This window comes from uncultured Maribacter sp. (assembly GCF_963977385.1).
In the GTDB taxonomy this organism is placed as follows: domain Bacteria; phylum Bacteroidota; class Bacteroidia; order Flavobacteriales; family Flavobacteriaceae; genus Maribacter.
In genome coordinates, this window is record NZ_CAXBOU010000011.1 from 115,343 (window position 1) to 171,813 (window position 56,471).

Below are 56,471 nucleotides of genomic sequence, written 5' to 3' on the forward strand. Positions count from 1 at the left end.
ATCAATAAAAACACCATCTGATTCATATACTAAGTAAGATCCAATTGGTTTACCTTCTTGAAGCTGGTACTCTGGTGCGCCAGGAATTTCATCTAAAAATTCAACTGAATTTTGTGCATACCCACCATTTAGGCCAACATCCCATTTAAAACCATCTATATTTCCGCCAAAATAATTTAAGGCAAATTCAAATCCTTCATTATTTACCTTACCAGCGTTAACAGGAGGTAATAGGTCTGAAATTCCAGAAGAACCAGGCGTAGAACCTGTTTTCTGTATTAAGATTTGATCTCTTTTGTTTTTAAAGTATTCAAACGTAAAGCTTAATTTACCGTCAAGGATAATACCATCTAAACCAATATTGTAGTTTTTAGCACGCTCCCATGTAAAACTTGGGTTCGCTAATAATGGCTCGTTTAAAATTGTCTGTACTTGACCATTTATTGGATATTGGCCAAATTCATAAATAGATTTATAGGCATATTCTTGAAGTTCATCATCAGTAATTTCGCCATCTTGGTTAGAGTCGAAAGAAACTTGATCATTACCCATTTCACCGTAAGATCCTCTAAGTTTTAAATAACTAATTGAATCAACATTAAACCAATCTTCATTGTTAATATTCCAACCTACTAATAAACCTGGAAAGAATCCGAAACGATCGTTACCTGGGAAAATATAAGAACCATCATATCTCCAAATAAATTCAGCTAAGTATTTTTCTTTAAAGTTGTATTGCGCACGACCGTAATAGCCCAAACGTGTTCTATTGTATGCATAACCGTCAGTTTCTTGAGCAATTTCGCCACCAACACCTAGTTGGTCAACTGCAGTTGATAAATAGTTTCTTCTGAAGGCTGAGAAAAACTCACCTTGGAAATTTTCACGGGTAACACCGGCCAAAAGATTAATTGTGTGGTCTTCACCGATAGTTTTGTCGTAGGTAAGAAGACCAGTAAGGTTTGTGTTAATTACATTATTCGACTCTTGTAATAATCTAGCATCAGTGAAGTTAGATCGTATAGATCCACTAAGTACTGGGTTACCTGTTGCTATGTAATTAGCACGATCTAATGAATAAAGCGTCCATGGTATTTGCCATAATTTTCTACGAAGTTGGCTTTGATCTACACCTGCTAATAAAGTCATTTTTAATCCTTCTACCCAAGGGTTGGTAATGTCTACAGATCCAGTAAATTGAAGGTAATCTGTTGGTTGTTTGTCATACCCAGTTTGGTTGGTGGTTACTACAACAGGTTGTTGCCCGTTTTCAATATCTGGTCCTGGTAATCCGTTTGGCCATATTGCTGGTTCATTCGGTCTACCTCTCATCAACATTCTAAAAATTGCACCTGCACCTTCTGTTGGGAATGTACGGTATTCTTTTCTGTACCCCATACTTAATTTAGTAGAGATATATTCATTGATTCTTGCATCGGTATTCAGCCTAAAATTATATTGCTGATACCTGTTTGCAGAATTTTTATAAATAGCTCCTTGATCTGCATATCCAAGAGAAGCATAATATTTTAAATCTTCATTACCACCAGTTATAGACAAATTATGTCTTTGTTGCTCAGCCCAATCTTTAAAAGTAGCACCGAACCAATCAGTATCAGGATATAACCATTGATCAGCATTAGTTCTATGGTTATTGATTGTTTCAGGACTAAAAGCAGCGTTTACAGTTTCCACAGGACTACTTCCTGGAATAGTATAACTACCAGTATTTTGAAATGCGCTACTAGCAGTGCCCCATTGACCAGCAGGAATATTACTATTATAAATAGCTAGTTCATTCATGATAGTTTGATATTCAACAGCACTAGCCATTTCAGGAACTCTTGTTGGTCTTGTAAGACCAAAGTCGGCCTTGTAGTTGATTTTCATTTTACCAACATTACCAGTTTTAGTGGTAACAATAATAGCGCCGTTCGCTGCTCTTGCACCGTAAATGGCAGCAGAAGCATCTTTAAGCACAGAAATGTTAGCAATATCATCGGCATTTAAACGACCAATACCGCCATCTCTATCAGGAATACCGTCAATAACAATCAATGGTTGATTGTTACCTAATGTGTTGGTACCACGAATACTAATTGTTGATTCATCGTTTCCTGGTTCTCCACTAGTCTGTACAATTACTACCCCGGGTAATCTACCCGCAAGGGAGTTAGATACACTAATAGCGGGCGAGCTTTCAAGAACAGGTCCTTGAACTGCTGTAACCGCACCGGTAACTGTAGCTTTTTTTTGAGTACCATACCCAACTACAACTACTTCTTCTAGATTTGCAACATCTTCTTCTAGAGAAACATTAATAGTACTTTGATTGTTAACTTGAACAATAGCAGACTTAAAACCAATATAGCTAAAGCGCAAACTGGTATTACCATCGTCTAGAGTAATTGTAAAATTTCCGTCAAAATCTGCTTGCACCCCTCTAGTAGGATTTTTTGCATCGATGACAGAAACGCCAGGTAATGGCATATTGTCCGCAGCTGATGTTACGGTACCCGATACTTTAACTTCTTGTGCGTGTAAACTTGTTAAGAGGAGACCGCCAAAAAAGAAAACCATTGTTAAGATTGCATGATTTCGAATCATGAAAAACTTAGGAAAATTAATTAGTTGATTCATAAAAATAGGTTCTTATGGGTTGTTAGTTATTTTGTAATCATAGGCATCGTAATATTATTGAAAAACCTTCTCATATTTAAAGACTATGATACACTATGCTACTGTGAACAAATATATAATAAAATGTTAATTATATAAATTTAACTTTAAAATATTTTGAATTTGTCAAAAATGTTATAAAAATATAAATAATTTGATACTATTTTCATTAAATTTTTAAAAAGTGTTATTTAATTTAACTTAGGTTTTTTAACCTAAAGGAGTAGAATTAAACCAATATGGAAAGCTTCCCAACGCCAATTGTTTCAGTGCAGAAATAGCTATAATTTTCAACATTAATACTTACTGATAATTTGTTTTAGCAGTGGTGATTTTTTTTAAGGATTAATTGTAAGGCATATCTAGATATCGCGACATTTTGATAACCTTGATTAAATTGTATATTCAACAGTCTGTAATTTGTATTCTATGCCTATTGTTAAAAGAATTTTAAGTTTAACTCAAAACAACAACCTTTCAAAGCACAAACAATTGGTGCAAGGAGTTATAGAATCAATTGAAAATGGAGAACTGTCTATTGGTGATCAATTACCTTCAATTAATAACATGGTTGAAGAAATTGGTTATGCAAGGAAAACCATTTTTAAGGCTTACGAAGAACTTAAGAACAGAGGTTTAATTGAGTCTAGGCAACTAAAAGGCTATTTTGTTATAAGTCAAGAAACGAATATCACTAAAAGAATGGCCTTGCTTTTATTCGCTTTTCAAAGTTATCAGGAAGAATTTCACAAAACTTTTAGGAAGGAGCTGGGTAAACGATTTCAAATCGATGTTTTTTTCCATCATAATAATTTAACCATTTTTGAAACTATACTTGCGAATATTAAGGGTAAGTACGGCATGTATGTGATTGCTCCTATTCAAGACCAAAAGATTGTGCCATTACTACAAAGTATTGAGCCTAAAAAATTACTATTAGTTGATAGGTATTTAGACCTAGGGGAATCATTCTCTTATATTTCTCAAGAATTTGAAGAAGTCATTTATACATCACTTGTGCAATTGCTCCCTGAAATAAAAAAGTATAAAAACCTTATTTTATACTTTAATGAAGAAAGTGATTACTCACCAATTGCAATTCGAATAGCATTCGAGAGATTTCTTAAAGATTATAATATTAATGGAACGGTAAAAAACAATTACCCATTTGGATCAGCCTATAAGGGTACTCTTTATTTTGTTTTAGGAGATACTATTTTGTGGCATATTTTAAGAGATTGTGTTCGGAAAAAATATAAAATCGGACAAGATATTGGAATCCTTTCTCAGAACGACAATATTGCCAAAGAGATTGTTTTTGGTGGAATTACAACGATTTCTACTGATTTTAAAGAGATGGCTAAAATGGCAGCCAAGCATTTAAAAAATGAAGATATCACTCAAGTTATTTTGCCTTCAAAATTAATCAAACGAAATTCTCTTTAAATCAATTATCTTATAATAGCTTTCTTCTCCTCTATAACTCCATGTGTTTAAGAATCGAAGCTTCAATGATTAAAAGGGCTTATTACAAAACATATTTATTCTATTTTTGATTAAAATTGCTAGAATGCATTCTATAAATGAATATCGAGAAGAGTTTATCAATTATTTAAACTCTAAAAAGCTAACTAAAGAACCTAGAAACCTATATGAGCCAATCACCTATATTTTAGGATTAGGAGGCAAAAGACTTAGGCCTGTATTGGTTCTGCTAACAGCCGAAATTTTCAATACTGATTATAAAAAAGCATTAGATGCTGCGTTGGCAGTAGAAGTATTTCATAACTTTTCATTGGTACATGATGATATTATGGACGATGCTCCCGTTCGCAGGGGGGAAACAACTGTTCATGAAAAATGGGATATAAATACCGGAATTCTATCAGGAGATGCTATGTTAATTATGGCCTATCAGCTTTTTGAAAATTATGACCCTATAGTGTTTCGTGATTTAGCTAAATTATTTAGTAAAACTGCCTTAGAAGTTTGTGAAGGGCAACAGTATGATGTCGATTTTGAGACTCGCGATGATGTGATGTTACCAGAGTATCTGAAAATGATAGAATTTAAAACTGCGGTTTTAGTCGCTGCAGCTTTGAAAATGGGTGCTATTGTAGCAGGGGCATCTGAAACTTCTCAAGAACATATATATGCTTTCGGATTAAATCTTGGGATAGCTTTTCAATTACAAGATGACTATTTAGATGTTTTCGGAGATCCAGAAACCTTTGGCAAACAAGTTGGGGGAGATATTATTGAAAATAAAAAAACCTTCTTATACCTAAAAGCTTTGAGTTCCGGTTCGGAAATGATGACAAAAGAGCTTGAGCATTTATATTCGATACAGCCTAAGGAATCTGAAACAAAAGTAAATGCGGTTCGTTCTATTTTTGAAAAAACTAAAGCTGATGAAGCTACACGGGTTGCAATTTCTGATTACACAAAGAAGGCTTTTGAGGTGCTAAATGAAATGGATATAGAAAAAAATAAGAAAGATTTGTTACAGCAGTTTGGAGAGAATTTAATGAATAGAACGGTTTAAAATAATCGTTTAAAAAATGCTTTTATAAAAGGAGTTTTTGGGCAGGCATTTATATAGATAATATCTTCTCGTAAATTGGTTTTCTCATCTAAAAATTTAAACACCATTTGTGGACTTAATGATTTAAATAAGGATTCAAAAACTTTATAACCATTTGCATTATCGAAATGCAATACATCAAGAAATAGAAGGTCATAATACCAGAATTTATTCTTGAGTTTTAATTTTTTTAAAGGTTCTCCATTTTTAATGTAATCGATCAGCTTAGGTATTTTATTTGCTGTTTTCATTAATGTATATCCTGTACTCGGTTTCGCCCATCCACCTGCAGTGCCTATATATCGAATTCTTTCTGTATGATGTTCTCTAAAATCATAAGCGGTCATCGGTATGCTACCAGCTTCTTTATCAATAATTTCATATGATTCACATTTATACCTATCCCAAATATATTTTTTAATAGCCTCTTCATACTCTTCTTTTGGTAATAATTTTTCAGAAAAGAGTGTGTACTCTATTAGTGCGGTTTTATTTGAATATGGTAAAACATACATAAAGCGAGTGTTCCCTTTTTGAGGAATTGAAAAATCCATGTAGGTGACTTCAGAGGCATCAAATACAGGCTTATCTGTTTTTATTTCCCAGCCAACAAAATGCTGTTGTAATACAGGATATTTTTGTTGCTGGGTAGTCATTTTATAATCAAAAAGACTAGTGAATATAAACGTGCCTACATAGCTGTTGTTTAAAGTCATCACAGTAACCTCTGTACTTGTTTCTAGTAAATCTACTACCTCTTCTTGTTTGAAAGTAATGTTCTCATAACCTTCGATTCGATTTAAATAGTGATCGTAAAAATCGATTCCCCTTATCATTTTATAGGAGTAGGGATCAATTTTAGTTTTTTTTGAAATTTTAGTACCTTCAAAAAGGATGTTATCCCATTCCTTATGAACAATAGTATCGAATTGTCCTTTTCCTTTTTCCCAGTAGCACCATGTACGATCGTTGGCTTTTTTAGAATTTTTATCTAAGATTAAAATCTTTTTTTGTGCGAAAAAAGAATCCCTTCCCATGGCATCGGCAAGTAATAAGCCAGAAGCCCCGGCACCTATTATAATATAATCGTAGTTGTTCATGGATTTTTAAGAATGCAATTAAAAGCGACTAATCGTAGAACTCAAAAATACAAAATAGCATTAGTCTTTTTATCTTAATTTAAGGTGTATCGTAACCCAAGAAATGATCTTATACCTTGATTGGGTCCATAAACATAAGTAGGGTCAAAGGTTAAAGCGTTTGGGTTATTGGCTGTGGCAACTGCATTTCCATTATTGTCAAAAGTAACTTCTTTATCGAACGGGTCGTTCGCACGTGCAATTATAAATGGATTGCCATTGTTGGGTGTCCAGTTTAATAAATTCTTTATCCCTGCATAAATTTCAAAATTCTTCATTCCGCCATAGGTAAACTGAATATTTTGAATACTCCATGTGGGTGAAAAATCTCTTCTGGGGTCACTACCTCCTAAAGTCGGTAGTCGCATGGGGCCATATAGATTACCGGTATAATCTAAGGTCAAATGCCATGGTCTTATCGTATAGCTCAATCCCCAATTCGCTGAATAACTTTCGGTAAGTATTTGTCTTTTTGTAATTCCATTTTCGGTATTACTGACGTCTTGTAAAGTGCCACCGAACATTACCTTAAAGCTATTGGGTAAAGCGATATCTACATTTGCGCTAACTCCTTTCGAAACTGATTTTCCGTTTAAGTTATCATAAATAATTTGATTGGGATTAGTGTCATAATCTGGTATTATGATATTTTGAAAATTTGTGTAAAAAAGCGACGCATCTAATGTTACAAAAGTGCCATTACCACTATATATTTTCTTGAGATAATTTAAATTCACATTAAAAGAACGCTCTGGTTTTAGTTCTTCGGTAATTACAACTTCACGTGAACCTGTTAGTGCAGCATGTTCTTCCGTAAATAAATTTACGACCCTAAAGCCAGTGCCTGCATTTAATCGCAGAATGTCATTATCGGTAAACTTAAATCGATAGGCACCTCTAGGTGTAAAAATGGATCCATGTCGGTCATCATAGTCATATCTAGCTCCTAATAATAAAGAATGCTTTTTGTTGAAGGCTATCTCATCTTGTAGAAAAACACTAGGTATAACTACCTCGTCAGGTTTATTGCCATTAATATCTGAAGTTGCCGGAGTGTTGTCGTCATAGTAATTATACCGTAATGCAGTACCTGCCAATATACTATGCTTGCTTAGAATTTTATCCCAAGTTAGTTGAGTGAAACCAATACGCTGGTCAGCTAGGTAAGGTACGTCACCATAAACAGAGTTTTGACTATGGTCGTTATATGAAAATGATAACATCAATTGTTCTTTAAAGGGTAGTTGGTACTTACCTAAAACTTCCCATCTACGGGTGTAAATACTTTCACCATAGATTTCATCTCCACCTCTAAATTCTGGTGTCCATTGCATTTCGCCTCCCCAGCGATCTTCATAAAAAAAGCGACCAGCAAGTGTGAATATGCGTGATTTTTTCCTTTCAAAGTTCCATTTCTGAAAGACTGAAATTCTATCTTGTAAGGTGAGGTCTGTAAAGTTATCTCCATTATTATCGATTGGGTTATCGTACTTGAAATAATTGACACCTAAAAGTAAACTGGTTTTTTTTCTGATAGTTACTTTGGTACCAATATCAAGGTTGTACTCCCCCCAATCCGTAGCAAAACTATCAGCTGAAAATACTGGTGCCGTAAGGTTGTTTTTAGTGATAATATTAATTAATCCACCTACGGCTTCACTTCCGTAGAGCGTAGAAGCAGGACCTTTAACAATTTCAATTTGTTCTATGAGTGAATTAGGTATGCCAGATAACCCATAAACTGTACCTAGTCCACTAACAATAGGCATGCCGTCAATTAACACTAGGGTATACGGCCCCTCTAATCCGTTAATATGTATATCTCCTGTATTACAAACGTTACAATTTACTTGTGGCCTAACACCATTCACGTTTTGTAGCGCTTCAAAAATGCTCGCTGTTGGGTTCTTTTTAAAAAAAGTAGGTTTATACACTTCAACCGGTACCGGACTTTCTAATCTGCTAACAGGTTTTAATGTTCCAGTTACTACCATTTCATCTAAAGATTCTATAGAAGGCACTAGAGATATGTTTATTAACTGATTTTCACCTTCTTTTATAATAACGGTCTTGCTAAAGGGCGAATAACCAATTGTTGAGGCTATTAATGTGTAATTCCCTGGCGGAATATTTTTTAATTCAAACAACCCATCTTCGTTAGAAGAAGTGCCAACTTGGGTATTTTTTAAATATATATTGACAAAAGCAACAGACTCTTTTTCTGCTAATACCTTTCCTGAAACCGATACATTTTGCGCGTATCCGATATTTAACACTAAAGATATGAAAAGAATTAATTTATTTTTAATCATCTAAAAAATTATTTAGACAAAACTAAAAAATTGTTTTTACATATAAAAATGTATTTTTGTATTTATATTAATTTGAGATGACCTTATCAGAAGAAGATTACATTAAAGCGATTTATCATTTAAGTCAAATCGATAACAAATCGGTGGCTACTAATGCTATTGCCGAACAAATGATGACCAAACCTTCGTCAGTTACTGACATGGTGAAAAAATTGTCTGAAAAGTCCCTGGTACATTATAAAAAGTATCAAGGCGTATCATTGACTGAAGAAGGAAGATTGGTGGCGCTTTCTATAATTAGAAAACATCGTCTTTGGGAAGTGTTTTTAGTAGATAAACTTAATTTTTCTTGGGATGAAGTTCATGTGGTGGCTGAGCAGTTAGAGCATATAAAGAGCGATGCGCTTATTGATAGATTAGATGCACATTTAGGGTTTCCGAAAGTTGACCCGCATGGTGATCCAATACCAACAAAAGAAGGGACATTTAAAAAGTCGGTTAAAAAATTAATAAGTGAGTTACCTATTTTGAGTGAAGGGGTTTGTGTGGGTGTAAACGATTCATCGGCCGCATTCTTAAAGTTTTTGGATAAGAACAAAATTGCTTTGGGTGATACATTTAAAATTTTAGATAGGGAGGAGTTTGATGGCTCAGTTTCAATATCAACAAGATTGGGAATCATTAGAATTTCCGAACAGATTGCGTCAAATTTATATTTAGAAATTAATGACGCTGAATAAGAATTTAACTATTTACAATTTTATGTTATGCAACAAATAATTGATTATTTTGAATCTATAGATCCAGTTTTGGCTGCGTTTTATGCTACATTGTTTACTTGGGGATTAACGGCTGCTGGTGCTGCATTAGTTTTCCTTTTTAAAGGAATGAACCGTGCGTTGTTAGATGGCATGCTAGGTTTTACTGGTGGCGTCATGGTTGCTGCCAGCTTTTGGAGCTTATTGGCACCTGGTATTGAAATGAGTCCTGGAGAAGGGTTTGTAAAAGTAATTCCTGCTGCGGTAGGGTTTCTGCTCGGTGCCGCTTTTATTTTTGGTTTGGACAAAGTACTACCTCATTTACATATCAATTTCAAGGAAAGTGAAGCGGAAGGTGTTAAAACGCCATGGCACAGAACTACATTATTGACCTTAGCAATAACCCTTCATAATATACCCGAGGGTTTAGCAGTTGGTGTTCTCTTTGGTGGTGTTGCAGCAGGTTTTGATGGTGCAACAATTGGTGGTGCAGTAGCTTTGGCTTTAGGCATTGGATTACAAAATTTTCCAGAAGGTTTTGCAGTAGCCATGCCACTGAGGCGACAAGGACTTAGTCGAACAAAAAGTTTTATGTATGGCCAAGCTTCTGCACTAGTAGAACCGGTTGCTGCTGTATTAGGGGCTTGGGCGGTAATGACCTTTCAACCTATTTTACCTTATGCGCTTTCTTTTGCAGCTGGTGCTATGATTTTTGTTGTAGTTGAAGAAGTAATACCAGAAACACAACAAGATAAGTATACCGATATTGCGACAATGGGCTTTATAGGCGGTTTTATTATTATGATGACTTTAGATGTTGGTTTAGGTTAGACGATGTAGAATAAGGTTGTGATAAATAAATCATCTAACTGTTTTTAACGGTAACAGTAATTTAATACCACTTTTACCGTTTAATCAATTGGGAGTTATAACCATTTACTTTTATGAATTTATGCGCTTGAATAAGAATCATTGGGTTTGGACAGTTACGTTAATACTAACTGTAATTCTCTGTGCTGTAATTTTAATACTGCACTTTAAAAACTGGGTAGGTAATGATAGCGAAAGTCTAAAGTTGAGATCGGGTTTTTATAATGTTGAAATTCCATATACGGAATTAGATAGTGTAGTTCTGGTAGAACGAATTCCACCAATGGTACGCTTAAATGGTTTTTCAGCTTTAGATAAGGAGAAAGGAATTTTTAGGGAGTTCAAAGATTCTCTTACCAATAAGAGAGTTCATGTATTTGTAGATAATATTAGTCAACAAAAAGTGAAATTGGTGTATAAAGATTCTGCGAATCTATTCTTCAATCTAAAGGATTCAGTTGAAACCGTCGAACTTTTTAATGATTTAACGGCTAAATTAAATTCGGTTAGCATTTCTAATTAATTAGTCATGCAAAAAGTTTAATGCTTTTTTAATACCTAGAAAGAATATGGCATTAAAATTGGAATTACTTTTAAAATTGAATTTTTGAGGTATGGTGTTTAGGAAATTATTTTTACTCTTCGTTTTTGTGTTTGTTTCAAATGTAATTAGCGCTCAGCATAATCTTAGTTTGAATATAGATGGCGTAGCTTCTGAAAAGGGTAATATATGCTTTGCTATTTATACCAATGAAAGCTCTTTTTTAAAGTTTGATAAGGTTTATAAGTCAGGCTCAGAGAAAGCCGTAAAAGGGAACACTGCTTTTAATATTACCGATTTGCCTGATGGTGACTATGCCATTGCAATTTTTCATGATGCTAACGGTAATAAAAACCTTGATACGAATATTCTAGGAATTCCTAAGGAGCAGATCGCATTTTCGAAAGGTAAAATGAAAATGTTCGGTCCGCCAAAATTCGATGAGTGTGTATTTACATTTGACTCTAATATGGAAATGAAAATTAATCTCCAGTAAATTCCATCAGTATCTTAGTATTTTAATCATTCCGTTCGATTCTTGAGAACCATAGCTGACAGCATTTGCACCTGTTAAAATTATAATTTTCAATAACCTCGTTTGTAGAATGAAAAGAATTAACAATAATTTGATTGTTGAGAACGTATTATGGCTCTTGATTCCCAGCTGATGAAAACGAATTAACTGTTTTGTTGATGACAGGTAGATTGTTATGAAGTACAACGCCGCGCATTTGAGTTATACGTGGCATAGAGATACATTCGCTCTATTTATATCCTTTATTCTTCGTTTAAAGATGTAGGCACTATGCTCTTAGTTAATTTTTGTGATGTGCCACAACTACCTAAAGTAACCATTACTACCAATAGTAAAACTGATATAGAATTTTTTATATTTTAAAATAATGTATGAGTCAATATATGAATTTAAAAGACGTTGATAGTATCTTTGAAATAAAACGGTATGGTATTAGTAGCACAGTTGGTTGGAGCATTATTAGGCTTGTTAGCGGTAGTTTTTGGAGCCTTTGGTGCCCATTTGCTTAAAAAGACATTTACCACGGATCAATTGAGTAGTTTTGAAACTGGTGTAAAGTATCAAATGTACCATGCTTTACTTATATTGATGTTGAGCTTTAATCTCAATCTCGAAAGCTCTTTAGAGAAAAGTATGATATTCTGTCTTTTAATCGGAACGTTTCTTTTTTCTTTCAGTATTTACGGACTTTGTATTACTGCATCCAAAGGAAAAAAGATAAAAATTCTTGGACCAATAACCCCACTGGGCGGACTTTTTTTGGTGATAGGATGGGGATTGCTACTTTATCACTTTATCAAAAATTTGATTTAAGTTTATTCAGAAGAAGCAGAGGTAAACTCCTTTATAGCTGAATTGGGTTCCATTATTGCGTAACCTTTCCAGAATTCTGGATCATATTTCGGCATATAGGTGGGAGATATGGCATTGTTTTCTGTAAAAGTATCAAAAGTAGTTTGACTGATGTTTTCGGACTCAAAAACAATCATTTCATTTTTAACTACATTAATGAATACGAAATCTAAATCGGCAGATAACTCGTTCTGTTTGTTTCTACCTTTTACAATTTTGTTTTTTTCAATGATTTTTAAAGGCCTTCTTAATCCTATTCTAGTGCCGTTTTCAGATTCAAGGTAGCGTAAACCGTAAAAACCAGTAGTACCCTTGCTGTAAATTATTTTTCCTTTTGAAAGATACTGGTTGGCTGAAACGCCCAATAAATTGAATTTTTTAACAGGCTTTACATTTGTGTAATCGACTTGAAGTATGGCGAAATCATCAGAGTTAACATATAAAGTGCCTTCAAAGTCGGCAGAACCGCTTGGTTGAAATGAAATTACATATACTGCGTCATTTCCTAGATAGGTAAATTCTTGTAATGTAAAATCGTACTTTCTGGTTTTGGTAATAAAGTTAAGGTCTGTATCTTCTTGTGTTGGTAAACCATTTAAAATAGTACTCAAATTTCCTTTTTTCCAATTGGCATAATTTTTTTGCTCCTCTTCCTTGTTTTTCTTTTTTTCTTCGAGCTTTTTATTTACCGCTGCCACATCTGTTGAGTCAATCTCGTCCTCAAAAAGTTGGCTAACTTCATCAGCATCTACCTTAGTTCCGAAAAGGCCTGATTTAATTTTAAAATATGAACCTGGTTTTACGTTGTCCTTAAGGATTTCATTAAATTTTTCTTCTAATTTCTCGGCATCCAGATCTTTACTTTTGTCAAATAATTTTGAAGCTTTTAGTAAGTCAAGTTTTTGTGTTTCTTTAGTATAATTGCCATATAAGTCGCCCACTATTTCAGAGTAATAGCTGTTGTTTTTAGGTATTGTAGCTATTACGCTATCTAAGAACTGTTGGTTTAATATGTCAATGGAAGATTTTTTAACCTTAAAGTCACTTTTCGTCCAACGGTCAAAACTAGATTCTCTATGAAATAGTCTTTTTTTGGTAAGGTCATCAGTATAATTCTTTTCTAAGTTGTCTTCTACCAAATCCATTATTTCATCTGCAGTGTAATTCTTATTTGAAACAATAACTTCTTTAAGTTCAATTGCTTTAGGTATAAGAAATATTCTATTAGTAGTGAATTCAGAAATGGGTTTAGAGAGAGTCTCATATCCCATTGAAGAAATAATCAAGGTATCAGATTCTTTTATGGTTTCATTTAGTATGAAATTAAAGTTTCCTTCCTCATTGGTGATAACTCCCTTTTCCTTTAGTTGAACAGTGGCGTAGGGTATGGCTTGCTTGCTAATACTATCTAATACAAATGCACTTAAATTCTGAGCATTTGAATTAAAAATGTTAAAGACTAAAACAGTTATTAAAGTGAAGAGTAGTTTTTTTAAATACATGGGGTTCGATTATTCTTAGGCAATCTAGACGAACCTAAGTAAGAAACGTTACAATTTTAGAAACTGTTATGAGTCTTTTAAATCTTATTTAACTAAAATTTGAAGTTTTTATAAATGTGTGAAAAGTATAATTAAATTTAATGGCAGCCACAATCATTTTGCCCACATGCTTTTGAGCTACTCTTTTTACCCGACCAAAGAGATTTTGGAATAAAAAACTTGGTAGCAATATATCCTACCGATATGGCTAAAGTGATGTAAACTAATATGTGTTGTAAAATGTCCATTTTATTTTAATAATTGATAAGCGATTAAAGCAACAATATACGCAAAAAGACTCATGAAAACTAGTTGCCCAGCGGGCCATTTCCAAGAATTTGTCTCTCTTTTAACTACAGCCAAAGTACTCATGCATTGCATAGCGAAAGCGTAAAATAGGAGTAGGGATATGCCAGAAGCCAAATTGAAAAGAGGCTTATTTGTTCTAGGGTCGACTTCTGCAGCCATTCTGTATTTAATGGTTTCTACTTCATCGTTTCCAACACTATAAATAGTGGCCAAAGTACCTACAAATACTTCCCTGGCAGCAAAGGATGTTAGAACGGCAATACCAATTTTCCAATCGTAACCAAGTGGTCGAACAATAGGTTCTATTGCTTTTCCCATATATCCCATATAGGAGTGTTCTAATTTATAACTTGAAATTTCTTGACTTAATGCCCGTTCTTCCAGTTCTTTAATTTGCATCTCGGCAGTTTCTACACCTTCTTCTATGTCGGTCTTAAGTCCGTTCTGCTTGTTTTCTATATAAACTTCACTAAAGGTGTTAAACCCTTGCTCTTTTACTCTGTTGGTTACAATAGTTTCTGCATTCTTAAATTCATCTGAAAATCCGTTTGAGCCTAAAAACCAAAGAATAATTGAAATGGCAAGAATTATTTTACCGGCCCCAAAAACAAAGCTTTTAGTTTTCTCAAGAACCGTATAACCAACATTTTTAAGTAATGGTAATTTGTAATTAGGCATTTCAACTACAAAAAACGATTTACTCTTGATATTTAATATCTTATTTAAAATAAGCGCGGAAAAAATTGAAGCTCCAAAACCTAATAAATACAATAGCATTAGTGTCAGCGCTTTGTAACTTAAACCTAGTAGGCTGCCTTCAGGAATGACCAATGCTATGATAATCAAATAAACAGGTAGTCTAGCAGAACACGTAGTAAAAGGGACAACCAGTATGGTAATAAGCCTTTCTTTCCAGTTTTCGATAGTTCTCGTGGCCATTACCGCTGGTATAGCGCAGGCAGTACCAGAAATTAAAGGCACAACACTTTTACCACTTAAACCAAAAGGGCGCATTATTCTATCCATTAAAAAAACCACCCTACTCATATATCCTGTTTCTTCAAGTAATGAGATAAAGAGGAATAAGAAAGCTATCTGTGGAATGAATATTACGATACCACCAATACCTGCTAAAATACCTTCAGCGATAAGATCGGTAAACACGCCTGGCGGTAGTGTATCTTTTACCCATTCTGTGGCAGAAGCAAAAAAACCGTCAATCAAATCCATTGGGTATTCACTCCATCCATAAATGGCTTGGAAAATGGTCAATAGAATTAATAAGAATATGACGTATCCAAATACTTTATGGGTTAATACTTTGTCTAAAGTTGCTCTAAAGCCTTTGGCGGCATTTACATCAACCTTATAGGTCTCTTTTAAAATTCCATTAATAAACTGGTACCTTAAAATAGTCTCTTTTTGTTGTAGTCGCTTAAGTTCAGATTTTGATTTGGTGGCAAAAGAGGAAGCATCTTTAAATAACTTTTTTTCTAAAGGCATGAAGTTGACATCTTGTGTGATGACCAACCATAGTTTGTACACATCTTCTTTTGGAAATGCCGCTCTAAGTTGCTTAAAGTATTCTGGAGCGATTACAGAAGTATCTACATTTTGGGCCTTTGAAAGATTTTTGTAATCTGCAATTAACTCTTTTAGCTTGTCAATACCTGTTTCTTTTCGGGTACTTACCAAAGCAATTTTAGAATTCAGTTTCTTTTCTAATAAATCAATATCAATCGTAATACCCTTTCGAGGCATACGGTCGGCCATATTGATTACTAATATGGCAGGTATTTTTAAATCTTTAATTTGAGTAAAAAGGAGAAGGTTTCTCTTTAGATTTTCTACGTCAGAAACGACAACGGCAACATCTGGATGGTCTTTGTCATTTTTATTGAGAAGAAGTTCTACAGCAACACTTTCGTCTAATGAAGTAGTGTTGAGGCTATAAGTGCCTGGTAAATCTAAAATATGTGCCTTGACCCCTCTTGGGAGTTTGCATATACCTTCTTTTTTCTCAACAGTTATACCAGGATAATTACCAACTTTTTGGTTGAGCCCGGTAAGTTGATTGAAAACTGATGTTTTACCGGTATTAGGATTCCCTATAAGGGCGACATTGATTTGTTTACTCATACGACCGCATTGTCTTCAATGATTTCAAGAGCTATATGAAGGGCCATTTCTCTTCTAATGGCAATATGAGATCCATTAACATTAATATAAATAGGATCCTTTAATGGTGCTACCTGTACCAGTTCAACTAAATTACCAGGCAAACAACCTAGTTCAAGTAATTTTATAGGCAAAAAATCTTCAGTGAATTCTTTAATAATCCCCTTTTGGCCTCTCCTTAAGTCTGCAACGGTAGTTTCCAATCTTTATTTAGATTCATTATAAGTAAGGCAAAAGTAAAGGAAATATTTTAATTAGGAAGTAATATCCTCTTAAAAAAGTGACTATCTACGCCTTAGAATAGGATGGATTTAATTTATTCCTTGTAGGATGCCCTTAGTATTTCTAGGTCGGCCAAAAGCTGAGTCATGTCTTCTTTCTTGGTGCCGTCATAAAATCCACGGATGCGTTTATGTTTATCGACTAGAATGAAATTTTCGGTGTGTATCATGTCGAAAGGCCCACCATCGCCATCGGTCTTAACCGCTAAATATGATTTACGGGCAAGGTCATAAATTTGTTTTTTATCACCGGTAACTAAATTCCATTTACTATCATCAACACCTTTTTCAATAGCATATTTTTTCAACTGAGCGACGGAATCTATTTCAGGCGTTACGGAATGAGATATGAGTAACACATCGTCATCATCACTAATTTCTAGCTGTAAACCTGCCATATTTTTTGTCATAATTGGGCAAATGGTGGGGCATGTGGTAAAAAAGAAATCGGCGATATAAATTTTATCCTTGTAATCTTCTTGTGTTATTGTTTCTCCATTTTGGTTGGTCAATGAAAAATCGGCAATGGTATGGTACTTTCTAATATGTTGAATTTCTTCAGGCACCAATTCAGCATTTACCATAGCGGGCGAATAAACGGGAAGTAATTTTTTAGGTACCAAGGCATTGTAAAAAAGATACACGATAACTCCTGAAATTAATAAGAGTACCAAACCAAAAAACTTGAATTTAGCGAAGAAAGACCGCATAATTATTTTTTTGTAAAGGTACGTTAGGGTGGGGTAGATTTCAAGTGAAATGGCTTCTTTAGCTGATAAATTATTCTTAAAATACGCTGACCTTTAATGGTTTCTTTTTTTAAGCGGCTGTAAAAATGTACTTTTGTCCGATTTTAATTTTCAGGAAAAAAGAATGAGCCCAATAATAATAAAGACAATTCAATTTTTTTTAAGCCTATCGCTACTTATCGTTTTACATGAGTTAGGTCATTTTATACCCGCAAAACTTTTTAAGACAAGGGTTGAGAAATTCTATTTATTCTTTGATGTAAAGTTTGCTCTTTTCAAAAAGAAAATAGGGGGGACTGAGTACGGAATCGGCTGGTTACCATTAGGCGGATATGTGAAAATATCGGGTATGATCGATGAGAGCATGGATAAAGAAGCTATGGCCGAAGAACCCAAAGAATGGGAGTTTAGAAGCAAACCAACTTGGCAGCGATTAATTATAATGCTAGGCGGTGTAACCGTTAATTTCATTTTGGCTGTTGTCATTTTTATTGGCTTGGCATATTCGTATGGTGAACAATATATTTCTAATGATGGGCTAAAGGATGGTGTTTGGGTTACCGATACTAATCTAGGTGATGCGCTAGGCATTCAAACCGGAGATCAGTTTGTCACTATTGATGGTAAGGAAGTAGAAAACATACAAATGATACCGTATGAACTAGTATATGGCGAAAAATTCACTATTGAAAGGGAAGGAAATAAAATTGAAAAGGAAGTGCCTGTAGATTTTATTGAAACGATATCAGAAAATAGAGATCAAGCTCAATTTATTAAACCAAGATTACCTTTCGTAATTAGTCAAATACCAGCAGAGTCACAAAATGTAGCTTCTGGTTTTGAGCCTGGTGATTTGCTTACTAGTATTTCAGGAACTCAAGTTACTTACCAAGATCAAGTATTTCCAATTCTTGAATCTAAAAAAGGAACAACTGTTGATGTCATTGTAAATCGTAAAGGAACAGAAGTACCATTAAAAGCTAAGATATCTGAAGAAGCAAAATTGGGCCTTATGATAGGCCTAACAACAACAGATGCTGAAGAACAAGGATATTTGAAAATAAAAACAACTGACTATACCTTTGTAGAGTCTATACCTGCCGGATGGAATAAAGGGGTTAAAACCCTAACGGATTACATCAAGGGTATGAAGAAAATTTTCAACCCCGATACAGGTGCTTATAAAGAAGTAGGTGGTTTTGCCGCTATAGGCGGTATGTTTCCAGATACATGGAACTGGCCGGCCTTTTGGGCAACAACAGCCTTTATATCTATTATTCTAGCGTTTATGAATATTCTGCCAATACCTGCTTTAGATGGCGGACATGTGATGTTTTTGCTATATGAAATGGTTACCGGTAGAAAGCCAAGTGATAAATTTTTAGAGTACGCTCAAATCACCGGATTCTTTATTTTAATAGCCCTTTTACTGTTCGCAAACGGTAACGATGTTTACAAATGGCTATTTAAATAAAAAAACAGCATTTATTTATTTGGCGAGTTTCAAAAAACTACTATATTTGCACCCGCTTTAGGAAACTAAAACGGGTTATTTTCCTCCTTAGCTCAGTTGGTTAGAGCATCTGACTGTTAATCAGAGGGTCCTTGGTTCGAGCCCAAGAGGGGGAGCAAAAAGCGAAATCCAATCTATTTATTTAGGTTGGATTTTTTGTTTTAAGTCAATAGATGCAGTACTTCGCAGTGATTTGGATTAAAACCACAACTTTCAGGTAAAAGGCAACTTGTCAAGTTGTTTCAAAGATTCTAGGTGTCCCATTAGGTGTACCTAATTATTTCTAAGTGTCCCGCTTTTAAAATCAGAATTGTATACCAATTTTTTAATTCTAAAATCAATTAGTTCTGAATCCAAACAAATTATCTACTCGTTTTTCATTATCAAAGCTGAAATGAACAAGTGGGGACTATGCGCTCTTCCTTTTAAACTTACTTTCAATTCCGAAATTAAACCGTTTTCAATTAGCTTATTTGTGAGTCCTGATAATTAGAATGTGAAGAAGCAAATAGCATTAATAAAGGTATCGAAAGTAATTTTTTGATGGAGTATAGCCGCAGCAATCTTAAATAACATACCTGTAGCAGCCTTGTGTGAATCGGTCAGTATTTCTATAGAACGATGGAAGAGATTTAAGCTGGATTATGTAGTTTCTATCGTTCGCAGTATCTCTACCTTAGAAGAAGCTATGGAGAAGAGTTTTCTAAATCTCATTAATTCAGTTCTAGCACCCCCACTTTAAATTCTTTGGTTACCCTTAAAGGCTTACCGTAAGTAGTAAATCCATTTAAAATAATTTCATAGGTTCCTTCTAAATCTGAAGTGTAAAATTCGAAATCGCAGGTACTATCTTGAATAGTTAATTGCGGATTCCAATATAGCATTCTTCTGTAATCTGGTATTCTAGAGTAAGGATTATCATCGACTGGATAGGTTTGTATGAAGTAATTTTTTTTAAGTACAGGTTGCTCAAACGGTACTACTAAACTATTTTCAGAAGTGTAGTTATCCAAGTAATCCTTATCGAATGTTTCTATCGAAATAATACCTTGATACTCTTTTTGGCCTAAACGAAATTGATCTCTGGTCAAACTTATTTTTTCAATATTACGTGAATCATATGTTTTAATACTTTCATGGTTAGGTATGAATACACCATCAATTAATACTACAGCAGGAAAGTCGTTGTATTCCTCATTATATGATTTAAAATCTTGGCCAATTCTTATATAAGCATTACCTGTATTTCCTTTCCTAAATCCCGCAAATTTCACCACTTCTACTAAAGACTCTTCAAGGGTAGGGAAACGGGTATAGTCATCTAAAATGATAACTTCTGGAATGCCACCATTAAATACATCAATAGGGTTGCTCTGTAATATTGAATCTGGTTTTGAGCCAAAAAATTGATTTTCGATTTGGTTTAAAACACTTCTGTTTTTAATATATTCTTCTTGATCTTTTGAGAGTATAAAATCTGAAAATGTCAAATCGGCTAAATCAATATTTTTTGAAACTCCTTTTTCTATGATGTATGAATCGTCTTGATTTTCAATTTGAATTACGGCCAGTGGGTTTTTGCGGTCTTTACGTATGTATGAGTAAAAATTTCCGTTTTGGTCAGTTTTTGAGAATTTAAGAAGAAATTCTTGCCCTGGAATTGAAATTACTATAGGTAGGTTTTCTGTGGGAATACCAGTCTTGCTGTTCTTTACGTTTCCATAAAACAGCTCGCCTCGTTGTTCCGGTAGAAAAATACTATCACCTATAGTTTGTTTGATTTCTTTATCGGCATTGAAATACGCATTACCATACGTAACGGAATTCATAGCTGACGGAAAATCAATTTCTTCTTTTCTTTTCACTTTTATAGTATAAGAGCCATGACCTAAAGTTCCTTTAAAATTCTTCACATTTAAGTTCACTTTTTCTCTAGGGCGATATAAAGATTTATTCGTTCGAATAGAGATTGTTGCTGAATCTGAACCTATTTGATTTGTTGGTTTAATGGTTGAGCTAATAGTTTTGCCTTGTTTTAAAAGGGGTGATTGATCTGCTAAATAGGGATTAATGATTACGATGTCATCTTTAAAGACTTGAGATAAGCCCGAGTTTTTCATCCATTGGGTATACCCTAACAACTTGTACCTGCCTGACGGAATTTCTGTAGAAACAAAGAAATCTCCATAACCTTGTCCTTTTTCAAGTTTCACTTTATGTTCAAAAATGAATTTCTTAGATTCGTTAACGAGTGCCACGTAACCAATTTTACTAACGTTGGTAGGGTTGTTGGTCTGCGCATTAAAACAATGTATAGAATAATATAAATACTCCCCAGAAAGCACTAATGGGCCGTTATGGTCTACGTACGCTTTCTCTTGAGGTACCTTTTTTAGATTCAAAATGTCAGAACCATCTTTAATTACATACTGTGCATGACCCAAACTGGTTAAGATCATTAGAATTACGGTAAGTATTTGTCTTTTTTTCATAATACTTTTATTATTCCACCCAAAAATCTGGAACTATATTACTTCCTAATAAGGTGCAGTCTCCGCATATTCTGGGAACAAAGATATAAGGGCCGGGGCAACTTGCGTCTGGGACTAAGCCTTCATTGTAATCAGAATAATAACTTACGGTGGCTTTGTCTATTCTTTCAAGCAATCCTTGGGGGCATCGATCCAATGGAAGGTTATATAATTTTGCAGTTTCAAAACCACAATTGAACGCAAAAGGAGGTATTTCTTCTGGGAAAAAATCTTCGTAATTTAAAAAGATGCGCTGATTGGCAACACCCACAGCTTCTACTTGGCCATATACATTTTCAAAGGCTCCGTCCTTGCGGTGTACATTGGCATAGATAGCTCCTGGTTGAATTTGAGAAAATACATTGTCAGATTGGGAAAAAGATTGAAGGATTTTATAAAAAGAATTAGCATCTGCAGACTGTACTTGTTGTTGTACCAATATGCTATAGCGTTGGGCGATAATGAAATTGTCTTTTGTAATAAAACGTACTTTATGTTTAGTAACATTCCCTTCAGAAATCCCAGCTGTACTGAAAACATCAATAGTATTAGAGGAAACGGTATTATAGCAAATACGGTCTTCTATTTCTTTTTCTACAACCTCTAAATCATAATCGACAACATCATCAATGCCGTCATAATTTGTTAGTTCAAACTCAAAATTCTGCCAAAAAGGTGCTACAATTTTATACGTTTCGGCATAAGTATATTTGAAATACTCGGCATTACCTTCTAATGGCTCACTATCTACATAGATGGCAATACCTTCTTCTCCGCTATCATTTTCAGCTTTTTCCGCATATACATTGGTGACCCTAGAGGTTCCTTGAATAGATATAGCATCAGATATATACTCTTGTCCATTATTTCTGCTGATGTTCAAGGTATAGTTGACACCCATTTGTAAAGCGAACGGAGAGTTGGAAAGATAAATGCCATCTTCAGCTTCTGTGAATATATATTCTTCACCGTTTTCGCTAAGTAAAATAACGGATGCACCAATTTCCCAATCAACGGAATCAAAAGGTCTACTGCCTAATGGAATAAACGGATTGTAAATGGTATCGGTTTCTAAATCTAAACGATTTGCACTTCTGCTTAAATAGACTTTTTGAGTAATAGATTCATTTGTAAGCACAGCTTCAACTACTAAAGAAGTTGAAGAATCATTTTGATTTAAGGTGTCAATCTCAATTTCCTCCACACAAGCACTAAAAATTATGGAAACTAATAAAATCAATTTGGCGCTATGTGAAAATATATTTTTAAACATGTTCTTTTTAATTAATCTACCCAAAAATCAGGTTTTATGTTACTTCCTAAAGTCGTACAATCTCCACAAACTCTTGTTACAAAGACATGTGGCCCTGGGCAACTTCCAATTTCATTATCATTTCGCCCTACATAACTTATCAAATTTAAATTCACACTTTGGATAACGGATAGAGGACAGCCTCCACCTCCTCCTGGACCGGTAGCACAAAAAGAACGGTGTGATTCTGGGGCAGATTGCAAAACACAATTAAAAGGATATGGCGGTAACTCTTCTTCTGGATAAAAATCAGTATAATTAAAAAACAACCTGTTCTTGGAAACGGAAACCACATCAAAAAAACCGATTATAGTTCCTTGATTACCATCATCCGAAGAAAGATTGCCTTCCAAAAATCCTGGTTGAATTTGTGAAAAGATGCTTCCGGTCTGACTAAAATTATTCAATTGATTATAAAAACTATATGAAACTGGGTTAGAGACTAATTGCGAAACCTCAATACTATACCTATAGCTAATGACAAAATTCTCTTTGTCAAGAAAACGTACCATAAATTGTTTGAGATTGTCGCCTAAATTACCTTGTTCTGTCTGAATAATTGTATTGGACAAATTGTTGCCATAACAAACTTGCTGCTCTTCTTCTCTATCTATAATCTCTAGATCATAAGTTACTACTGGTAGGGCACAGGGTTCGTAGTTGGTTAGTTTAAAGTCTTGTGGCGACCAATTTGGAGCAATAATTTTATAGGTCTCGTCATAGGTATACCGCAAATTTTGCACGCTACCTGCCTCTACAGTGTTATCAATGAAGATACCAATACCTTCTGCACCAGATTTACTTGTTGTTTTTTCGGCATAAATATTAGAAACATTAGCTATACCTTCAACTTGCATAGCTTTAGAAGTATATGATTTGCCGTCAGATGTTACTATATTTAATTGGTATGAGTTTCCCATTTCGGCAGCAAATTCAATTTCGGATTCATAGATGCCGGGACTAGCTTCACTAAATGTATAGCTTGTGCCATTATCGGTAGAAATAGATACGGTAGCGTTAGATTCATACCTGACTAGGTCTCTATTAATATCACGTATAGGTGTAAACGGATTATATATAGAGTCTATTTCTAAGTCTACCAGTGTATCCATTCTACTTAAGGTCACGCTATGATTTTTCATCTCATCGGTCAAAGTGGCTTCCACTATTAAAATATTTAAGACTTGTTCATCAGCTATTATACCTAAATCGACCTCCTCAATACAAGAAGTTAATGTAGAAATACAAATGATGAACAAGAATAACTTTTTCATTAATAATGATTTTTTCAGGTACTGCTAAAATTTAAAATTATAAGTAATGGATGGTATAGGAATTGAAAAAATGGAACTTTGTAAGGCTTTTACCTCACCGTCATCAGTGACAAAAAATACTGAATATGGATTGTTTCTTCCTAAAACATTATAAACCGATATGGTTACAAAACTGTGAGCCAATTTCTTTTTCTTATGATTTCCTTCAATATTCAGACCTAAGTCTAATCTGTAGAAATCTGGAATTCTAAATTCATTTCTATCACTAAAAGCAACAAAATCTGCATTATTGAACCTAAAAGTACCTACAGGGTAGGTGATGGGTCTACCGGTTTGGTAAACGAAATTTGCCGAAAAGCTGTATCGCTTTGTAAAACGGTAATTTGTAATAACACTCACATCATGTGGCTTATCAAAATTGGAAGGAAAAAATTCTCCGTTATTAATACGCTCCTCGCTGAATTCACTATCAAAACGATATAAGGACCTAGAGTAAGTGTAACTTAACCATCCATTTAACTGTCCGCTTTTCTTCTTCAGAAAAAATTCTACTCCATATGCTTTACCATCGCCTTGTAATATTTGTGTTTCTACATTTTCATTTAAAAATAAATTAGCCCCAGTTTTAAAATCAAGTACATTTTCCATTTTCTTGTAATACCCTTCTATACTGACTTCGTATTCGTTTTCTTTAAAATTTTTATAAAATCCTAAAGAAGCTTGGTAGCCTTGTTGTGCTTCAATATTTAAATCTGAAAGTTTCCATGTATCAATAGGGGAAACTGTAGTATTATTTGAAAGGGTATGCAAAAACTGATAAGAATTACTTAGACTTGCCTTAACCGAGAAATCTGGAGTAAATAAATACCTGGTAGATAATCTGACTTCTGGTCCGCCATAGGTTTTTATATTTTCGCCACTAGAATATGATATCGTATCTTGTACGGTAGATTCATTTTTTGGCATACCATCCTCATAAGTTCTTTGTGAAGATTTGCCCAATGCAGCAAAAAATGCATAACGTATCCCTAGATTAACTGATAGTTTTTCATTAAAGGTAATTTTATCACCAATAAAAAGAGCTCCCTCTACCGCTTGTTCTTTGTCAATGAACAACGCATTAATATCAGACTCTCCTCCGTCAGGTTCAATGCTTCCCGGGTTAACTGAATAGTATTTGGCAGATCCGCCATAATCTATGGTATTCTTATCGTTTAATGAGGTGCGAAGCTTGTATTTCAATTCTGTTTCATTAATACTGTAATCTAGTTTGAAATCTGTATTTGTTTCTCCGTCAAAATCAATTCCAAAGCCGTAGTTACTATTATCTATTATTAAGGCACTATTAGTTTTGTCGCTTATTCTGTGATCCCAACGAACGGAGAAAAGACGGTTATCATAATTGTACAAAGAATCAGAAGTAATGCTAAAGGCGTCTCTACTATAATAAGCTGTGGCTTTTACCTCATTTTTCTCATTTATTTTATTGTGATACTTTAGAATACCATCAAAAAAGGAAGCATTACTATTGCTTAAAGCTTCGTCATCTAAAGATCTTAAAATCCAATCTGCATACGCTCCTCTACCACCAACAATAAGTGAGGATTTTTCTTTTTCTAACGGAATTTCCAATGCCAAATTTGCAGTAACAGGACCTATAGAACCTTCACCGGATACTTTTTCAACATTTCCATTTTTTGACCTGATATCAAAAACAGAAGAAAGTCGCCCACCAAACTCCATCGGTATTGCGCCTTTATAAATATCAACTCCTTTCGTTGTAAACGGATTTAAAGCTTGAAAGATTCCAAAAAAGTGTTGAGGATTGTAAATAACGGCATCGTCTAATAGAACAAGATTTTGGTCTGTTTTACCGCCACGAACATTTAAGCCCATTGCACCTTCACCGGCAGAGGAAATTCCGGGTAATGCTTTAGCAACTTGAAGAATATCTCGCTCACCTAGTACTAATGGGATATTTTTTGAATCTTCAGAATCTATCTGTTCACTGCCTGTTATGGTTTCCTCTACGTTCTTAAAAGCATCTGCTTCAACAACAACTTCCTCTAATTGCTGAAGTCCTTCTTCTAAGAGTAAATCTAAGTTTCCATTATTGAACATGATAACGTCACGTTCAGAAGATTCAATACCCATTGCTCTTATGCTTAATACATTATAGCCTGCGGGTAATTCTAAACTGTAATTTCCTGTGGCATCAGTTACCGTTATTTGATTGGTGCCTTTAACACGTATAGCCAAATCTTGAATGAAACCTCCGGTTTTAGAATTGAATGCCTTGCCACTTAATTGATAAGTTTCTTGTAGGTTGTTTGGGTCACTTTTACCCACTTTTGCAACCTCGTATTCTTTTTTTGTTTGGCTCGAATTGGTGTAAAATGTAGGGGGTGGGGCATTTGATTTTCTTACGACAGTATTTGTTTCAGAAATGGATTCTTCACGACCAAAAAAATTGTTAGGTAGTTCATCGTAAATAATGGAGTTTTCTAAAAGAATAATTCGTTTTTTATCCTCAAGAATATAATAATTCAAAGAGGTTTCGTTGAAGATAAAGTCTAAGGCATTTGTTAATTTTTCGTTATCGAATACTGTAGTGACAGCATCATTAATAATCCAAGACTCCAAAAAATAAAAGCGATGATTGATTTGAGATTCAATGTCCAAAATCACTTGTTTTAATGGCATATTTGAATAGTTGCCAGAGACAGATTCAGTTTCTTGGCCATTCACATTTGAAACTAAGATTAATAGTGTAATTAATTGGATGCTTTTCCAATAAGATTTTTTTAAAAAGGAACTATGGGTAATAAGAGGTGTTGAAAAACAATTATTACTTGGTTTTAATGACATGGATGATTATTAGATACTTACAAGATAGGGAAAAGTTAAAAACTGTAAAATGAGATTTTTTCATTAATGGTTACGATAACTTGGGTTTATTGAGATTAAAAGGTATTATTTATTAAAAATAATTACTCATCTAATTATAGTTGATATATACTATCGGTAAAGAATAAAAGGAGGTCACGCAGAACTTTTCTTATAATTTCGAAGTCTTCCCCTTTTAGTAAAGGTCTAAATGGTTGTTATATATCAGAAATTTACAAATATCAAAAGCTGGAAAAGAAAAAATACACGAAAACCAACATCATCTGCAGGAATTCTGGTAAGATTATTTTGATGAAGTAATTCATAAACCGAACACCACAATAGACATTACGAAAATGTCTTTAATAAGTGTTCAGTTTTATTTTTGAATGGAAAATTCATAATACAATACGCTCACCAATTATCAGTGAATTATTACTATCTTAAGAAAATTTTCTTATAAAACTTAAATAATTGAGCGAATCCAAATACAATTCGAAGTCACAAGAAAGCTATCAGAAAGTTTTTATTGAACAGGCATCTACAGCAATGGCCATGGTCGATAATAACATGTGTTACATAGCAGCATCTCAATCATGGATAAAGGATTATGGCCTGGAAGGGAAAGAAATTATAGGCCGTTCCCATTACGATATCTTTCCAGAAATTGGCGATGATTGGAAAGCTATGCACAAAAGGTGTCTCAATGGTGCTACTGATATTTGCGAAGAAACGAGATTTCAACGCGCAGATGGTTCTATACAATGGATTTATTGGGATGTTCGCCCTTGGTTCATATCAGAGAACAAAATTGGTGGAATTTTGATGCATACAGGTGATGTTACACGTCAAAAGGAAAAAGAGCTAGAAAAAGCCCGAATTGATGAGATACTTGAAAAAACAAATGAAATTGCACGAATAGGAACTTGGGAACTGAATCTTATAACCAACGAGGTTTATTGGAGTAGAATAGTTCGTGAGATACACGAGGTTTCTGAAGATTTTACACCGAATTTAGATAGTGGTATTGGCTTTTACAAAGATGGCGAAAGTCGAGAAAAATTGGTAAGTGCGATTGAAAGTGCCGAGGTAGACGGCACTCATTTTAATTTAGAATTACAAATTATAACTGCCAAAGGCAATGCTTGTTGGACTAGGGTAGTTGGGAGGGCAGAATACGTGGACAAAAAACGAACTAGGCTTTTTGGGATAATTCAAGATATTAATAAAGAAAAACTTGCGGAGCAACAATTAAATAAAGCCCATTCTGAATTGCAAGCGATATTCAATACAGAATCTATATCTATCATAACGACCGATAAGAATGGTGTTATTAAGCGTTTTAATCATGGTGCTGAGGTTTTATTGGGCTACTCTGCTGCCGATGTGGTTGGGATAGAAAAACCTGCAATATATCTTCTTGAAGAAGAAATGGTGAAGTTTAAACATGATATGGCGAAGTTATATGACAAAGATCCCGCCACTTTTGATCATTATGTAGATTTATCCGAACAAGATTTAAACGATACCCGAGAATGGACCCATCGCCGAAAAGATGGTTCAACAATTCCTGTTTTATCTACCCTCTCATCAATTAAAAACAATACTGGCATAGTCGAAGGTTTTGTAGTAGTATCGACCAATATTTCGAAAATAAAAAATGTCGAGAATGAACTACTGAAAAAAAATCAGCTTTTAAATTTTGCTGAACAGATTACAATGATGGGGAATTGGCAATGGGACACTGTTGCCGATAAAGTAAAATGGTCACAAAATCTGTATAAAGTTTTCGAGCTTGACAAAGAAATTGTTGACCTGAAGTTTGACACATATTTTAGTTTTGTTCATCCAGAAGACAAAGAAATTGTTACCCAATATTTTAATAAAATAGAAAAAGATAAAAATCTTGATAGTTTTACTCATCGAATTATAACAAATTCAGGTAAATTAAAAACGATTCAACTATTAGGCAAAGTTTTAACCAACGAAGATGGTGAGATTATAGAAATGATCGGTACGTGCCAAGATGTGACAGAAATTAAAATGGCGGAACGTAAGTTTAAAGGACTTTTAGAGTCTGCCCCCGATGCCATAGTTATTGTGAATGATAAAGGGAAAATACAACTGATTAATAAACAAGCTGAAAAATTATTTGGCTATACACCCGAAGAATTATTTAATAAATCTGTAGAAATCCTAATTCCATCAAGATATACTCCGAAACATACCACACATCGCAAAAACTTTTTCAGTACCCCAAATACCAGAGAAATGGGAGAGGGTAAAGAATTGTTTGGACTAAAGAAAAATGGAGAAGAAATACCCATTCAAATAAGTTTGAGTCCGCTTCACACAGAAGAAGGGTTGTTGGTTTCCGCAGCTATACGGGATATTACAAAACAAAAACTAGCCGAGCAAAAACTTATTGAGGCAAAAGAGAATTTAGAACTAGTAGCGCAAAAATTATCCAGTCAAAATAAACAACTAGCAGATTTCACCCATATAACGTCACACAATTTAAGAGCACCTGTGGCCAACCTTAATTCTTTAATGGAAATATATAAACTTTCAGAAAATGAAACTGAGCGTAAAGATATTTTCAACAAATTCGACACTGTAATTGATCACCTCACTTTAACGCTTAACACTTTAATTGAGGCCTTAAAAACAAAAATTAGCGATTCTAATGAAGAGTTAGAAGATATTGATTTCAATTATGTTTTAAAAAATACTAATGAAATATTGAGTGGGTCAATACTGAAGTCTGGAGCGAAAATTCAGAGTGATTTTTCTGAGATTTCTAAAATTCGTTACAATAGGATATATTTGGAAAGTATTTTCCTCAATTTGATTGGAAATGCTATAAAATATAAATCTGAGGCACGAGTGCCCGAAATTTTTATAACCACTGAAGTTGTGAATGGAAAAATTGTTCTTAAATTCAAGGATAACGGCCTTGGTATTGATTTAGAAAAACATGGGCATAAGTTATTTGGATTAAATAAAGTTTTTCACAGGCATCCAGATGCAAAGGGTGTAGGCTTATTTTTGACAAAAACACAAATTGAAGCAATGGGTGGTGCTATTTCAGCATCTAGTAAAGTAAATGTTGGTACAACATTTACTATTAATTTTAATTAATTTTTTTTATGAGTAACCTTTTAAAAACTTGTATTGTTGATGATGATTTGATCTATCGATTTACTATGGTCAAAACGCTTGAATCTACTAAGTTGCCAATGGATATAATGGCGTTTTCTGATGGAGAAGAAGCTATTAATTTCATGTTAGATAATATTGATCATGATGCTGAATTTCCTGATGTTATTTTTTTAGATATTGATATGCCGATTATGGACGGATTTCAATTTATGGAAGAATTTGTAAAAATTAAACCAAGAGTCGGTAAAAGCATCACCGTTTATATGGTTTCATCTTCACTTGACCCAAGAGATATTGAAAGAGCACATAATATTAGTGCAATATCCGATTACATTGTAAAACCTATAGGATTGGTTCGATTGAAAGAGATTATCGAAAAATTATTGAAAGAACAGAAATAAATTTCAAACATACTTTATCGGTTATAACCCTTCTATTGTAGAAATGATTTTAAATCATACTGCGAGAGCTCGGTCAAGCGCTGCATTTTTTACACTATACTTTATAAATTCATCGTTAACAAGGAATTTAGGGTGTGTAACGCCATTAATATGAAAAGTTATTTCTCTCTTTCTGCTAAACTTAATCCCAATTGAGACTTTAGTCTTTCGATTAAACTTTTTGACTTTGAGTCTAGGCTATTCGCTTCCTTTTTAAGATAGTATTCAAATGAATAGAGTTAACCAAAAAAGGTGTTTAACGGTATTTTTGAATGAACTGAAAAACTAATTTATGTCATTATTAACTATAATTTTAAATATTCTATTACCACCACTAGCCGTTTTTATGAAGCATGGTATTGGTACAACTCTTTTAATAAGTATTCTGTTGACTTTACTTGCTTGGTTGCCTGGGGTAATTCATGCTTTTATAGTAAATCAATAGGTAATTGTATTTGATGTCTTGCTTATTTAATTTTTAAGTAAAGACAATTAAAACCGAATAGGTTTCAATCATAGTATTGATAATTTATTCGGTTTTTTTATTCAGCGGCCGTTATAACATCTAATTGTTATTTAAAGAATTTCATTTTTCACTATCCTGGGTCGAATGAAATAATAAAAGAAATTTCAATAACTTCATTTTTTAATTGGCTTAATGTAACCGGTAATTTTAAATAATATCTTTGAACGGTTAGGAGTTAATTTTCAGTTCGACAAATACAACTCTCTAAGTAATTCTTTGAGAAGTGATTTCAAATGAGTAATTCCAATTATAATTTTCAAATGATGAATCAATATTTTAAAATAGTATCTGTTATCCTTCTTTTTTTAATCGTAGGGTGTAAAGACATTCAAAAGAATAATAAGAACTCATCATCTGTTGATAAATCTGATGTAGAACTTAATGAGGAGAATACTCAAGCTATAGTAAATGAGGCGATTAAGGCCCATGGTGGAACTTTTTATGATTCAGCAAATTATCAATTTATATTTCGTGATAAACTTTATAAGTTCAATAATCAGAATGGATTTGCCTACACAGTTAGTTCAGAAGATAGCTTAGGAAATAAAATAGAAGATAATCTTTACAATGGTAAATTTAATAGAAAAGTTAATGATGAATTTGTAGAATTAACAGATAAAGATGTTGCCAAGTATAGTAATGCGTTAAACTCCGTTATTTATTTTGCAACCTTACCTCATAAATTAAATGATACAGCAGTACTTAAAAAAGGTGTTGGCGAAACGGTAATTAAAGATGAGGATTATGATGTTATAAAAGTCACTTTTGTTAAACAAGGAGGTGGTACAGACCATGATGATATCTTCATGTATTGGATTAATAAAAAGTCGCACTATATAAATTACTTGGCGTATAGTTATAGTGTGAATGAGGGCGGAGTACGTTTTAGAAGTGCTTATAACCCTAGAACAATTGATGGCATTCGCTTTCAAGATTATATCAATTGGGAAGCCCCCGTTGGTACAGCATTATCTCAATTGCCTGCGATGTTCGAAAAAGGACAGTTAAAAGAATTGTCTAGAATTGAGACCGAAGAAGTGAAGAATTTAGATCATACTGATTTCGAGGAATAGCTTAGGGTATATACATCTTTCCAAGAGGTGTAAAATTATCCAACAATTTTCTTATTGTATCTTTGATAGGTGCTGTTTTAGCATTTGATTATAATTCAAATTCTTAACAATTTGGCCTGTTTTATTATTAAAGCTGCTGTGTATGATGGATAAAACTCTATTTGAAAATTTCAGAGAGGTTTCTGCTAAAGAGTGGAAACAGAAAATACAATATGATTTAAAGGGCAAGGATTATAATGAGGAAGTCGTATGGGGTTCTCCAGACGGAATAAAGGTAAAACCATTTTATCATGCTGATGATTTAATAGAATCAAACAGTATAGTAACTTCAGATTTAATAAAATGGAAAATAGGCCATAATGTTTATGCTGGTAATGCAATTATGGCCAATGAAGCGGCTCATAGATTATTGAAAAAAGGAGCTGAAGCTATTCAATTCGTAATTCCATCAGATACTATAAATGCAAACTCTCTTTTGAACAATATTGATTTAAATAATGTTCAAGTGTATCTAGAGATGCAATTTTTGTCTAAAAGTTATATAGTCAATATTTTGGAAGGAGTTGCTAATGCTAATACTATTCGATTTCAAGTAGACCCAATTGGGCATCTTTCTAGAACTGGAAATTGGTATGAATCTATGTCTTCCGATTTAGCCATTTTTAATGATTTGGCACAAATGAAGGTTAATAATTTAGTAAGTGTTGATCTTTCTCTTTATGACAATGCTGGGGCAGATATTGTACAACAATTAGGGTACGCATTATCTCATGCCAATGAATACCTAAATCAATTTTACGAAAATGGAGGTCTTCAATCACTAAACGAGATTGAATTTAAAGTGTCGGTCGGGGGAAACTATTTCTTCGAGATTGCAAAAATTAGGACTCTAAGAAAGCTTTATAAAATACTATCTGAGGAATATGAGGTATCTTCAAATTGTCACATTACCGTTATCCCATCAAAACGAAATAAGACTATTTACGATTATAACGTGAATATGATTAGAACGACAACAGAATGTATGTCTGCGGTTTTAGGTGATGCAGATACGGTGTTTAATTTGCCTTATGATGCCGTTTATAAAAAAGACAATGATTTTGCAGAGCGTATTGCGCTTAATCAATTAGTGTTATTGAAAGAAGAAAGCTATTTCGATAAAGTCGACAACCCTGCCGAGGGTAGCTATTATATTGAAACACTTACGAATCAGTTAGCAGAAAAAGCATTAATTCTTTTTAAATCGATTGAAAAAGAGGGCGGGTTTTTAAATCAACTAAAGAATCATTCCATACAAAACAAAATAGCGGATAGCGCAAAAAAGCAACAGGATAGTTTTAGCATAAAAAAGACAGTTTTGGTAGGAACAAATGCTTTTCAAAATAAAGAGGATAAAATGGGTGGTGAATTAGAACTATATCCGTTTGTTAAAAAGAATCCCAGAAAAACATTGATTACGCCCATTATCGAAAAAAGGTTAGCAGAAGAATTGGAGCAAAATCGATTGGAACATGAGTAGAAAGAATTTGCAACATATTAGTTTAAAAAACAATAGCTCTAAAAAAGGGAAAGTAGCTTCAAGTGAAGAATTATTCACGACAGCAGAAGGTATTGAACTGAAGAATAAGTATACCGCCAAAGATTTAGAAACTGTGGAACATCTAAATTTTTCAGCAGGAATCCCACCATTTCTACGAGGACCTTATTCTACAATGTATGTTCAACGACCTTGGACCATACGGCAGTATGCTGGCTTTTCTACCGCAGCAGAAAGTAATGCGTTTTACAGAAAAAATTTAAAAGCAGGTCAAAAAGGTTTGTCAGTTGCCTTTGATTTACCGACCCACAGAGGGTATGATAGTGATCATGAACGTGTAGTTGGTGATGTGGGTAAGGCAGGTGTAGCAATTGATACGGTAGAGGATATGAAAATTTTGTTCGATGGTATTCCGTTGGATGAGATATCAGTTTCTATGACTATGAACGGGGCTGTTCTGCCCATAATGGCTTTCTATATTGTGGCTGCTGAAGAGCTTGGGGTATCATTAAGTCAATTGTCAGGCACTATACAGAATGATATTCTAAAAGAGTTTATGGTTCGAAATACTTATATCTATCCTCCAAAACCTTCGATGCAATTGGTGGCCGATATATTCAAATATACAAGCAAGCTTATGCCAAAATTCAATAGCATAAGTATATCTGGGTATCATATGCATGAAGCTGGTGCCCCAGCTCATTTAGAGTTGGCATATACCTTGGCCGATGGTTTGGAGTATATTAGAACAGGCTTAAATGCCGGATTGAAAATTGATGATTTTGCACCACGACTATCCTTCTTTTGGGGTATTGGTATGAACCATTTTATGGAAATTGCCAAAATGAGAGCGGCAAGAATGCTGTGGGCAAAAGTAGTGAAGGAATTTAATCCTAAGAACGAAAAATCTTTAATGCTTAGAACTCACTGTCAAACTAGCGGGTGGAGTCTTACCGAGCAAGATCCGTTTAATAATGTAGCAAGAACCACTATAGAGGCTTCTGCTGCAGTATTTGGAGGAACACAAAGCTTGCACACCAATGCTTTAGATGAGGCAATAGCGCTGCCCACAGATTTCTCTGCGCGTATAGCTAGGGAAACGCAATTGTACCTGCAGCATGAAACCAATATTACCAAGACCGTTGATCCTTGGGCAGGGAGTTTTTATGTAGAAAAACTGACACATGATTTGGCACATAAAGCATGGGAACTCATGGAAGAGATTGAGAACCTCGGTGGCATGACCAAAGCGATTGAAACCGGAATTCCGAAAACAAGAATAGAGGAAGCCGCTGCTAGAAAACAGGCCCGTATAGATAGCCTTCAAGATGTAACTGTCGGAGTTAATAAATACCAATTGACAGAAGAAGATGAGCTTCAGATCTTAGAGGTTGATAATCAAGAAGTACGACGGCAGCAATTAGAACGATTAGAGAAAATAAAAGCCGAACGAAATATTGAAAACGTTACACAATGCTTGAATAAACTTTCAAAAGCTGCCAAGAATAAAATGGAAGGAAGTAATTCGGAAGAAAATTTATTAGCTTTAGCAGTAGCTGCTGCTAGAGAGCGAGCTACTTTGGGAGAAATAAGTAGCGCTTTGGAAAAAGCTTTTGGAAGGCATAAGGCAGTCATTAATTCATTCACAGGCGTGTATTCAAAAGAAATAAAGGAAGATAAAAGCTTTAAAAAAGCACAAGAGTTGGCAGACCGATTTGCAGAGCAAGATGGGCGCAGACCTCGTATAATGGTAGCCAAAATGGGGCAAGACGGTCATGACCGTGGAGCAAAGGTAGTGGCTAGTGGATATGCCGATTTAGGTTTTGACGTTGATATAGGTCCGCTTTTTCAAATGCCCAAAGAAACAGCTAAGCAAGCTGTAGAAAACGATGTTCATATATTGGGGATTTCCTCTCTTGCCGGCGGACATAAAACTTTGGTGCCTGAAGTTATAAAAGAATTAAAAAACTATGGTCGCGAAGATATAATGGTCATCGTAGGCGGCGTAGTACCAAAACAAGATTATGCATTTTTGAAAGAGGCTGGTGCGACTGCGGTTTTCGGACCAGGAACTAAAATCAGTGATGCAGCAATACAGATATTAGAATTGCTTTTGGAAAAATAAATGTAGAGTATATAAAATATAAAAAGGCCGAGCAAATCAATTACTCGGCCTTTTTTATAAATATTTTTTTAGCTACGCTGTAGCAACTTCTACTTCACTCTTTTTATTCTTCAACCAGAAATAAAGAATAGTAAAAAGTACTATTAAAATTGCTGGGAATAACACCATGGTTCCTAAAGTTTCTTGTCCAGATACCAATTCTAATTCATCACCAGTAAACCCTTGAGCTTCAGCAGACGCTCTATCAGAATCAATCCAACCACCAATAATGGGTTGAAAAATCGAGGTTGAAAACATTCCAATGGCACCTATAATAGACATACCTAATGCACCTGTTTTCGGCGTTTTTGTTGCTGCTAAGCCAATCATGTTTGGCCAAAAATAAGCAACACCAAGGGCAAAAATAACAGCTGCTACATAAGCCATTGCACCCGTTTGGGTACTAAATAAATAGATACCTAAAGTGGCAAGAATTGCAGAGCCTAAAAGAACTCCAGTTTGGTCAAATCTCTTGACCATGTCACCTCCAAAAAATCTGGCTACGGCCATTAGACCTGCTGTTAATGCTAATATTAAAGTTGGTTCGGCCCCGCTTTTTGCAAGAATAAGGCTAACCCACTGGTTTGGCCCAAATTCAGAGATGGCGGTAAGTGCCATACATATCGCAATAAAAGCAAATAATGGGGTAAGCATTCCTTTTAAGTTTCCGCTTAATGTTGCAGCCTCTTCTATTTTTGCCTTTGGCCAGGTTTGTCCAAAAAACAAATAAGCATAAATAACTGCAGGAATTAAAAGTAACCATACTTGGCTTTGTCCAATAATGCCATAATTTGTCATAAAGCCCGATAACAAGCTTCCTACGGCAATACCACCAGGAAACCACATGTGAAAGCGGTTAAGCATAGTACTCATTCTATTGCCTTTGTATGCATCAGCAATCATTGGGTTACAAGCAGCTTCAGTACAACCGTTTCCTAAACCAATAAGAAGATTAGCTACTAATAGGCCCATATAACTTTCTGAAAAAATCAGCAGTAAAATACCAATGGCATGAGCGAAAAAGGCAAATTGCATAATAACTTTACCGCCTACTTTATGATAAATAAATCCTCCTATTACCATTGCAATAGGGAATCCAGCAAACCACATTGAAGTTATTAGTCCGGCTTGGCTGGCACTTAATTCTAATTCCGTTTTAAGTTGGTCTAGAATACCTGCCGCGATAGCAAAAGAAAATGCTGTAGTAATTAATGCGAAACAACTAGCATAAAAAAGCCTATTCGCATTAACATTAGAAGTTGTATTAGAACTTTCCATATTTGTGTTGATTTAGTTGTTTTGGTTAATGTGCTAAACTAATAAAAATGAAATAATAACAGTCCTTTTTTAGTAAAATGATATCTAAAGTGCGACATTAAGCACAAAATATACTATTTATGAAGATTTTTATAGATTTTGTGCAAGGGTAAAAGCTTCATAAATAAATCATATTCTATTGATTATGAAGTATTAACTAACTTGTAGTCTTAAATTTCCATTTTTAATCAAATTTTTATGAAAACCATTATTTGTGTACTAGGAACCTTTTTATTTTTTAGTTGTGCTGATGTTAGTAAGGGACTGGACGGAGAGGAACAAACTACGAAGGTAAGTGCAGATTCGAATTATAATCCCGAAGCAACATTGGATAGTTTAGGTATTGTGTTACGAAATCAAGGTACACCAGTTGCAAACTATGTACATGCGGTAAGAAGTGGTAATCTTTTATTTTTAGCAGGAAAAGGTCCAAAACAAGCTAATGGAGAAAATATTATTGGAAAATTAGGGGAAGAGTTAACCATAGAAGATGGCTATACGGCAGCACGTGAAGTCGGAGTCAATCAACTTTCAGTTTTAAAGGCAGAATTAGGTAACCTGAATAAAGTAAAACGAATTGTAAGTGTTCATGGTATGGTAAACGCTGTATCTGACTTTAAGGATCATTCGAAAGTAATTAATGGGTATTCTGATTTAATGGTGGCAGTTTTTGGAGAAAATGGAAAACATGCACGTGCTGCTGTAGGTATGGGTTCTTTGCCTGGTAATATGGCGGTTGAAGTAGAGATGATTGTTGAGGTTTGGGAATAAAAGGTTACATAACTGACTTTTATTTCTAAGTGATCTTTAAAAAAATAATTAATTGAAATGGCTTTAAAAATATAAACCTCGGCTTTTGCCGAGGTTTATATAAAAATAATAAAGTCCATACCATGCACTCAGTCTACCCTCGCTACCCTATGGTGAGTTTTCACCATTCCCAATAGAATAGACACAACCATAATCACGTTCATTGACATTAAAAACGAGTTTTCCATATTTTCTGTTTTTTAATAATTAATCCCAAAGTTTTAGCTTTATAGTATCTTGTTTTTGATTAATGGTTTAAGGCTTATTATTAAATAAGACGACCGTTATGTGAAATGGCTATAGTGTAATACACTGTTTTGGAGTTGTTAGATTGTGACCCCGTAATGAAATATCCAAATCGCTCTTTTGTAATTTTTACATTAGAAAGTTCTACACTTTGATTCCACGTATGAAATTGCATTTTAACTTTGATATTGTTACCAGTAGATGAAAACCATAAGCTCTCTACCGTCTTTTTACTCTGGAAATTATTACGGTCGTTAAAAGCTGTTTGAATATTTTCTATTTTAATGGATCCGTCTTTAATCAGATTTAATGAGCCAGAACCAAAAGTGGTAAAAGGCATTTCTACATTTCCATTCTTTTTTACAGTGGAAGAACTAATATGTGCATTAAAGATGTACCCTTCCTTAATTTTAGAAACTAGACGTTCTAAGATGGTGTTTTCATCCACTATACTTTTAGTGGGTTCAGACAATTTAATAGTTTCTATTTTTTCTGTTGCATAGGTGCTATTCAAAGTACATAACGCTAAAGCCAATAAACTTAAAATGTTTTTCAAAATTGTTTTCTTGTAATTTCTCATAATTTTTGTTTTTATAGTTTATTAAATATTTATTCGAACCAGATTTTAGATATGGCCATATTACAACCAGTCTTACTACGAGAATCAAATTGTAATCTGATATAATCGATATCGGAAAAGGTGAAACTATCTCCAGTTGGTTTTATTTCTGAAAACGGAATCGTGAAAACAAACTTTCCTTCACGCGCGGGTACATGCTTGCCGTATGCTGCATAAGTAGTATTAGTGAATAAATTTAAGTTGATACCGTTAATAGTACTCTTACCATCAAATTCGACCTTTAGTGATTTGTAATTACTTAGATTAAGATTTAAGGGAGCATTTCCACTTTTGTCTATTCCATAATTTATATAAGTGGTTCCTCTAGTGTCATAGGAATAACTCATGACAAGTAATCCTTTTTTGATACTAAGTACCATATTTTGATGATAAGGATTCTGGTTCAGCTTAGTATAAATCTGACGATGCTTGCCTACGATGTTACTACCTGTTTGTAGTTTTCTATCGTCATTCATATTTACAAATGTTAATTTGTCTATTTCCCCTGTTGTAAAATCATCAATAACCAATTGGGCGTGCAATGTAAAGGTCATTATTAATACAAGTAGTGTGAGTAGTGCTCTCATGATATTTAGTTTACAGTTATATCAATTCATGTAGTATTTTTCAAAAGGTTAACATTCACATTAAATTTTTTACTTTTAGGTGTTAACTATTTTCCCATAATTACATTAAATGAATAATCATCTGGATCAATCTTTATTTGAGGCACTTAAAAAAGGTTCTGAATCTGCATTTAAAAAGGTTTACGAGGATAACCGTGAGTTGTTTCTGAATTTTGCAAAGAAGTATTCGCTTGCTGATGAAGAGGTATTAGATGTATATCAAGATGCTTATGTGGCGCTATATGAAAACATTCAGAACGGAAAATTTGTAAAATTAAAAAGCTCTATTAGTACTTATCTAATTAGTATTGGAAAGTATAAAATCATGGAGCGGTTAAGAAAAAACAGTAAACAAACAAATAACGAAATATTATTGAATAGAGTAGAAGAGGTGGATATTGCTATCGAAGAGTTTGATATTGTTTATAATGATCTATCACCTGAACAAAAATTATTAAAAAAATATTTTGAAAGGCTAGGCGAAAAATGCAAACAAATACTAAAGCTGTTCTACTACAAACAATACAACATCAAAGAAATCATGGCAGAAGGAAATTATAATAGTGAGAACGTAGTGAAAAGCCAAAAATCGAGATGTTTAAAAACGTTAAAGGAAGCCATTGCTAATACCCCCAAAGTATGATGGATAAAGAAAAATTAGTATTAAAATATTTTGACGGAACACTAACCAAGGATGAACAGATTGTTTTTAACCAATTCTTAGAAAGTGATGCAAATTTTAAAGCTCAATTTGAACTTGAGAAAGATGTTCAAGCAGTTATTCGTGAAAATGAACGTGTAGAGTTGAAGAGGAAGCTGCAGGGCTTCGAATCTGAATTGGGGACTAAAGTCACCCTGGCAAAACGAACCTTTTGGAAACCATTTCAAATCGCGGCAAGTATTATTTTATTACTAGGTGCAAGTTGGTTTGTATTCAATTCGGATATTTTCAATGGGCCAGAAGAACTATACGCTACCAGTTATGAAAAATACCCCAATACGGTATATACTATTACACGTGGTGACACTGCTGATACTTCATTAGAACGCTTAGCTTTTGAGGCCTATGAAACCAATGATTATGAAGCAGCAATAAAATATCTTAAAGAATTAAAAGATAAAACCGGTTTAGATTATGTAGATTTTTACTTAGGTCAATCATACCTTGGCAATGGAGAGACATTGAAAGCAATTAATGAATTTGAAAAAACCATTTCAATAAATGGAGAATATAAACAGGAAGCCTTTTGGTATGCTGCTCTGGCTCATTTAAAATTGGACCATAAAAATAAGGCCAAAGACCTACTTATAGAGCTTATAGAGAACGAAACATATAAACTTGATGAGGCTACAGAATTACTTGAAAAACTTAAGTAATCGCTTTCTGCTAAGGAAAATAAGAAGAACTATAACTGCCGTATATAAATACCATTGCCATTTAGAACCTTGTACTAAAGGTTGTGTGTTTCCTTGTATGATATAACCAGACCAAAAATAGGGGTGAGAAAGCCCGTTTTCAAGATTCTTTTCTAAAAATGAAAGTTTAGCTTCTCTTAAAGATTGATCTTTAGTTTTTCCCTCGGCAAGGTTAAAATAAAAATCACCCATTAAATCTGAAGAAGAATTATCATTTACTTTCCAAAGTGTACTAGCAATACTTGCAGCTCCACTATAGAAAAAACCTCTTGCCAAACTTAAAAAACCTTCTCCCCGTTTTAGTTCGCCTATACCGCTTTCGCAAGCACTTAACGTAACTAAACCAGCACTTAAGGTTAGATTATATAAATCTTTTACGAACAGCAAATCGTCAGATTGTGTATTTGGAGTAAATGCCAAATAAGAATATTCTGGCTTCTCATCATCAAAAACAGCATGTGTTGCTAAATGTAATATGGAATAATCAGAAATATTTAAAGTGAAATTTTGAAGGCTAGCTTGTTCATCGATAAAGGATTTTCCTTTGAAAGATGTCAAAATTTGCTGTACTTCCTTTTTATTATGCGGTAAATTTCCCAATACTTGAGAGCGTGTACCATCTGAAGGAGTTTCAGAATCAAAACTTGGTGCAAATGCAATGAGTTTATTTCCTAGCCGTTTTTTGTTGTTTAATTGCGCCCATAAAGTTGCAGAGTTCACATACCCTATAGATTTATCTTGAACCAAGTATCTTTTGTTATCTAAGTTAGATATCAAACTGCCAAAGGGAATATAATTCAATAGACCATCTGGTACTATAATCATTCTTTCTTGTGGATATATTTCAACTAGTGGCGCTACTATTTTTTGATATACGGAGTAACTTAAATTTGAAAGAGAATCGATATCTGATTCCGGATTTGAAAGCATCTCATGTAACTTTTTGACATCATCTTCTAGTTCGGTGGTTGTCTCAATTGCTTTGAAATGTTTTTCAGATTTCGTTATTGTAATTACGTAAAGAGCGCTATTGCCATAGAAATAGGATATGAAAATTTCATCAGCCATTAGTTTTTCTTGAACATCAGCAAGAGTTAGGACTTTCGAGTTGTATTTGAGGTTATAGTATGCAGGGTAATTCGTTTCTATATCTACTACTAAATTGCGATGCTCTTGTCGCAAGTTGAAAAGTTCATCTTCAAGTACTATATCAATATCTTCTGAAGCAGTAAGTCTCTTTTCAATATGAGTAATTTCTGATTTCAGTTGAGTTTCTCGTTCTAATATATCTCTCGGAATATTAGCGAATTGTGTTGCCTGGGAAGATAATAATGCTTCTAATAGCAAAACGGATTTACTCTGTTCGGTAAACAGAAAAGCTTCATCTATATAATAATCGTTTTCAGATAACTTATATAAACCATGTGCAGCTTCTATTCCCGATTCAAAGAGGGGGTAGGCGTTGTCTATCAAAAAAAGTTTATCGGCCGTATTTTTAAAACCGGGTTTAATCTGATTTAAAAAAGAAGTCGCTTCATTTACTACGCTTATAGTATTTGTATATGATTCGAGATTCTTGTTTAAGTTTAAAGTGGTTGCTTTGTTTTGGAACAATTTTAGGGTTGTAGGGTCCTTATCTATTTTATCTAAAGATGTCTTAAGGGCTAAATTAAAATTTAATAACGCTTTTTCCTGAAACCCTAAAAGATTATTAAGCTGTCCCTTTTCATTGTAGGCAATAATTAGGTCAGCATTTCTTTGTCCCTCAAAATTCTCTTTAATTAGATTTATAGCTGAGTCAATCTCAATTAGTGCAACTTCGTATTCCCAATTAGTTTTATGTATTTGAGCTTTTCTTAAGTGATATTTAGGGTAAAATACAGGGTTCTTGTTGAAATATTTTCTTGCTTCGTTTAAGAAAAAAAGAGCACTATCTTTTTGTAGTTGATATCCATAATTTTCAGCAATATGAAATGCGTTTGTGATGGCGGAATTCGTATTTCCTTCCTTTTTATTATACTTGAAGGTTTTAAGCCAATACGAATTAGCCTCTTTGTATTTTTTCTCTTTTAATAATACTTCGGCGAGCAAATTATAATTTCCGTTTAGGGCTTCTAAGTCAATGTTTCTTGCATTTTTAATGTCTCTAATGTTTTTCTTGTACAACGTTTTTGCATCATCATATTTTTCTTCAAGCATATAAATTTTACCTAGAAAACTATAAGCTGCCGATTCTAAACTTTTAAGCGTTTCACTTCTATTGTTTTCTGTTGCATCATTGCTGTTTCTAATTATATTTTCAAAAGACTCCCTTGATTTAGAGTATTCTAAAAGTTTTAGATGATAATCGCCCTTATAGTATAATAGAATATTTGAGTTGTCTGACTTAAAAGTACTTGTGTTAGAAATTAGCGAATCTAGTTGGTTTAAATTATTGGCCATTCTGCCTAAATCATAATGATAACTAGCGACGCCTGTAGAATTAAATAGCGACTCTATAAAAATAGAATCGCTATCGACTTTTTTCGCAATCTCCTTTACCTTGTCATAATAAAAATAGGCGGAATCTTTTTCGTAATAATAATACTCATCAGCCTTTTCATTCAAAGAATCTATTTTTATTAGTAATGGTTCTTGTGACCATATATAGATAGGCAAAAAGTAAAAAAGAAAGACTACTTGTTTAATCATGCGTATTCACCTTTTATTATTTATCACCTATTTTACTAAGGTAATAAAAGTGTTACTGGCCTATAATAACAGAATAATCAAATTTGAAACCATCTTTATCTATTTTTTCAATTTGAATGATAATCTGTTTTCCAAAATTCTTATTTGTAAGTTTTGCATATTGCAATTCTGATTCAAACCCAGGTAATGGACTTAATTTTTCTATGGTAGATATTTCTTCTCCATCAACGGTACGTATGACCACTTTAGTTTGAGAAAATAAATTACTGATTATCAGATTTTCAAGTCTTACAGGTACACACTTTCCATTTGGTATGTCGCATGGTACTGGAAAACCTCGGAGTACTGCATCTAAATTTGGTATTAGGCTAAGGCGTTGTTGTAATTCACTTCTTAGAATTACTAAGTTCTCTTTTTCTTTTTCATCGGCACCCTTTATCTTGGTGTCAAGAATTTCAATCTCACCAATTAAGTAAACTTTTTCAAGGTCTCCTTCGTAAAGATAATTTTCGCTGGAGAGGATCAGTTCATCCGAACCCTTACCCGACCCATAAAAATCTTTAATGCATGAAGATAGAAAGATGCAGCTTATGGTAATTAAGAATAGTTTCGTTTTCATAATTTTTAGTTTATTTATTTTATAAATCTGATTTTATTTCCTTAAGGTGGTTTACAGGGTTATACCCAAAAGTATGTGGTTTGCCATTTAAGATTTATGAAATATGTAACAAGTGCTATAAAACATGTAACATTGGCCTGTATTATGCAATAATATATGTTACTTAGATTTCATTTTAACCATAATAAAAGTAGCTTAAGGAAATAAATTAGCATGTAATTTAAACATCATACGTACTTAGCATTCTTTTAATAATTTTAAGTTTTTAATTGATTTGGTCAACTCGTATTTCCTTGACTGTTAACATCATCCAGTCATGGTAATGATTATCTGGATTCGCAATTGCTGTTAGGTATATTTCCATGTTAGCTGAATTTTCTGCTTGGAAAATGCCATTGTATTCGTCCCTTGAGTTTAGTTCAAGCCGAATTATGGAGTAGCCCTGTTGGCCTCCATTTGTTGTTGCCATGTAAATGTGATTGGTATGGGGTGTTCTTCTACTTTTTATATTGATGCGATATTCAGCTCCTGTGCTAACCGCTAAACTTAACTTGAGAGGAAAGATGCCTAATTCAATTTCATTAGAAGAACCTGAGGACACATTGGTCGATCCACTGTCATCATCGGTTGTAAGGAATAAATTTGGTGGTGCTGTTGAAATATATCCTCGGGAATTTAACAACTTCAAACTGCCATCACTTAATTTGTTTGGATTTATTGACCACGAACGGGAATAACGAGCACTTTCTTGTTCGGAGGATAGTTGTGATGACTTTATGCTAAGTTTCTGAATATCATTTAAGTTCTTAAGACTATTCAACTTATTGATTTTTACAATATTTATTTTTGACCTTATTTCACCTTCTTTTATGTTAGGACTAAGTTTGGTTTTATTTATTTGCGCAAAAGAGGAGAGTATAGTGAGCATCACTAATGTAATCGTTATTGCTTTTTTTTTCATGATTTCTAGTTTTAAATATTAAATTGTTCATTTTGTCATTTAATGACTAGGTATCAAAAAGGTTAACAATTTTAGAAGGAAAGTATGGAAGAAATTTTGCAGTATGGAAATGACTGAAAAGCAATTGTGGTATTTCAAACGAGATATTAACGTTCTTTATTAGTACATTATGTTAGTCTATAATTTCTAATTTGCGATTTCGTAGCTATTTTTAGGAGTATAAATAAGGGATATATTATTGAATAACTGCTGAAATTCACGTTTAAGAACGGTTCTTAATTTTTTAGTGTAATTTTTAGCCATTTGTCCATTATCTTTTTTCTCAAATTTGCCACTTATCGTTATTCCATAAACTTTAAATTTGAGGTTATTAGTTGATATTTGGGGTTTAAGAAGCAAGCTTATATAGTTATCTCCCGTCCATTGTACCTGATGAGGAGATGAGTCTAAAGTACTATGAACACAAGAATATGCATTTAATTTACTATTAATGTTGATAGTATCTTTTTCTTGAAACTTTAGTTTTAAAAATATAAGTCCAAATTTATTTGCCTTAAAGCTTGTTTTTACACTCGTTGTTGGTTCAAAATCATATTGCCAATAGATATTACCAATATATCTACCAGAGTCATATAGTCTTTTATCTATCTCTTCTTTTGACATACTATCCTTTGCTATTTCAGAGTCGTTTCTTAAATCAAGCTTGTCACTTACATCATTCCAGTGAAGTACGGCCTTGTTTTTTTTAAGGGTAAATTGAATATTTTCAGACATAGTGTTATTCAGTAAATCGACTAGTTTCAATACTTCATTTTGTTGCATATCTTGTCCGTTACTGATATTTGCAAGTAGGATCCAGAGATTGAATATTATTATTTTTATGATTTTCATAAATTTTCTAAGGCTATTCTAATTTGGCACGACCAAAACTTCTACTCTTCTGTTCTTAGCTTTGTTTTCTTCGCTATCATTTTCTACTAATGGCTTTAATTCGCCTAAGCCAACTTCTTTCCATCTAAAGCCGGTACTAGGAATAAGTTTTTTCAATTCGTTAGAAACACTTTTCGCCCTTGCTAATGACAGTTTTTGATTGGTGTCACTACCACCAACATCATCGGTATGGCCTTCTACAATTACATTTCCTTTTTTAAGTACAGCGATGTTTTGTGCTAACTCCTTTAAAGCCGCAAGACCTTCTCGCTTTAAAACAGATTTGCCAGTTTCAAAAAGAACTTTACTGTCTAGATTTAGTCGCATGGCAGCCCCAATGGCTGCAATGGCATCAACATCGGCACCTGGTAATCCACTTTCCTGTTTTAAATCGGTAAGTCGTACATAGTAAAATAGTTCGCCCTGTTTTACAAAAGGTGAAATATCAACTTCGGCAACACCTCCATCAATTTTACCTACATGAATCCATTTTTTGCCTTCCTTGGATATTTCTAAATTGGTCGGTTCAATCTGTCCTATTTCGAAAATGTATAAATCTGGTCCATTTACATCGGTCAATGCATTATTGGTAAATTGTACGGTAATACTACCGCCCAGCCCAAGGCTATGTATTCCTGTTATGTCTTCAACATCAAAACCTTGTAATACATCTGGCTCACCAAGTACGTTATTTACCTCTTGCGTTAGTAAAAGCGGATGATTTGATTTTACTACATTATCAGCAAAAGATAATTTCCCTAAGGGTAGATAAACGGCTTTTTTCATATGCCCTACATAAGTTTCCCCAGCTTCTTCTCCAAAATAAAGGTTAGGGTTTAGCTTCTGGAATTTGTCTTTAGCAGCCTTTGCTTTTCTAGCAAAATCTCTTTGAAAAATTTTGACGATTTTCTTCCGATACGCAATGCTTTGTTGATATTTTGGGCTAGCCTTCAAAGTACCCGAAGAAATATCATTTTCGGTCTTTTCAAGATCGGCTAGTACCTGATCAGCTTCTTTTACACTATGTAGCTGCCCGGCAAGTTTGCGGAGTTTTTCCATTTTTAGCTCTTCTTCAGCACTAGGTGGAGCCTCGTTTTTTCTTTCTATGTCTTTCATTACATAACCCGCTTCGGTCAAATTTAATTGTTCCATAACATTGGTACCCGCTAATGAATCAATGGTTTTAAGTTTTGCCATAGTGGCCTCTGGTCCTGATTCTGCTTGAACCATTAAAATAGCTTCTTCTAATGAAACTCCTGTTGGGGTATTTTTAGAGGTTAATTGCTCTTTAGAGATTTTACCTTTTAGTTCAGGTTCGTTTTGTTGCTCAATCTGTCTATTTTTAATAGCTTCTTGAGCAAGAATTCTAAGACTATCCGGGTCATTAATTAGTTTCTGCATTTCTTCCCTAGAAACTCCACTGGCCTCTAAAAGATCAAGGATTGCTTCTGATTTTAGCATATCTTCAAAAGCACCAATTTCATTGGTGCCCTGATCACCAGCTCCGCTCATCTGCAAAAGCTTCTTTAAGGCATTGGCTTCTGGGGAATTTTTGTCAGAGCTTTCATCTTCGCCGCCTAGATTTAGAAATCCACCTAATTGCTCCATTGATTTTTTTAAATCATCAGAAGTAATGTTGATTTGTTCGTTGTCTTCATTTAAATTTATTTCTGAATTTCCGTCTGAAATCTTTTCATTTTTATGGTCTTCACCGCATGATATCACAAGTAAGGTTACTATAAGAAGTATGATGTAGTTTTTCATAATTAGTTTCTTTTGTATTTATCTGCCATAAATTGATAGTAGATAAAACCTGCATGGTTGTACCAATTCTCGTAACCTAACATAGCTTCACAACTTTCAATTTCCCTTAGATTCTCTTCTAATGCTTCTATCATTTCAGCATATTTATCATCATATGCTTTATTAAGTGTAGGAATCGATTCTTTAAGAATAATCATCTTTTGATTCTGCCAAACTAGAGCAGAGACGCCATGCACAGCAGATACCCCATCACCAAAGGCAATACCCGCATTTATTTTTTTCATCGCATGCGCATAAATTATGCGTAACTTTTCTAAATTCATTCTTCTAAAGTTTAGTTTTTTGTACTCTCTTTCCAAACATTGACAACCCTCTTCGCGATTACTATCAGAATCAAATAACATAGACATTGGTAAATAAGAAAGTATATTAGCTTCGGTATAAATTTTAGAACTACTTGTTGATGCATAATTTTCTGTTCCCAGATTATTTATAGCAATCGTTAATTCTGAAAATTCTTTTATAATTGAAATCTTGCCATTTAAAAACGAAGTACTTTTCTTATCTATTTTAGGAGATAATTTTTCATCGACAGGAAAATCACTGTCTTTGTTTCTTTTAGGAGGATTAACAAAAACATCTGGATGATAGTTTATTGGATTACCTTTACTATCATATTTTGGGCGTTCGGGATTGTCGTACTCTATTGGGCTTTTGTTTTTATCAAAACGGGGTCTTCCATAAGCGTCAAAATTTCCATTTGAATCTATGTCGCCATAATCTATGGGATTACCATTTTTATCATATTTTGGGTATTTAGAATTATCATAATTAATAGGTATTCCGTCTTTATCGTATTTGGGTCTTCCGCCATCATCGTACTCGGGTCTATACTTACCATCATCTTCATCAATTCCATCATTTCCGTTGCCGCCGTCAATTCCATCGTTGCCATCCACTCCATCATTTCCATCCATAATGTCGGTGCCGTCTCTACCATCACGTCCATCTCTACCATCAATGCCATCCCTACCATCAATGCCGTCTCTACCATCAGTCCCATCTTCATCTTCTTCGTTTTCTTGAAATTGATCAGGAATACATGAAGATGGGACTCCTGGCCCCCCGGCAGGGTTCATATTAGCTTCACTGTCCTCATCTCCAGGTAAATCGAGGTACAGTCTACCGTTTCTGGACATTTCAGGCAGTTTAGCAGCAAAATTTATAATATCCATTACCCCAGGATATTTTATGCCAATACCACCGAAACTAGGCGCGGAGAATTGTTCTGCTCCAGCAAACATCATTTGTTGTCCTACAAAAAATAGCAAAAGTATAGTTAAGCCTTTACCATTCTTTTTTTTGAATACCATAATGGCTAATAGCAGTATAATTATAGTTAAAGCACCAATTAAAACATACATTAATATCCCTGTTGAATTTTCATTTTGGTTAGAATCATCAGTGTTAGTTGATATTGAATTAGTTGTATTTGGTATTGAATTAGATGCATTTCTATAAATAGTATTCATGTTTGTAACCCGCTCACCACTCGTCCATACAGCTAAGTAAAAATGTGTATTAGGTGTTTCACTGGTGATTACTATTCCAAATTTTCCAGCGGTATCAAATGTTTCTTGAAACGTTCCATTCTTTGTCTCTTTTGATATTTTACTGTCTACCCAATGATTTTTGACAATGTCGACTTTTACCTTGTCAGTTTTATTTTCAGTTAATACAGTAACCATTACTTTTTGTGTGAAAATGGTTCCCTCTGCCCAAAACCGTAGTGAGTCTTTTTCTGTTTCCCCTTGCATATAGGCAGAAATCACTTCTTCATTCTGTGAGTCTGGACTGAATTCTAAAGTGTAGACTTGGTTGCCCGTATCTAGTTCTGGCATTTTTATTTCATCCTGTCCAAAGGAAGTAATACCAACAATCAAAAAAAGGTAGAGTAGTTTTTTCATGACAATGTTATTTTCTATGTTTTTTCAATAAATAGTTCGCTAGATCTGTCATTTTAAGACGTAGTTCTTCGTGCTGTTCTTTGGTACGATCTGTATTTGCACTTCTAAACCCATAATGGAGTAAAAATACCTGGTCATAATTCTCATTGTAAATTATAATTCTACCGTGACCTGGTTGGTAAGCTAAATAGCAGTCTCCTGTTTCCGCTAGTTCTATATCCATCCCCATTATTTTTAACCCATCTTCTTTTCTTTCTAAATAACCAGCAATATCTTTCTTGATCTGTTTTTTAGAACTTGGAGCGGTACCCCAAGAGACCCGCGAATCATTTCCTAAAGTGTTTTTTCCGTAACCATTTAGGTTGAATGAACACTCATTTTGTCGAACATTATCAGACAGGCTAAGATCTGATTCTGGCACTTTTAGCACATCAGCTACTTCAGAAATTTTCGTGTCACAGTTGAAATTTGATAGAAGAGTGCTATAATCGCCCGATTCCATAGAATTGGTTTCTACTTTTTCGGTTGAAACCTGCACGTTATCAATTTTACTCGAATTCTCTTTTTTAGTTTTTTCATTACATGCAATTAAAAGACAAAACAGTAATATGCTTATGGTATTTTTCATAACTAGTAGATTAAAAAGGTTTTTCATATTCTAAAGTGTTGATACTAAAATTATGTTCGCTAAGATTCGTACAGACCATTGTAATAGGCTTCGGTTTTTTTCTTGAATAATCAATCATTTTCATTTCGAGAGTTAATCCGTCTACCATGCTGACCCATGATTGATCCATTCCTTTTGTTGATTTTATTTTTTTGGTTTTAAGTTTTGTGAATGCCTTTTGAAACGAAATATCTGCTTCTTGAGTTACCCAAACGGTACCCGATACTTGAGGCCCCGTCATTTGATATTCATCACATTCATATCCAATAATTTTCTTGGTTTGCCCAGTAGGGGATATAGAATATTCATTACTGTTCATTTCTAAGTCAGATGAATCTTCTAAATCTATATGCATTGAGTTCATAGTTCTTTGGCCGCCCATATCCATAAAGGTGTGAATAGCAGAATTTGGTAAATCCATAACAGTTATGAATTCTTGGTCCTTACCTGCACTAAAAGAACTGCCCATATATTCATTTTCATTAGTCAGATAATAGGTGATATCTGTGGTGTCTTTATCACTTATAATTTCCATGATGTACTGATGGCTAAAGTTGTAGGTATCTGCTTTTTCTACTTTTCCGTTTTTGAAAACCCGACCTTTATTATTGAATACAGTATCGAAAGATTTTTCAGTCTCCCTTTCTGTCTTTTCTGCTACCTTACGCTCTATAGTTTGTTCGGCGGCTTCCTGAGCTCTTTTTTTAAGGTTTTTAAAGAATTGAGCGCTGCTATTTGTAGTTATACCAAATGCAAATAATAGTGTTAGAAGTTTAAAAGTTTTCATGATAGTTCCGCTTTAATCGTTTGGTATTAATGTCACCAGTAAAAAAAGGTTAACATCAATTCATTTTTTTTTAAAACGGACTTGTTTTACTACTTTGTCTTTATGAACAATCTTCAACATATATTCACCATCTTTTAAGTGGTTGATATTCAAATAAATTTGATTTAAAGGAAAGCTCTCAAGAGAACCTTCTAGGTTTTCTTTTTCCTTCATTATTTTACCTTAGAATATGGGTGTAGTGAATAATTACAAAAGCTAATGTATTGGTCTCTTTTTGAAAAGGCTATGATTTATGTAACAAGGGCTATAAGCAATGTAACATGCCAATAAAGAATTTGAAATTGACTGAATTAAGGGTTTTTTCTATCACCCGCGTAACTGGTAGGCGAGCAATTATAGATCTCTTTAAAACATTTACTGAAATATGCATGATCATTAAACCCTACACTATAGCCAACTTCAGATATATTAATGTCTGAGGTTTTTAAGATTTGAGCAGCTAATTTTAACCGTTGAGACCTAATAAATTCAGAAGATGAAAGGCCGGTAAGAGCTTTTAATTTACGGTGTAATTGCATACGGCTCATATGTATGGCCTTGCTAAAATCATTTGTATTAAAAGTAGAGTCTACTAGTTTTTCGTCTAGTATTTTTTGAACTTTATCTAAAAATTTTTCATCGATAGAAGAAATAGCGATATCCTTTGGTTTTAAAATAACTTCTTGGCTATATCTAGATTGTAACTTTTTCCTAAGAGTAACCAAAGAAGCGGTTTTTGATTTTAGGATTTTTTGATTAAAAGGTTTGGTAATGTAATCGTCGGCACCAACTCTAATACCCGTTAGTTCATTTTTATCACCTGCCTTTGCGGTTAAAAGAATGATTGGAATATGGCTAGTACGTTCATCATTCTTTAAGGTTCTAGTTAATTCAATACCATCTTTTTTAGGCATTATTAAATCAGATATAATTATATCTGGTATCTTATACAAGGCTAACGAGATTCCTTCCTCTCCGTTAACCGCTTGTATTACCTCATAATCTCTTTTAAAGGTATCTGTAAGTAATGTTCTGACATCAGCGTTATCTTCTACTATAAGTAACATTGGAAGTTCATTACGATACGCCGTAGATTCTTCTTTATGCTCTTCTTCTACGAAATTAATTGCTGTTGTTGAACTATTATCATCTGATGTTTCTATAATTTCGAAGTTCTTAAGTTTATTTTTATCAAGGCATAGCGAAATTTCGAATAAGGACCATTTATGTACCTCGCTTGACACATTTATTTTTCCGCCATGTAAACCTGTGAGTTCTTTTACAAGAGATAACCCTACACCAGAACCTTCGTTTTGACCGTCTGTTTGATAAAACCTATTGAAAATTGTTTTGATTTGGGCACCTGTAAGCCCTTGCCCCGTATTTTTTATCTCAATATTTAAATAATCGTTTTCTATAGACACTTTAAGGTTAATCTCACCTTCGTTAGGGGTGTATTTTATGGCATTTCCAAGTAAGTTGATTGTTATATTCTCAAGAGCTTCCCCATCAAACCAAGCTATCCTTTCTTTGTTTAAAATTTCTGTTTTGAAATTTATTTTCTTTTGCTTGGCTAAATATAAAAAGGAATCGCACCATGCCGCTATCAATTGACTTGGTTTGTTTTTTTGTAATAGTAATTTTCTGTTTCCACTATCGATTTTCGATAGTTCTAAAAGTTGGTTAACCAACGATGATAACCTTTTGGTGTTTTTTTGAGCTATTTCAAAATGTTTCCTTTTTTCAAAGGATAAATCTGGGTTGTCTAAAGTATCTTGAATTGGTACCGAAATAAGGGTTAATGGAGTCCTGAACTCGTGAGAAATATTAGTAAAAAAATCAGTTTTTAGAGTATCGATATCCCTTAGCTTCTTGTTTGTTTTAATCCTATTCTTATATAAAACAAAGAGTAGAATTAAGGCAAGAGATGTTAATCCAATGCCACCAAGAAAAAGATTCCTTTGACCTTTTTTCTGTTCTTCAGCTAATTTATATTGAGTTTTTAAAAGTTCTAATTCTTGTTGTTTTTTTTCTCTGAATTTTAATTGCTCATCCAAAATAAATCCATCGGCATTTTGTTGCTGATTTAAGAATTCAATCTTTTGGTCATAATCAACTTTTAATTGGTATGCTTTTGTAAAGTCTTTAACCGCTTCATAATACTTAATTTCAATTCTATTTAATTCAGTATCATAACCATACGTGTCTGTTAAATCAGGATTAAGTCTTGCTTCTTTTAAATGAGATAATGCCATTTCGGGTTTGTTCAACTTAAGGTAATATTCAGCCCAGTGAAGATGAGCTTCCCCCAAAATCAATGATTTTGTTGACCTATTTAGGAGATACAATCCTTTTTTTAATTGCTCTTCTGCTTTTATTAAATCATCTTTTTTTAAATACATTCTTGCTAAACCCAGAGTTGCAACATCTTTAGCGGTAGGGTCATTATTAATAATACCCTGTTGTAGTAATTCTTTATAAAGGAGAATACCTTTATCATATTTTTGCTCTTGCACAGCAAGTTTAATTTGTAATCTGTTGGCTTCGTATTCACCAGGCGGATAGTCAACTTTCTTAGAAATTTCAAGACATTTGTTGATGTAGTATTTTGCTAAGTCATTATGACCTTTAGCTTCCAAATATATTCCGGCAATCGAAGCATATACACGAGCAAGCAAAGAACTTTGCTTTTTGTTAACCTTATATAAAGAATCTACTTTTAGGTATAAGTTCATCTTTTTACTTAAATCAGGTTCAAGAGAAGCAAACATTCCATAGGCATTTGTAACCCCTTCTAAATAGTCAGCTTTTTTAGAGTTTTCTAATATTCTTTCATATCTTAAATTAGACTTTTGCATTTCTCCTTTAAAATATTCATGATTGGCAAGCCAAATATTACTGTATATAGCTAGAGAATCTAGCCCTGCATTTGAGCTAATAGTGTAGGCTTTTTTATAATGACGCTGAGAAGAATCTAATTTGCCTATAAAGAAATAATACTGACCTAAATCTTGATGGTAGTAGTAACTGGGTAGCGTTTTCTTGAAACTATTTTCATCTAGCTTTATACGATTCACATAGTATAAAGCAGAATCGGAATTTTTAAAAATCGTGTTTTGAAATTTTTGATGGTAATCTTTGTACGTAAGGGGTTCTTGAGCCCATAATGAAGTGAACCAAAAAAATAAGATTAGGGCAAATACATCTCTCATTTTGCGATGGTTTGCCTTAAATATAAAAAATTTAAAGGTTACGGGCTATATTAGGGATAACATGAATTTAAGCTTAGAAGAGAATAAGCGATAAACAAAAGTGACCTCGGCAAGAATCGAACTTTATCCTCTAAGCCCTTATTTTTAGGAGGTTACAAAATTTCAATGATTTCAATGTTGACGATTTGTGAACTTTTTGGGTGATTTTTATCACGTCATTACAAATGTATACAAATAGAATTATTTGAATACATTTTAAAAGTTGGACTCAATATAATATATGATTTTAGAGGTTTTATCTGGTTTATTGTTTATCCGAAAGTTATAAATTCTTGGCCATATAATCCTGCCAGGTGACCAGAACATATTTTTCCTTTCCGTTCTCCGTTTTATTTAAAAATCCGTACTCATATACAAACAGATATATTTCCTTTTTTTGATTTTTCCAATAGTGTGTAAAAAAGTTGGGGTCGAATCCCACTTCCAATAATACACTGCTTCTAATAGTTACCTTCCCCCCTTTGTTATATTCCTTTAAAATCTTACGGTTCAGTTTCAGCTGATTGTCCACTTTGTTATAGAAACGTTCCGGTCGTTCCTTTTCCTTTTGGTATTGGTAGGCACTCTTGCAATGCAGGTTGCAATATTTTTTATCGGTCCTGCCGGTAAGTGGCCTTTCACAATACAAACAATTATGCTGTAATCTCATTTGCGTAAACTTAAGTGAATCCTTATACGAACATTATTCGCTTAAGGTACGATTAAATCAATTCTATCCTATAAATTGCCAATTTATCCATTAATTCAATAGTATGGCTTCAACTAATACACAACATATAAAATCCATAACCCTATATCATCTTATGATCAATGATCAAAAGATGATAGGCATCAAATTTTCTCCCGATAGGCTGATACAAAATTTAATCAAAGGGCTACCCAACCCCAAATGGAGCCAACACTACAATATGGCCTATATTGAAAATACCAAAGCGAACCTAACCATTATCTTTAACACTTTTAAGGGCGTCGTCTGGATAAACTATAATCGATTCTTGACCAACAGACCGTTGAACACCAATAATGAATCAATTGATGTGGAATGGTACCGCAAGAGGAAACCTATACCCCAATTTAGATGTTGTCCCGAAGAATACCTTCTGAAACTTGAACTAAAAAAATATGCCAATAGTACGGTGCGCACTTATGTTTCGTTCTTTGAAATGTTTATCAACCATTATAAACATAAGGAACTGAACGCCATTAACGAAAGTGATATAAGGGCGTTCCTTCAAAAACTTATACACCGTAACGTATCCAATTCTTATCTAAACCAGGCAATTAATTCCATTAAATTCTATTACGAGGTAGTATTGGGCATGCCGAATAGGTTTTATGAAATTGAACGTCCAAGAAAGGAGTCCAAGCTACCAAAGGTTATATCAAAGGAGGAGATTATCGCGATTATCGAGAATACCAATAATATCAAGCATAGGTGCATTGTAAAACTTTTGTATAGTTCAGGCCTAAGACGGAGCGAGCTTTTGAACCTGAAAATTTCAGATGTGGATAGTAAGCGAATGCTTGTAAGGGTAAAGGACGGTAAGGGAAATAAGGACAGGTATACTTTATTATCAAAATCCACGCTGGTTGATCTTCGTCTGTATTACAAAGAATGGAAACCCCAGGATTACTTGTTCGAGGGAAGAAAGGCATCAAAATATACCGCAGAAAGTGTATTGAACATCGTCAAAAAATCAGCAGCAAAAGCAGGAATAAGAAATACGGTTACCCCACATGTATTACGTCACAGTTTTGCAACCCATCTTTTGGAATCAGGTACAGATCTAAGACAGATCCAGGTACTTTTAGGTCATGGCTCTAGCAAGACAACCGAAATATACACCCATGTGGCGACCAATACTTTTAAGAACATCAAAAATCCGTTAGATTAGTATTTCTAAAATAGAAATATAGTAACTTGTTACTATATACAATTGTTGCCATTAATTTGAAAATGAACCTTACGAAAGAAATTAAAAATCGGAAAATTG

The 56,471-nt window shown here is 33.9% G+C and carries 43 protein-coding genes and 1 tRNA gene (1 of these 44 cut by a window edge); 19 read left to right on the forward strand and 25 right to left on the reverse strand.

Features of this window, described 5'->3' with window-relative positions:
• Positions 1-2,640, reverse strand: the 5' portion of a protein-coding gene (locus tag AAC084_RS12725) for a TonB-dependent receptor (RefSeq protein WP_339840587.1). Its footprint begins 615 nt before the window's first position; only the first 2,640 of its 3,255 coding nucleotides appear in the window; its start codon is at positions 2,638-2,640; the stop codon falls past the left edge of the window.
• A 468-nt stretch (positions 2,641-3,108) separates the two neighbouring features.
• Between AAC084_RS12725 and AAC084_RS12730 the strand changes: the two genes are divergently transcribed.
• Together AAC084_RS12730 and AAC084_RS12735 are read left to right on the forward strand one after the other, a co-directional pair.
• Positions 3,109-4,125, forward strand: a complete 1,017-nt coding sequence (locus AAC084_RS12730; protein WP_339840588.1) for a GntR family transcriptional regulator — start codon at positions 3,109-3,111, stop codon at positions 4,123-4,125.
• A gap of 124 nt (positions 4,126-4,249) precedes the next feature.
• Positions 4,250-5,224 (forward strand): polyprenyl synthetase family protein, encoded by a 975-nt coding sequence (locus tag AAC084_RS12735; protein WP_339840589.1) that lies wholly within the window; start codon positions 4,250-4,252, stop codon positions 5,222-5,224.
• Here AAC084_RS12735 and AAC084_RS12740 read toward each other — a convergent pair.
• Both AAC084_RS12740 and AAC084_RS12745 read right to left on the reverse strand, forming a co-directional pair.
• Complete coding sequence (locus tag AAC084_RS12740; RefSeq protein WP_339840590.1) at positions 5,221-6,363, reverse strand: lycopene cyclase family protein; 1,143 nt, start codon at positions 6,361-6,363, stop codon at positions 5,221-5,223. The genes AAC084_RS12735 and AAC084_RS12740 overlap by 4 nt on opposite strands.
• A 74-nt stretch (positions 6,364-6,437) precedes the next feature.
• On the reverse strand, positions 6,438-8,714 hold the full coding sequence (locus AAC084_RS12745; protein ID WP_339840591.1) for a TonB-dependent receptor: 2,277 nt from the start codon (positions 8,712-8,714) through the stop codon (positions 6,438-6,440).
• 77 nt (positions 8,715-8,791) lie between these two features.
• Here AAC084_RS12745 and AAC084_RS12750 point away from each other — a divergent pair, with 77 nt between their 5' ends.
• From AAC084_RS12750 to AAC084_RS12770, 5 genes are all read left to right on the forward strand, one after another.
• Positions 8,792-9,454: a metal-dependent transcriptional regulator gene (locus tag AAC084_RS12750; protein ID WP_339840592.1), complete on the forward strand. Its 663-nt coding sequence runs from the start codon at positions 8,792-8,794 to the stop codon at positions 9,452-9,454.
• 27 nt (positions 9,455-9,481) lie between these two features.
• Positions 9,482-10,303, forward strand: coding sequence for a ZIP family metal transporter (locus AAC084_RS12755; protein ID WP_339840593.1), 822 nt, complete (start codon positions 9,482-9,484; stop codon positions 10,301-10,303).
• A 121-nt stretch (positions 10,304-10,424) separates the two neighbouring features.
• The gene (locus AAC084_RS12760) at positions 10,425-10,865 is read left to right on the forward strand and encodes a hypothetical protein (RefSeq protein WP_339840594.1); all 441 of its coding nucleotides are present in this window, start codon (positions 10,425-10,427) and stop codon (positions 10,863-10,865) included.
• Positions 10,866-10,956: 91 nt separating this feature from the next.
• Entirely contained in the window at positions 10,957-11,379 is a 423-nt protein-coding gene (locus tag AAC084_RS12765; RefSeq protein ID WP_339840595.1) for a DUF2141 domain-containing protein, read from the forward strand.
• A gap of 465 nt (positions 11,380-11,844) precedes the next feature.
• Positions 11,845-12,231 carry a DUF423 domain-containing protein gene (locus AAC084_RS12770; RefSeq protein WP_339840596.1) on the forward strand — a complete coding sequence of 129 codons (387 nt, stop codon included), beginning with the start codon at positions 11,845-11,847 and terminating at the stop codon, positions 12,229-12,231.
• 2 nt (positions 12,232-12,233) lie between these two features.
• On the opposite strand, the gene AAC084_RS12775 is transcribed toward AAC084_RS12770, so the two are convergent.
• The 4 genes from AAC084_RS12775 to AAC084_RS12790 form a co-directional block, all read right to left on the reverse strand.
• A complete protein-coding gene (locus AAC084_RS12775; protein WP_339840597.1) occupies positions 12,234-13,772 on the reverse strand; it encodes a carboxypeptidase-like regulatory domain-containing protein in 1,539 nt (512 codons plus the stop codon).
• Between the two features lie 288 nt (positions 13,773-14,060).
• Positions 14,061-16,259 carry a ferrous iron transport protein B gene (gene feoB, locus AAC084_RS12780; protein WP_339840598.1) on the reverse strand — a complete coding sequence of 733 codons (2,199 nt, stop codon included), beginning with the start codon at positions 16,257-16,259 and terminating at the stop codon, positions 14,061-14,063.
• Positions 16,256-16,501: a FeoA family protein gene (locus tag AAC084_RS12785; protein ID WP_079512474.1), complete on the reverse strand. Its 246-nt coding sequence runs from the start codon at positions 16,499-16,501 to the stop codon at positions 16,256-16,258. Before AAC084_RS12785 ends, feoB begins: the two co-directional genes overlap by 4 nt.
• 113 nt (positions 16,502-16,614) lie before the next feature.
• A complete protein-coding gene (locus tag AAC084_RS12790; protein WP_339840599.1) occupies positions 16,615-17,289 on the reverse strand; it encodes an SCO family protein in 675 nt (224 codons plus the stop codon).
• A gap of 163 nt (positions 17,290-17,452) precedes the next feature.
• Here AAC084_RS12790 and rseP point away from each other — a divergent pair, with 163 nt between their 5' ends.
• Positions 17,453-18,802, forward strand: a complete 1,350-nt coding sequence (rseP, locus tag AAC084_RS12795; protein ID WP_339840600.1) for an RIP metalloprotease RseP — start codon at positions 17,453-17,455, stop codon at positions 18,800-18,802.
• 81 nt (positions 18,803-18,883) lie between these two features.
• Positions 18,884-18,957: transfer RNA gene (locus AAC084_RS12800), tRNA-Asn, on the forward strand.
• Between the two features lie 597 nt (positions 18,958-19,554).
• On the opposite strand, the gene AAC084_RS12805 is transcribed toward AAC084_RS12800, so the two are convergent.
• From AAC084_RS12805 to AAC084_RS12820, 4 genes are read right to left on the reverse strand one after another with little or no spacing between them, the layout of a single operon-like run.
• Complete coding sequence (locus AAC084_RS12805; RefSeq protein ID WP_339840601.1) at positions 19,555-21,333, reverse strand: hypothetical protein; 1,779 nt, start codon at positions 21,331-21,333, stop codon at positions 19,555-19,557.
• A gap of 10 nt (positions 21,334-21,343) precedes the next feature.
• A complete protein-coding gene (locus AAC084_RS12810; RefSeq protein WP_339840602.1) occupies positions 21,344-22,645 on the reverse strand; it encodes a DUF4249 domain-containing protein in 1,302 nt (433 codons plus the stop codon).
• Between the two features lie 11 nt (positions 22,646-22,656).
• A complete protein-coding gene (locus AAC084_RS12815; RefSeq protein WP_339840603.1) occupies positions 22,657-23,958 on the reverse strand; it encodes a DUF4249 family protein in 1,302 nt (433 codons plus the stop codon).
• A gap of 24 nt (positions 23,959-23,982) precedes the next feature.
• Positions 23,983-26,826 carry a carboxypeptidase-like regulatory domain-containing protein gene (locus tag AAC084_RS12820; protein ID WP_339840604.1) on the reverse strand — a complete coding sequence of 948 codons (2,844 nt, stop codon included), beginning with the start codon at positions 26,824-26,826 and terminating at the stop codon, positions 23,983-23,985.
• Positions 26,827-27,318: 492 nt separating this feature from the next.
• Between AAC084_RS12820 and AAC084_RS12825 the strand changes: the two genes are divergently transcribed.
• The 6 genes from AAC084_RS12825 to scpA all read left to right on the forward strand — a co-directional run bounded on the left by AAC084_RS12825 (position 27,319) and on the right by scpA (position 35,707).
• Entirely contained in the window at positions 27,319-29,985 is a 2,667-nt protein-coding gene (locus AAC084_RS12825) for a PAS domain S-box protein (protein WP_339840605.1), read from the forward strand.
• Positions 29,986-29,993: 8 nt separating this feature from the next.
• The gene (locus AAC084_RS12830; RefSeq protein WP_339840606.1) at positions 29,994-30,407 is read left to right on the forward strand and encodes a response regulator; all 414 of its coding nucleotides are present in this window, start codon (positions 29,994-29,996) and stop codon (positions 30,405-30,407) included.
• 331 nt (positions 30,408-30,738) lie between these two features.
• Entirely contained in the window at positions 30,739-30,891 is a 153-nt protein-coding gene (locus tag AAC084_RS12835; protein ID WP_036151377.1) for a YqaE/Pmp3 family membrane protein, read from the forward strand.
• Between the two features lie 314 nt (positions 30,892-31,205).
• Positions 31,206-32,045, forward strand: a complete 840-nt coding sequence (locus tag AAC084_RS12840; protein WP_339840607.1) for a DUF6503 family protein — start codon at positions 31,206-31,208, stop codon at positions 32,043-32,045.
• Positions 32,046-32,187: 142 nt separating this feature from the next.
• A complete protein-coding gene (locus tag AAC084_RS12845; protein ID WP_339840608.1) occupies positions 32,188-33,564 on the forward strand; it encodes a methylmalonyl-CoA mutase subunit beta in 1,377 nt (458 codons plus the stop codon).
• The gene (gene scpA, locus AAC084_RS12850; RefSeq protein WP_339840609.1) at positions 33,557-35,707 is read left to right on the forward strand and encodes a methylmalonyl-CoA mutase; all 2,151 of its coding nucleotides are present in this window, start codon (positions 33,557-33,559) and stop codon (positions 35,705-35,707) included. The genes AAC084_RS12845 and scpA overlap by 8 nt, the downstream gene beginning before the upstream one ends.
• A 72-nt stretch (positions 35,708-35,779) precedes the next feature.
• Here the strand turns inward: scpA and AAC084_RS12855 are convergent, their stop codons facing one another.
• Positions 35,780-37,024: an MFS transporter gene (locus AAC084_RS12855; protein WP_339840610.1), complete on the reverse strand. Its 1,245-nt coding sequence runs from the start codon at positions 37,022-37,024 to the stop codon at positions 35,780-35,782.
• 237 nt (positions 37,025-37,261) lie between these two features.
• On the opposite strand from AAC084_RS12855, the gene AAC084_RS12860 reads away from it, so the two are divergent.
• Positions 37,262-37,834: a RidA family protein gene (locus tag AAC084_RS12860; protein ID WP_339840611.1), complete on the forward strand. Its 573-nt coding sequence runs from the start codon at positions 37,262-37,264 to the stop codon at positions 37,832-37,834.
• Positions 37,835-38,141: 307 nt separating this feature from the next.
• Here AAC084_RS12860 and AAC084_RS12865 read toward each other — a convergent pair whose 3' ends face one another.
• Together AAC084_RS12865 and AAC084_RS12870 are read right to left on the reverse strand one after the other, a co-directional pair.
• The gene (locus AAC084_RS12865) at positions 38,142-38,699 is read right to left on the reverse strand and encodes a hypothetical protein (protein ID WP_339840612.1); all 558 of its coding nucleotides are present in this window, start codon (positions 38,697-38,699) and stop codon (positions 38,142-38,144) included.
• A gap of 29 nt (positions 38,700-38,728) precedes the next feature.
• A complete protein-coding gene (locus AAC084_RS12870; RefSeq protein ID WP_339840613.1) occupies positions 38,729-39,325 on the reverse strand; it encodes a hypothetical protein in 597 nt (198 codons plus the stop codon).
• A gap of 109 nt (positions 39,326-39,434) precedes the next feature.
• Between AAC084_RS12870 and AAC084_RS12875 the strand changes: the two genes are divergently transcribed.
• Both AAC084_RS12875 and AAC084_RS12880 read left to right on the forward strand, forming a co-directional pair.
• The gene (locus AAC084_RS12875) at positions 39,435-40,007 is read left to right on the forward strand and encodes a sigma-70 family RNA polymerase sigma factor (RefSeq protein WP_339840615.1); all 573 of its coding nucleotides are present in this window, start codon (positions 39,435-39,437) and stop codon (positions 40,005-40,007) included.
• Entirely contained in the window at positions 40,004-40,741 is a 738-nt protein-coding gene (locus AAC084_RS12880) for a hypothetical protein (protein ID WP_339840616.1), read from the forward strand. The genes AAC084_RS12875 and AAC084_RS12880 overlap by 4 nt, the downstream gene beginning before the upstream one ends.
• On the opposite strand, the gene AAC084_RS12885 is transcribed toward AAC084_RS12880, so the two are convergent.
• The 11 genes from AAC084_RS12885 to AAC084_RS12935 all read right to left on the reverse strand — a co-directional run bounded on the left by AAC084_RS12885 (position 40,721) and on the right by AAC084_RS12935 (position 55,126).
• Positions 40,721-43,471, reverse strand: a complete 2,751-nt coding sequence (locus AAC084_RS12885) for a CHAT domain-containing protein (RefSeq protein WP_339840617.1) — start codon at positions 43,469-43,471, stop codon at positions 40,721-40,723. The two genes, AAC084_RS12880 and AAC084_RS12885, sit on opposite strands and share 21 nt — an antisense overlap.
• 52 nt (positions 43,472-43,523) lie before the next feature.
• Positions 43,524-44,090, reverse strand: coding sequence for a hypothetical protein (locus AAC084_RS12890; RefSeq protein WP_339840618.1), 567 nt, complete (start codon positions 44,088-44,090; stop codon positions 43,524-43,526).
• Positions 44,091-44,355: 265 nt separating this feature from the next.
• A complete protein-coding gene (locus AAC084_RS12895) occupies positions 44,356-45,051 on the reverse strand; it encodes a hypothetical protein (protein ID WP_339840619.1) in 696 nt (231 codons plus the stop codon).
• Between the two features lie 186 nt (positions 45,052-45,237).
• The gene (locus AAC084_RS12900) at positions 45,238-45,942 is read right to left on the reverse strand and encodes a hypothetical protein (RefSeq protein WP_339840620.1); all 705 of its coding nucleotides are present in this window, start codon (positions 45,940-45,942) and stop codon (positions 45,238-45,240) included.
• A gap of 18 nt (positions 45,943-45,960) precedes the next feature.
• Positions 45,961-47,745, reverse strand: a complete 1,785-nt coding sequence (locus AAC084_RS12905; protein WP_339840621.1) for an OmpA family protein — start codon at positions 47,743-47,745, stop codon at positions 45,961-45,963.
• 2 nt (positions 47,746-47,747) lie between these two features.
• Positions 47,748-49,712: a hypothetical protein gene (locus AAC084_RS12910; RefSeq protein ID WP_339840622.1), complete on the reverse strand. Its 1,965-nt coding sequence runs from the start codon at positions 49,710-49,712 to the stop codon at positions 47,748-47,750.
• Between the two features lie 7 nt (positions 49,713-49,719).
• Positions 49,720-50,340 (reverse strand): hypothetical protein, encoded by a 621-nt coding sequence (locus tag AAC084_RS12915; RefSeq protein ID WP_339840623.1) that lies wholly within the window; start codon positions 50,338-50,340, stop codon positions 49,720-49,722.
• 10 nt (positions 50,341-50,350) lie between these two features.
• Complete coding sequence (locus tag AAC084_RS12920) at positions 50,351-51,166, reverse strand: DUF4412 domain-containing protein (protein ID WP_339840624.1); 816 nt, start codon at positions 51,164-51,166, stop codon at positions 50,351-50,353.
• A 60-nt stretch (positions 51,167-51,226) separates the two neighbouring features.
• A complete protein-coding gene (locus AAC084_RS12925; RefSeq protein ID WP_339840625.1) occupies positions 51,227-51,379 on the reverse strand; it encodes a hypothetical protein in 153 nt (50 codons plus the stop codon).
• A gap of 137 nt (positions 51,380-51,516) precedes the next feature.
• Positions 51,517-54,417, reverse strand: a complete 2,901-nt coding sequence (locus AAC084_RS12930; RefSeq protein ID WP_339840626.1) for a response regulator — start codon at positions 54,415-54,417, stop codon at positions 51,517-51,519.
• A 322-nt stretch (positions 54,418-54,739) separates the two neighbouring features.
• Positions 54,740-55,126, reverse strand: coding sequence for a hypothetical protein (locus AAC084_RS12935; RefSeq protein WP_339840627.1), 387 nt, complete (start codon positions 55,124-55,126; stop codon positions 54,740-54,742).
• A gap of 172 nt (positions 55,127-55,298) precedes the next feature.
• Here AAC084_RS12935 and xerA point away from each other — a divergent pair, with 172 nt between their 5' ends.
• The gene (gene xerA / locus AAC084_RS12940) at positions 55,299-56,372 is read left to right on the forward strand and encodes a site-specific tyrosine recombinase/integron integrase (protein WP_339840628.1); all 1,074 of its coding nucleotides are present in this window, start codon (positions 55,299-55,301) and stop codon (positions 56,370-56,372) included.
• Positions 56,373-56,471 lie beyond the last annotated feature (99 nt).

Bases quoted from the DNA above. Each gene is read 5' to 3' on its own strand.
- AAC084_RS12730 (WP_339840588.1), top strand. From the start codon at position 3,109: ATGCCTATTGTTAAAAGAATTTTAAGTTTAACTCAAAACAACAACCTT.
- AAC084_RS12735 (WP_339840589.1), top strand. From the start codon at position 4,250: ATGCATTCTATAAATGAATATCGAGAAGAGTTTATCAATTATTTAAAC.
- AAC084_RS12740 (WP_339840590.1), bottom strand. From the start codon at position 6,363: ATGAACAACTACGATTATATTATAATAGGTGCCGGGGCTTCTGGCTTA.
- AAC084_RS12745 (WP_339840591.1), bottom strand. From the start codon at position 8,714: ATGATTAAAAATAAATTAATTCTTTTCATATCTTTAGTGTTAAATATC.
- AAC084_RS12750 (WP_339840592.1), top strand. From the start codon at position 8,792: ATGACCTTATCAGAAGAAGATTACATTAAAGCGATTTATCATTTAAGT.
- AAC084_RS12755 (WP_339840593.1), top strand. From the start codon at position 9,482: ATGCAACAAATAATTGATTATTTTGAATCTATAGATCCAGTTTTGGCT.
- AAC084_RS12760 (WP_339840594.1), top strand. From the start codon at position 10,425: ATGCGCTTGAATAAGAATCATTGGGTTTGGACAGTTACGTTAATACTA.
- AAC084_RS12765 (WP_339840595.1), top strand. From the start codon at position 10,957: ATGGTGTTTAGGAAATTATTTTTACTCTTCGTTTTTGTGTTTGTTTCA.
- AAC084_RS12770 (WP_339840596.1), top strand. From the start codon at position 11,845: ATGGTATTAGTAGCACAGTTGGTTGGAGCATTATTAGGCTTGTTAGCG.
- AAC084_RS12775 (WP_339840597.1), bottom strand. From the start codon at position 13,772: ATGTATTTAAAAAAACTACTCTTCACTTTAATAACTGTTTTAGTCTTT.
- feoB (WP_339840598.1), bottom strand. From the start codon at position 16,259: ATGAGTAAACAAATCAATGTCGCCCTTATAGGGAATCCTAATACCGGT.
- AAC084_RS12790 (WP_339840599.1), bottom strand. From the start codon at position 17,289: ATGCGGTCTTTCTTCGCTAAATTCAAGTTTTTTGGTTTGGTACTCTTA.
- rseP (WP_339840600.1), top strand. From the start codon at position 17,453: ATGAGCCCAATAATAATAAAGACAATTCAATTTTTTTTAAGCCTATCG.
- AAC084_RS12805 (WP_339840601.1), bottom strand. From the start codon at position 21,333: ATGAAAAAAAGACAAATACTTACCGTAATTCTAATGATCTTAACCAGT.
- AAC084_RS12810 (WP_339840602.1), bottom strand. From the start codon at position 22,645: ATGTTTAAAAATATATTTTCACATAGCGCCAAATTGATTTTATTAGTT.
- AAC084_RS12815 (WP_339840603.1), bottom strand. From the start codon at position 23,958: ATGAAAAAGTTATTCTTGTTCATCATTTGTATTTCTACATTAACTTCT.
- AAC084_RS12820 (WP_339840604.1), bottom strand. From the start codon at position 26,826: ATGTCATTAAAACCAAGTAATAATTGTTTTTCAACACCTCTTATTACC.
- AAC084_RS12830 (WP_339840606.1), top strand. From the start codon at position 29,994: ATGAGTAACCTTTTAAAAACTTGTATTGTTGATGATGATTTGATCTAT.
- AAC084_RS12835 (WP_036151377.1), top strand. From the start codon at position 30,739: ATGTCATTATTAACTATAATTTTAAATATTCTATTACCACCACTAGCC.
- AAC084_RS12840 (WP_339840607.1), top strand. From the start codon at position 31,206: ATGAGTAATTCCAATTATAATTTTCAAATGATGAATCAATATTTTAAA.
- AAC084_RS12845 (WP_339840608.1), top strand. From the start codon at position 32,188: ATGATGGATAAAACTCTATTTGAAAATTTCAGAGAGGTTTCTGCTAAA.
- scpA (WP_339840609.1), top strand. From the start codon at position 33,557: ATGAGTAGAAAGAATTTGCAACATATTAGTTTAAAAAACAATAGCTCT.
- AAC084_RS12855 (WP_339840610.1), bottom strand. From the start codon at position 37,024: ATGGAAAGTTCTAATACAACTTCTAATGTTAATGCGAATAGGCTTTTT.
- AAC084_RS12860 (WP_339840611.1), top strand. From the start codon at position 37,262: ATGAAAACCATTATTTGTGTACTAGGAACCTTTTTATTTTTTAGTTGT.
- AAC084_RS12865 (WP_339840612.1), bottom strand. From the start codon at position 38,699: ATGAGAAATTACAAGAAAACAATTTTGAAAAACATTTTAAGTTTATTG.
- AAC084_RS12870 (WP_339840613.1), bottom strand. From the start codon at position 39,325: ATGAGAGCACTACTCACACTACTTGTATTAATAATGACCTTTACATTG.
- AAC084_RS12875 (WP_339840615.1), top strand. From the start codon at position 39,435: ATGAATAATCATCTGGATCAATCTTTATTTGAGGCACTTAAAAAAGGT.
- AAC084_RS12880 (WP_339840616.1), top strand. From the start codon at position 40,004: ATGATGGATAAAGAAAAATTAGTATTAAAATATTTTGACGGAACACTA.
- AAC084_RS12885 (WP_339840617.1), bottom strand. From the start codon at position 43,471: ATGATTAAACAAGTAGTCTTTCTTTTTTACTTTTTGCCTATCTATATA.
- AAC084_RS12890 (WP_339840618.1), bottom strand. From the start codon at position 44,090: ATGAAAACGAAACTATTCTTAATTACCATAAGCTGCATCTTTCTATCT.
- AAC084_RS12895 (WP_339840619.1), bottom strand. From the start codon at position 45,051: ATGAAAAAAAAAGCAATAACGATTACATTAGTGATGCTCACTATACTC.
- AAC084_RS12900 (WP_339840620.1), bottom strand. From the start codon at position 45,942: ATGAAAATCATAAAAATAATAATATTCAATCTCTGGATCCTACTTGCA.
- AAC084_RS12905 (WP_339840621.1), bottom strand. From the start codon at position 47,745: ATGAAAAACTACATCATACTTCTTATAGTAACCTTACTTGTGATATCA.
- AAC084_RS12910 (WP_339840622.1), bottom strand. From the start codon at position 49,712: ATGAAAAAACTACTCTACCTTTTTTTGATTGTTGGTATTACTTCCTTT.
- AAC084_RS12915 (WP_339840623.1), bottom strand. From the start codon at position 50,340: ATGAAAAATACCATAAGCATATTACTGTTTTGTCTTTTAATTGCATGT.
- AAC084_RS12920 (WP_339840624.1), bottom strand. From the start codon at position 51,166: ATGAAAACTTTTAAACTTCTAACACTATTATTTGCATTTGGTATAACT.
- AAC084_RS12925 (WP_339840625.1), bottom strand. From the start codon at position 51,379: ATGAAGGAAAAAGAAAACCTAGAAGGTTCTCTTGAGAGCTTTCCTTTA.
- AAC084_RS12930 (WP_339840626.1), bottom strand. From the start codon at position 54,417: ATGAGAGATGTATTTGCCCTAATCTTATTTTTTTGGTTCACTTCATTA.
- AAC084_RS12935 (WP_339840627.1), bottom strand. From the start codon at position 55,126: ATGAGATTACAGCATAATTGTTTGTATTGTGAAAGGCCACTTACCGGC.
- xerA (WP_339840628.1), top strand. From the start codon at position 55,299: ATGATAGGCATCAAATTTTCTCCCGATAGGCTGATACAAAATTTAATC.